Here is a 55,929-nt window from a genome sequence, read left to right as displayed (position 1 = left end):
GACGTGCAGTAGATGGCGAGACTGAGCGCGTAGATGAACGGCCGCGGCCGGCCCGGTCCCACGTTCGCGGCCCGGCGGTCGCCGATGCTCGCTATGGCGAACAACAGCGTCACATAGGCGACGGCGATGAGGACGACGGCCAGGCCCTGCACTCTTGGTTCTCACTCCCTCGGAAATGTCTGTTTCCGTTGCAGTGAGGCAATCACAGCTGAGCCGGCAAGTCCATTATCCTTGTCTCCTATGCCAGCGGCGCCTGCGCTTGCATGGGCGGGGTTTTGCAACCGCCGGTTTTTGCTATGGTAAGCGCGTTCGGCGACGGTCGGTGGGGAACGATTCGCCTTTCTGCAGATCGTATATGGAGGGCACTATGCTCAAGGAATTCCAGGAGTTCATTGCCAAGGGCAACGTGATGGACCTCGCCGTCGGTGTGATCATCGGTGGTGCTTTTGGCCTTATCGTCTCCTCGCTGGTCGGGGATATCATCATGCCGATCGTCGGCGCGGTGTTCGGCGGTTTCGATTTCTCCAACTACTTCCTGCCGCTGTCGTCTTCGGTGACGGCCGTTTCGCTTGAGGAAGCCAAGAAGCAGGGTGCAGTGTTCGCCTATGGCAACTTCTTCACCGTGGTCATCAACTTCCTGATCCTCGCCTGGATCATCTTCCTGATGGTCAAGGGCGTGAATACGATGCGCAAGCGCCTGGAGAAGCAGAAGGCAGCCGAGCCGGCTGGTCCTCCACCCGCCGATGTCGTGCTGCTGACCGAAATCCGCGACCTGCTCGCCAAGAAATAGCCTGCAGAAGCTGGCATCGCGAAAACCCCCGGCTGGCTGGACCATCGGGGGTTTTTTCGTTCGCGCCGGCACGATAGGACTAGCCCCGAGCAGCAATTCAAGCCTGGGGTGACCATGAGCCTTCTCGACGCCGTTCGCATTGAGGCCCGTAGCGCGCCGATGAGCGGCATCGAGGCGGTGGCCAATTATGGCCGTGATCGCGCCGGGCTCATCCCGATGTGGTCGGGCGAAAGCGACATGCCGACGCCGGCCTTCATCAGCGATGCAGCGGCGCGCGGGCTTGCCAATGGCGAGACCTTCTACACCTGGCAGGCCGGCATTCCGGAACTGCGCCAGGCGATCGCACGCTATTACCAGCGCCATTTCGGCAAGAGCTTCGGCGCCAACGAGTTCATCGTCACCGTCGGTGGCATGCAGGCGATCACCATGGCGCTGCAGATGACGGCGGGCGCCGGCGACGAGGCCATTTATCTGGCGCCAGCCTGGCCGAACTTCGCCGGCGCGGCCGGCGTTGCCGGCGTCAAGCCGGTGCCGGTACTGCTCGACATGACCGACAATGGCTGGAGCTCAGACGTCGAGAAGATCACTGCCGCCATTACGCCGCGCACCAGGGCGATCTTCGTCAACTCGCCGTCTAACCCGACCGGCTGGACCGCCGACCGCGATACGCTGCAGGCGATCCTCGACCTTGCGCGCCAGAAGAACCTCTGGATCATCGCTGATGAGATCTATGCGCTGTTCCACTATCAAGGCCGCCGCTCGGCGTCCTTCATGGACATCATGGATGCTGAAGACAGAATCCTGTTCGTCAACACCTTCTCCAAGAACTGGGCGATGACCGGCTGGCGCGTCGGCTGGCTGAAGACGCATCCGTCGCTTAGCCGCACCTTCGAGAATCTGGTGCAATATTCGAGCTCGGGCGTCGCGCAGTTCATGCAGCGCGGCGGCATTGCTGCCCTCGACCAGGGCGATGCCTTTATTGCCGAGCAGGTGGAGCGCGCGCACAAGGCGCGCGACATCGTCTGCAGGATCCTGGGCGAGACCGGCAAGGTGCGTTTCAGTGTGCCGCCGGGCGCCTTCTATCTGTTCTTTGCCGTCGATGGCATGAAGGATGCGGAGGCTGCCGCCTTCGACATCGTCGACAAGGTTGCCGTCGGTGTTGCGCCTGGCACCGCGTTCTGCGCCGGCGGCGAGGGGTTCCTGCGCCTGTGCTTCCACCGCCGCCTCGACCAGGTCGAAGAGGCGTCGCACAGGCTGGCCAGGTGGATCAGGGAGCAATAGCCCGGCGAACGAATCCAAGGTTCCATGCTGAAAGGCCCGGGACCTGACCGGTTCCGGGCCTTTCGAATGAGATGGGCTGAGATCAGCCGCCCGATTGCGGCACCAGCAGCGAGACGATGCGTTCGCTCTTGGGAACTTCGGTGTGGCCCTCGGTGCGATAGGGGATGCCCAGCGCATTCCAGGTCTCGACCAGCGCTTCCCTGAGTTCGGCGATCAATGCATCGCTGTGGAACGGCGTCGGCGTCACGCGCAGGCGCTCGGTGCCGCGCGGCACCGTAGGGTAGTTGATCGGCTGGATGTAGATGCCGTGGACGCCGAGCAGGCGGTCGCTGGCCATCTTGCACAGTTCGGGGTCGCCGACCAGGATCGGTACGATATGCGTTGCCGACTCCATGACAGGCAGGCCGGCGTCCGCCAGCACCTGTTTGGTGTGCGTCGCCTGGCGTTGCTGGGCATCGCGCTCGGCCTGCGAGTTCTTGAGGTGCCGGATCGACGCTGTTGCCGCCGCCGCTATCGATGGCGGCAAGGCGGTGGTGAAGATGAAGCCTGGAGCATAGGAGCGTACGGCGTCGATGACGCTGCGCGTGCCGGTGATGTAGCCGCCGAGCGTGCCGAAAGCCTTTGCCAGCGTGCCCTCGATGATGTCGATGCGGTCGGCGAGGCCCTCGCGCTCGGTAATGCCGCCGCCACGGCCGCCATACATGCCAACCGCGTGGACCTCGTCGATATAGGTCATGGCATTGTATTTCTCGGCGAGGTCGGCGATCTCGGAGATCGGGGCGATGTCGCCGTCCATCGAGTAGACGCTCTCGAACACGATCAGCTTGGCGCGCTCGCGGCCGGCGGCCTGAAGCAGGCTTTCGAGATGGGCGACGTCGTTGTGACGGAACACCTTCTTCTCGGCGCCGGAGCGACGCACGCCCTCGATCATCGAGGCGTGGTTGAGTTCGTCGGAGAGGATCAGGCAGTTCGGCAGCAGCCGGGCGATTGTCGAGATCGCGGCTTCATTGGAGACGAAGCCGGAGGTGAAAACGAGGCCAGCCTCCTTGCCATGCAGGTCGGCGAGCTCATGCTCGAGCTCGACCAGCGGATGGTTGTTGCCGGAGATGTTGCGGGTGCCGCCGGCACCGGTGCCCATGTTGCCTGCTGCCTGCTGCATGGCCGACACCACGTCGGGGTGCTGGCCCATGCCGAGATAGTCGTTCGAGCACCAGACGGTGATTTCTTCGGCCTTGCCGTTGGCGCGCCAGATGGCACGTGGAAACTTGCCGACGATGCGCTCGAGATCGGCGAACACGCGATAACGGCGCTCGGCGTGAACCTGGTCGATCGCTTCTTCGAAAAACCGCTGGTAGTTCATATGGACGTCCCAATTTTTCAACCGTGAGCATAATCAACGGTCGGTTCGGCGTCCATCGACCGTTTCTGGTCAAAATGCCACGCCCTCGACGTCCCAAACGACTACGGAACGCCCCAAAATCCCTTGACGTGGATCAAATTCCACTGCGACCGAATGGTCAACGTGATCTGGTTGCGAAAGTCCTATCTCGCATTCGCCGGTATTGTCGGGCTACACAGGGCGCGACGGAATGCGATGCGGAGTTTGTTGTCATGGCAGTATTGGTGACGGGCGGTGCCGGCTACATCGGCAGCCACATGGTCTGGGAACTGCTCGATGCCGGCGATAAGGTCGTCGTGCTTGATCGGCTGTCCACCGGCTTCGATTGGGCGGTGGCGCCCGAGGCGACACTGGTCAGGGGCGACGTCGCAGACAAGGACCTCGTCGGCCAGCTGATCCGCGAACATGGCGTCGACGCCATCATCCATTTTGCAGGCTCCATCGTCGTGCCGGAATCGGTTTCCGATCCGCTCGGCTATTACGAGAACAACACCTGCAAGACGCGGAGCCTGATCGAGACGGCGGTGCGCGAAAGGGTGAAGCACTTCATCTTCTCCTCGACCGCTGCCGTCTATGGCGCCGCCGGCATGGAGCCGGTGGTCGAGGACGCACGGCTCGCGCCGGAATCGCCTTATGGCCTGTCCAAGCTGATGAGCGAATGGATGCTGCGCGATGCGTCGGCAGCCCACCCACTGACCTATACGGCACTGCGTTATTTCAACGTCGCCGGCGCCGATCCCAAGGGCCGTACCGGCCAATCGACCAAGGGTGCGACACATCTGATCAAGGTCGCCTGCGAGACCGCGCTTGGCAAGCGCGGCTCGATGCAGGTCTTCGGCGAAGACTATGCGACGCCTGACGGCACCTGCGTGCGCGACTACATCCATGTTTCCGACCTCGTCGCCGCGCACCGCCTGGCGCTCGCGCGCCTGCGCGCCGGTGGCGGCAACCTCGTCGCCAATTGCGGCTATGGCCACGGCTATTCGGTGCTCGAAGTGATCGACAGCGTGCGTCGGGTCCATGGCGCTGACTTCGACGTCGAGATGACCGCCCGTCGGCCGGGCGACGCGGCCTCCGTCGTTGCCAATTCGGATCTGGCGCGCGGCGAGCTCGGCTGGGCGCCCAGGCACGACGATCTCGACGGGATCGTCGGTGACGCGCTCAACTGGGAAAAGCTGCTCAGCCGCAAGAACTCTTCCGTTATATAAGCTGCAGGTGGTGGATATCCGCCACCCCGTCTCGATAATTGCAACGCCAGGCGTTATGGGTGGCAAAGGGGCCTGACCCCGCACGGTGAAGGGTTCCCGCCAGAGCCTGGTGCATAGGCTGATCTTTGGCATCGCCGATGCGCAAGAAAGAGTTGGAGCGTCCTTTCCGCGTGCCAGGGGCACTGCGCGACGCTTCAAGGGGTGGCAGCATGAAGATATTGGTTCTCGGCGCGGGTGTGGTCGGAACGGCGGCAGCCTATTACCTGGCGCGCGACGGCCATGAGGTCACCGTCGTCGAACGCCACCCGGCGGCGGCACGCGGAACGAGCTATTCCAATGCCGGCCTGGTCTCGCCGGGCGACGCCACCGCCTGGGCCTCGCCGGCGGCGCTGAAGACCTTCATTCGCTCGCTTTACACCTCCGATCTGGGCATCAAGGTCAGGCTCAGGCTCGACCCCTATTTCTATGCCTGGAGCCTGCGCTTCCTGCGCCAGTGCACGACGGCGCGGCTGCGCGCCAACAGCGAGGTCAAGCTCAGGTTGGCGCTCTATTCGCGCCAGTGCATCAACGAGATCTCCGACGAAGCCGGCATCGGCTATGACGATCGGCGCAAGGGCATCCTCTATTTCTTCCGCTCGCAGAAGAGCCTCGACGAGGGCAGCGAGAACTATCGCTTCCTCGCAAAACACGGCCTGCCGATCGAGATCGTCGACCGCAATCGCATGGTCGAGCTAGAGCCTGGCCTGGCGGCTGCCAAGGATGGCATATCAGGCGGCGTCTATTCGCCTTTGGACCAGACCGGCGATTCCCGCATGTTCGTCGAGAAACTCGCCGCCAATGCCAGGGAGCGGCTGGGTGTGACGTTCAAGTTCGATACCACTGTCGAGGGGTTGGTTGTCGAGGGCGATCGCGTCTGCGGGGTGAAGACGCAAGCCGGCGTGTTGGCCGCGGATGCAGTGGTCATCGCCATGGGGCCAGAGAGTGGATTGCTTGGTCGCCGCCACGGCATCGATCTGCCGGTCTATCCGGTCAAGGGCTACACTGCGACCGTGCCGCTCGAGGCTCCCGAAAAGGGGCCGACGATGGGTGGCGCCGACGAGGACAACCTGATCGCCTATTCAAGGCTTGGCAACCGACTGCGCCTCGCCGCGACAGCGGAGTTCGCGGGCTTCGACCGCAGCTACAAGCCGAGCGATTTCGCCCGCCTGTTCAAGGCAGGCCAGGAGCTTTTCCCAGGCGCCTTCAATCCACGCAAGGCTGAAGTCTGGGCCGGCCTGAGACCAATGATGCCGGGTTCGGTGCCGGTCATCGGCCCGGCCCGCTACAAGGGGCTTTATCTCGATACCGGCCACGGCCATGTCGGCTGGACCATGGCCTGCGGCTCCGGCAAGTTCCTTGCCGACCTGGTGGCCGGCCGCAAGCCTGACATCGATCCACAGGGGCTGGTCTACGGGGGCTAAGTCGTGTCTGGACCACAAGTCGCCATCGATCTCGGCCGCATCGAGCGCAATGCGCGGGCAGTCGTCGAACGCGCCTCTCTTTCCGGCATCAAGGTATTCGGTGTCACCAAGGGCAGCTGCGGCATGCCGCAAGTGGCGCGCGCCATGCTGCGCGGTGGTGTTTCGGGGCTCGCCGAGTCGCGTTTCGAAAACATTCGCCGGCTGCGTGAAAGCGGCATCGGCTGCCCGGTCATGCTGTTGCGCAGCCCGCCGATCTCGCGCGTCGAGGAGGTGGTGCGTACCGTCGACATCAGCCTGCAGTCGGAGCTGGAGATCATCCGGGAGATCTCGCGCATCGCCCAGCGCATCGGCCGCGTCCATGACATCATGCTGATGGTCGACCTCGGCGACCTGCGCGAGGGCATCTGGCCGAACGACCTTCTGCCGACTGTCGAGCGTGTGCTCGAATTGCCCGGCGTGCGCATCGCGGGCCTGGGCACCAACCTGACCTGCTTCGGCGCCATCATGCCGACGGAAGAGAACCTCAATCAGCTCGTCGCCTATGCCTACAAGGTCGAGCGGCTTGCCGGCATCAGCCTCGACTGGGTGTCGGGCGGCAATTCGTCGTCGCTGCCGCTGCTTCTGGACAACAAGCTGCCTGCCGGCATCAACAATCTGCGCATCGGCGAGGCGATCCTGCAGGGCGGTTACGAAACCTTCCGGGAGGAGCCGTGGCGGGAGCTGGAGTTCAACGCCTTCCGGCTCACCGGCGACCTGATCGAGGTCAAGGTCAAGCCGTCGCTGCCGATCGGTGAATCCGGCTACGACGCCTTCGGCAACCAGCCGGTATTCGTCGACGAGGGCGACCGGCTGCGCGGCATCGCCAATATCGGCCGCGAAGACACGATGATCGAGGGGCTGGTGCCGATCAATCCGGGCGTGCGGGTGCTGGGTGCGTCGAGCGACCATCTCGTGCTCGACATCACCGAGGCCGAACCGCCACTCGTCGTGGGCGACCGTGTCAGCTTCCACATGAACTATGGCGCGTTGCTGACGGCGATGACCTCGGAATATGTCGAGAAGGCGCCGATGCATGACATTGCCGATTTCACCGGCCGGCGCATGGTCTCGATCGTTGCCGACGGTGCTGCCGGGTCGCTGCTGGCGAGGCAGTCGGCCGGCACGCGGCTCGAGCAGATGCAGTTCGACGTCATTGAGATCGCCGATGCCGAGCATCCGCCGGCCGGCCTCGTCAGGCTGCATGCCGGCGCAGACAGGCATACGGCGTTGAGAGCACTTTCGGACGCTGCCGAGGCAACGCATTCCCTGGGGCTGATCTGGATCGATTCCATTGCCGCGCTGATGCCGGAGAGTGAGGGGGGCGACGAAGCGCCCGAACGATCGGTGCTGGCGCGGGTGCTCGGCCTCGACCACAAGCCTGGTGCGCTGCAGCCGCAGCTCTCGCCCGAAAATGTCGTGCTTGTCGGCCTGCGCGAGGCCGATCCGGCAGAAGTGCGCATCCTCAAGGATTCGCGCGTCACCGCCTTCACCATGGCGGAGGTCGACGGCTCGGGCATGCGCGAGGTGATGCGCGAGGCGATCCGCATCGCCTCGTCCGGCACTGTCGGTTTTCATGTCAGCTATTCGCCATCGGCCACCGAAATTCCTGGCTGGGTAATCGGCTCCGGCGGCATGACGGTGCGCGAGACGCATCAGGCGATGGAGGCGATTGCACTTTCCGGTGGCATGCTGTCGATGGACGTCTCGGGATTGGGCGCTGAAACGGAGCCGCGTGTCGTCGCCGAAGCGGTCAACTTCGTCATGTCCGCCTTTGGCAAGAGGATACTCTGATCAGCGCCGCCGCGCGCTCTGCCTGGTTTCGTAGAAATACTGCAGGGCGATAATCACGGCTGCGATGACGAGGTAGAATACCGACACCAACAGCAGCACCTCAATGGCCTTGTAGGTCTCGGAGATGATGACGGTCGAGGCCGCCGTCAGCTCATCGATGGCGACGAGGCTGGCGAGCGAACTGCCCTTGACCATCTGGATGGCGTTGGAAAACAGCGACGGTGCGGCCAGCCTGTAGGCCTGCGGGATCATCACCTTCCAGTAGGTCGCGAACGGCCTGAGGCCAAGCGCTTTGGCGGCGTCGATCTGGCCAGAGGGGATACTCTCGAAGCCGGAACGCAGGAATTCGAGATTGTAGGCGGTCGAGGCGAAGATGAGGCCGATCAGCGCCGACGGCACGGGTTCGAGATAGATGCCGAGCCGGGGGAGGCCGTAATAGAGCGCAAACAGCAGCGCCAGGACCGGCGCTGCGCGGGCAAAGAAGCTGTAGCCGACGATGACGCGGCGAAACGCACCCTTGGGCCGCTGCATGTAGATGGCCAGCGGCAGCGCCAAAAGGTTTGACACGATGATGACGACCGCCGAGATGAACAGCGTCATCACCAGCCCGTCGAACAGCATCTGCTGGTAGGTCGGATCGAGCAGGATTTTCATCGCGCCACCGCCTGTCTCGGCTTGCCCTCGTTGAAGACGAGCAGCGGCGTGACGATGAGGATGTAGAGGCCGACGGCGAGCGTCAGGAAGGTGAAGGGCGCGTTGGTGGCGGCGATGCCCTGTTTGGTGACGTAGAGGATCTCGCTGACCGACACGGCGGAGGCGATGGACATCCGCTTGACCGTGCCGATGGCGTAGGTGATCCAGCCCTTGCGTGCCAAAGGCAGGACCTGCGGGACCAGCACGCGCAGGAACACGATCCGCTTGGGCAGGCCGAGCGCGAGCCCCGCCTCATATTGGCCGAAGGGAACCGCCTTCAGCGCGCCTTTGAACACCTGGTAGTCGAAGGCGATGCCGACGAGGGTAAAGGCGATGATGGTCGAGCCGATCGGGCCGAAGTCGATGCCTATCTGCGGCCCGCCGAAGAAGAACAGGAACAGCACCACGAGTTCCGGCACCGAGCGGAAGAAGGCGCTGAATGCCTCGATACCGTTCCGGAGCCAGGATTTTTCGCGGCCGTAGTGGACGAGGGACAACAACAGGCCGAAGATTGCCGACAGGGTGAACACCACTGCCGACAGCCCAATGGTGAGGGCCGCCGCAACCAACAGCCGCGGCAGCCACGCAAGCGCTATGTCCATGTCGCACCGTCCCTCGCGGGCCCCTGCTACTCGGCCTTCGACCAGTCGATGGAGGCGCCGAACCACTTGTCGGCCAGGCCCTGCAGGGTGCCGTCCTTGCGCCAGGTCTCGAACTGGGCGTCGATGGCGTCGGCCAGCGGCTTGTTCTTGTTGCTGACTGCGACGCTCTGGGTGATGGTCGACAGCAGGTCGTCGAGTGTGACAGCGCCGGTCAGCTTGCCCGACTTGGCGAGGTATTTCGGGCCGAGGAAGTCGTGGGCGGCAAAATCGATGCGGCGGTTCTCGAGGTCGAGGAACAGTTCGGTCGCGCCGGGATATTCACGGCTCTTGGTGATGCAATCGGCCGGGAGCTTTTCCTTGGCCACCTTCTGGAAGGCGCCGCCGCGCACCGCACCCATGGTCTTGCCGCAGACATCCTTCCAGCTGGCGATGCCTGTATCGGCCTCACGGCGGGTGATGGCGGCACCATTGACGATGTAGGGTGACAGCAGGAAAAAGTCCTTCGAAGCCAGTCGCTCCGGCGTACGCGTCACGCCAGAGGCGATCAGGTCGAAGCGACCCGCAGTGAGGCCGGGCAAAAGCCCGGCAAAGTCGAGCTTCTCGAATTTGGCTGTAAGGCCGAACTGCTTGGCGACGAGATTGACGACGTCGATGTCGAAGCCTTCAAGTTCGCCCGCGGCATTGGTCATGCTGAAGGGTGGAGCCGAGCCCGAGGTGCCAACGGTGATGGTATCCGGTGCAACCAGGGCGGCCTTGTAGTCCTGTGCACTTGCTGCGCTCACGCCGAAAATCGCAATGAGGGCCAGCAGGGCTGTCCGCGCAATTCCCATGATCACTCCTTTAATGGGCTGCTTGAAAACAGAATGTTTGCGTTATATCGCAAATTGCTAAAGCCACCAAGGACGGTGGACAATTTGGATACAATAGTTTTTGGAGAATCTGTTTCTCAAGAACGGCCGTTCCGAAAGTTCGAGGTTTTGTGAAATGGAGCTGCGCTTCAAGCTCAACTACCTGTATCAAGGGCAGAATTCGCCGTTTCTGCACGCCGTCGACGCCGGCTATTTCGGCGATCACGGCCTCTCCTGCAGCTTCGTTGAGGGCTTCAGCTCGTCGCTGGTAACGCGTGCACTTGTGGGCGGTGAGGCCGACATCGGATACGGCGATGTATCCTCTGTGTTCGAACGTGCGCTGCATACAGGCGAAACCGAGATCTCCTGTCTCGTGCCGATCTACGAGCACACGCCCTGCTGCCTAGGCTACATCTCCGACGGCAAGCCCCTGACCTTGGCCGATATTCCCGGTAGTACCTTGTGCGGACCGAACGGCGACACCTCGGCACGCCTTCTACCGCTGCTGCTCAAGCGCAACGGCTTTGCGCCCGACAGCTACACCTATCTCGGTGTCCAGCCGGAAGAGCGCGACCGGCTGGTGGCGTCCCGCTCGGTGCTGGCGGCGACCTGCTTCGATGCGACGCTGAAGTTTGCCATGGAAATGCGCGGCTATGACGCCAGCGGCCTCGACTTCCTCTATTTCGCCGACAACGGGCTCGACATCTATTCGGGCGCGCTGGTGGCGCTGAACTCGGTGCTGGAGAAGGATCCCGGTCTCACCGGCAAGCTGCAGGCGATCACGCGCCAGGCCTGGCACGATTGCCTGGCCAATCCGCAGCTCGGCGTCGATGCGGTAACCCGGCGTTCGCCCGGCATGGATCCTGAGATCGTCCTGAAACAGCTGACATGGATCCTCGAACGCCAGGTCTTTCCCGATGGCGCACGGCCGATGGAGTTCGATCTCGGCGGCGCCAAGATGGCCGATACGCTCGCATGCGCCACCTACTCCGTTGGCGCCGAGGCCAAGCGTAGCGCAGACGGGCTGGCGACCGAGATCTGTGTGGTTTAGCCGGTCTGGAAGTCGCCCGGCTGCGACGGGGCGATCGGGTTGAACAGCGTCCGGTCGGGCTTGATGTCGATCAGCGGTGTGCCGTCGAGGCAATCCATGCCGCGCACGGCAAGGACGTTGCCGTCCAAGGCGACCAGCTCGACGATCTGGGTGCCGATCGGATTGGGGCGGACGGGCGAGCGCAGCGAGAAGGTGCCGCGCGCGGCACCGTCATTGGACGGGCTCTGGCGCACCAGGTCGCGGCGGGACAGATGCAGCCAGTAGAGCACTTCCAGCCTTGCGAATTGTAATACGCCCTCGAGTGCGTCTGCCCATGGCTCGAAGATCTCGATATGGCAGACCGGACCGTCGGCGCGGCCTTGGCGCGGGGTCAACAGGCGCGAGTCCCAGGGCGTGCGGATGCGGCCGATGAAATAGATCTCGGCATCGTACCCTGAGGGGAGTGCGACGGCGCTTTCGCCGTCGCGGATTTCGCTTTCGCGGACCACGCTCAGTCGACTGCGACCATGACGTCGGAGGCCTTGATGACTGCGTAGGCTTCCTTGCCGACAGCGAGCCTGAGTTCGTCGACAGCCTCGTTGGTGATCGAGGCTGTGACGACGGCGCCACCGATGTCGATGCGGACATGCGATGTTGTCGCGCCCTTGGTCACTTCGACGATCTTGCCTTTGATCTGGTTGCGGGCACTGAGTTTCATGACGTGCTCCTTTCGTTGAGGGTTGGCGTGCAGACATGGCGTCCGGCTTGTTCGAGATAGGCCACTGCAACGCCGACGCCATAGAGAGCTTGCAGCGATTGCGGTGTCAGCACATCTGCAGGCTTGCCGATGGCGGCCAGTGTCCCCGCCTGCATCAGCGCGACGCGGCTGGCGCAGGCAAAGGCATGGCTGGGATCGTGGGTGGAAATGACCACCGCCATGCCGGCAGCAGCCAATGTGGAGATACGGCGCAATACACGGGCCTGGTTGCCGAAGTCGAGGCTGGCCGTCGGCTCGTCCATCACGATCAGTTCGGGCTCATGGGCGAGCGCACGGGCGATCAACGTCATCTGCTTTTCGCCGCCTGAGATGTCGGTGAAGGGGCGGACGGCGAGGTGGCCGATACCGAGGGCTGCCAGTGCTTCCTGGGTGATCGCCCGGTCGGCCATGGTCGGCGAGGCGAAGGTGTCGATGCGGCTGGCGCGGCCCATCAGGACGACGTCGAACACCGAGAACGGGAAGTAGGCGCCGGTCGCCTGCGGCACATAGGCGATGTGGCGTGCGAACTGCGCGCGCGAGAAGGTCGAGATGTCCTTGCCGTTCAGGTCGAGGCTGCCGCCCTGGCGCGGCAACAGTCCAAGCAGGGTCTTGAACAATGTGGTCTTGCCGCAGCCATTGGGTCCGAGCAGGCACAGCACCTCGCCACGGTCGACAGACAGCGTGACGTCCTGGCCGACTGTGACGCGGCCATAGCCGAATGCCAGATCGGTTGCCTGAAGCATCATCGCCAGCCTCGCCGGGTCGTCAAAAGCAGATAGAGGAAGAAGGGCGCGCCTATCGCCGCGGTGAGGATGCCGAGCGGGACCTCGATCGCAGCGATGTTGCGCGCGAGCGTGTCGACGCCGACCATGTAGGCGGCACCTATGAGCATCGAGGCAGGTAGCAGGCGCGAGAAGTCGGGCCCGACGAACATGCGTGCGACATGCGGAACCAGAAGGCCGATCCAGCCGATGATGCCCGAGATTGAAACGGCGGCGGCGGTCATCAACGTTGCGGCGGCGACGATGACGATGCGGATCCAGCGGGTTTCGACGCCGAGCGAACGCGCCTCTTCGTCGTCGAGCGTCATCAGGTTCATGCGCCAGCGCAGCAACACCATCGGTACCAGTGCGATGATAATCGCAGGCAGGATGGAGGCGAGGTCGGCACCGTTGACGCTGGCAAGGCTGCCGAGCAGCCAGAAGGTGATGGCCGGCAACTGGTTGTAGGGATCGGCCAGCACCTTGAGCAGCGACACGCAGGCGCCAAGCAGTGCGCCGATGGCGACGCCCGCCAGCACCAAAACGAGGATCGGGTCACGCTCCCGCACGATAGAACCGATGGCATAGACGAGCGCAACCGCTGCAAGCCCACCAGCGAAGGCGAGGCCCTGGATGGTGAGCACCGACAACGACAGGAAAATGCCGACCACAGCTCCGCAGCTGGCGCCGGCGGAAACGCCGAGGATGTCAGGGGAAACCAGCGGGTTGCGGAACAGGCCCTGATAGACCGCACCCGCCGCCGCGAGCGAGGCGCCAACGAGGAGGCCGGCGCCGACGCGCGGCAGGCGGACGTTCCAGATTACGGTCTCGATCGTCGGCGCAACGCCGCTTTCGCCGCCTGACAGCTTGGCCATGACCACGGCGAAGATGTCGCCTGTCATCACCGGATATTTGCCGGTCAGGATCGCCACCAGGATGATGGCAAAGAGCAGCGCGGCCAGCGCGCCGATGACGACCGGCCCGGCGCGCTGGGTTTTTAGCTGCTGCTGCAAGTGCTCGGCTTCCGCTCGAAGCTCATGTCTTCGGGCCGGTGTCGGCAAGCAGCTTGCCGAGTTGCTCGTCGGTGAGATCGACATGATAGAACAGCTTGTAGAAGTCGCGGGTTTCGACCTTCAGGTCGACTTCGGCCTTGCCGGGGTAGAGTGCGGAGGTGAGCCAGGATACGCCGATGGCGCGGTTGACGCCGGGAGGTGCGTCGAACCAGCCGAAGGGCAGGGCAGGTGCGCGAAACACCCGTCCGTCCTTCACCGCCTTGATGCCGGCCCATGACGGATCCGACAGCACCGATTTCTGGAACTTCGGGCTGAGCGTCAGGATGACGTCGGGGTTCCAGGACAGGATCTGTTCGAGCGAGACATTGGCGAGCGAGCCTTTGCCGGCTGCTTCGGCGACATTGGTTGCGCCGACGGCGGACAGCACCTCCATGTTGATCGACCCGGCGAGGCCCGTCTCCAGCCCGTCTGGGCCGCGGCCGTAATAGACGCGCGGACGCTGGTCGGCCGGCACCTCGGCGACGACCTTGTCGAGCCGCTGCATCGCAGCCTCGGTGAAGGCGGCGAGCTTCTCGGCCTGCTCCTTTTCGCCCAGGAGTTCGCCGATCTCGCGCAGCGACTTCGGCGTGTTGGCGAAGCTGCCGTCGATCAGCACATATGGAATGCCGGTCTGCTCCTGCACCTTGTCGGCGAGCGAAGCGTAGGTTGGGTTGACGGTGCCGACATCGAGGATGATGTCGGGTTTCATCGCCAGCACGGCCTCCATATTGGCGGTATCGCCCTTGCCGGTGAGGCGTCCATGGACGGGCAGGTCGCGGTAAGGCGCTGCGATAAATGCATTCTCGTCGTCCTTGAACTCGCGCACCCAGCCGACCATGCGCTCGGGCGCGACCGAATAGAGCAACACCGAGGCGGGCGGGCCGGCGGCCATGACGCGGGTGATCTTCTCGGGCAGCGCCACCTCGCGGCCCGCGGCGTCGGTAAAGACGCGCTGCTCAGCGGAAGCGAGCGAGGCTGAGGCTACCAGGGCGGTGGCGGCTGCCAGGAATGAAATCAAGAGGTTGCGGCGTCTCATGCTGTCGATCTCGGATTGAACAATGGGTTTGGATATATACATGCCAATATGACCAGCGGCGCATTGTTATGTTTGACCGAATATAACGGTCAAGGGTTTTGTGCGGCTGTGCCAGCCGATTTCAAGGCCTTCGCCTTGACCCGTGGGCGCCGGTCGGAAAGGCTGGTGGTCACAGATTGCGCCGAAACTCCTGGGGGTGCGGCGAGCCAAGGAGAGAAATCCATGTACACCCACGTCCTCATTGCCACCGACGGCTCGGAGCTTGCTCAGAAGGGGCTCGACCATGGCTTGAGCCTGGCCAAGGGTATCGGCGCCAAGGTAACGGTCATGAACGTGACCGAGCCGGCGCCGATCTTCGCCTCCGCCGGCATGTACGGCCCGGTGGCGACCGCCGAGGACATCGTTTCCTACCAGAAGTCAGGCGAGGAATATGGTGCCAAGGTGCTGACCGCCGCCAAAGCCCAGGCCGACGGGCTTGGCGTCAATGCCGATACCGTGCATGTGGAGGAGACGTGGGCGGCAGAGGCGATCAACCAGCTTGCCCAGGAACGAGGCTGCGACCTGATCGTCATGGCCTCGCATGGCCGCCGTGGATTGGGGCGACTGATACTCGGTAGCCAGACCGTCGATGTGTTGACCAATAGCAAGGTGCCGGTGCTGGTCGTCCGCTAAACAATTCGACCGGAAACAAGAAGGCCTCCCTGACCGGCGTCGGCGAGACCCTTCTCGATTGGATGGCGCGGCTCACACGATCTTGCCGCGCGCCGGCACCGGCCAAAGCTCCGGCGCCTTGTCCTTGCCGTAGACATAGACGCCGTCGACCATGTTGGTGACAACGCAGGCGTGGTTGGGCACGATCCGGATGCGCTGGCCGACCGCGAGGTTGATGTCGCTCTCGCAACGCAGGCGGCCGTGCTCTTCCGACAGCTGGTCGATCGAGATGTCGGGGCGGCCGAGCACATGGCCGTGGCCGACGAGGCCGAGCAGGTCGGATGTCAGCGTCTTCGAGCCGGCGTCGATGATGGCGCGGTTGGGGGCAGGCACCGAGACGACGGTTGCGAGCACCGTGAGTGCGCAGTCGTCCCAACTGGTGACGCCGCGGGCGACGAGCGAACGATCGTTGTAGACATATGTGCCGGGGCGGAATTCGGTGGCGATCGGCGCCAGATGCGCCTTCATCATGTCGGGTGTGCCGCCCGAAGTGATAGCAGGAACGGCAATGCCCCTGGCTTCGATCAGTGCCTTGGCCTCGGTCATGAAGGCCTGCACGCCCGCAGCGCCGCCGACGGGCGGATAGGTCATCAGGCCAGCGAAATGCAGGCCTGGAACCGCATCGATCCGGGCGGCCAGCACGGCCGCCTCCTCAGGCGTGCCGACGCCGCAGCGGTCGGCGCCGGTGTTGCATTCGACGAAGACATTGAGTGTCACGCCGGCTGCCGCAAAGGCGGCCGAAAGCCCGTCGATCACGGTGGTACTGTCAGCAACCACCGCCAGCTTGATCGTGCGGGCGAGCGCCGCGAGCGCTTGCACCTTGTCGTCGCCAAGGATGTTGTAGGTGATCAGCACGTCGTCCAGCCGCTTGCTGCCGGCGACCATTGCTTCTGCTTCCGAAACCTTCTGGCAGGTGATGCCGACCGCGCCCGCGTCGAGCTGCATTTCGGCGATGGCCGGCAGCTTGTGCGTCTTGATGTGCGGGCGGACCTTGAGGCCGTGTCTGTCGGCATAGGCCTGGAAACGTTCGATGTTCCGCTTTGCCACATCGATATCCACCAACACGGCGGGAGTCTGGATCCTGTCGAACATGGCCTTGCCTTCCAATCATGCGGACACCGCGGACCTTGCCTGTGCCGCGCTTGACAAACAATGCCGCGCGGAGCTTTATACGTCAATCCGATATTGAGGACACATGTCCAAAATAGCGGACATTGAATTGGGAAAATTGTTTTGGGAGGAACGGCGAAATGAAGATCGCACTTTCCGCGGCCGTCGCCGCGCTCGCGCTGATGGCGGCAATGCCTGCCGGCGCACAGGAAAAGCAGAGCAGGCTCGATGAGGTTCTGGCGCGTGGCCATTTGGTCATGGGCACCGGCAGCACCAACGCACCCTGGCACTTCAAGAGTGCCGACGACAAGCTCCAGGGCTTCGACGTCGACATGGGTCGCATCGTCGCCAAGGCGCTGTTCGGGGATCCCGACAAGATCGAATACGTCAACCAGTCGTCGGATGCCCGCATCCCCAACATCACCACCGACAAGGTCGACCTGACCTGCCAGTTCATGACGGTGACGGGCGAACGCGCCCAGCAGATCGCCTTCACCATTCCCTACTACCGCGAGGGCGTCGGCCTGATGCTGAAGGGCGACAGCAAATATGCCGACTATGCCGCGCTCAAGGGCGCCGGCTCGGGCGTCACCATCTCGGTGCTGCAGAACGTCTATGCCGAGGCGATGGTGCATGCCGCGCTGCCGGAGGCCAAGGTCGACCAGTATGAATCCGTCGATCTGATCTACCAGGCGCTGGAATCGGGCCGCGCCGATGCGGTTGCCACCGACCAGTCTTCGCTGGCCTGGTACATGAAGCAGAACCCAGACCGCTACAAGGATGCCGGCTACGGCTGGAATCCTCAGACCTATGCCTGCGGCGTCAAGCGCGGCGACCAGGACTGGCTGAACTTCGTCAACACCGCGCTGCATGAAGCGATGACCGGCGTCGAGTTCGACTTCTATGCCAATTCCTACAAGACGTGGTTCGGCAAGGAGCTCGCTCCGCCGCAGATCGGCTTCCCGGTCGAGTACAAGTAGGCTCGCCAATAGTGGCGCGGCCCCCTGGCACATGCGGCCGCGCCAACACTTCTGACCGGAACCTGACGGCACCATGGGTTACACGCTCAATTTCTCGGCGGTCTGGCGCAGTTTCGACCAGTTGCTCTGGGGCCTCGGGCTGAGCCTGGCGCTCGCCTTCGTGGCGATCGCCATCGGCTGCGTGCTCGGGCTCATCACCGCCTTCGGCCTGTTGTCGAATCAGGGGGCATTGCGCCACCCTGCGCGCATCTACGTCACCATCATCCGCAACACACCGATCCTGGTGCTGGTGCTGTTCACCTTCTTCGCGCTGCCGCAGCTTGGCATCCGGCTCGGCAAGATCGAAAGCTTCGTCGCGACGCTGGCGCTCTACTCCGGCGCCTATCTCGCCGAAGTGTTTCGTGGCGGCCTGCTCGCCGTGCCCAATGGTCTGAAGGAGGCCGGCCTCGCCATCGGCTTGACGCAGTCGCAGATCCGCAGCTCGATCGTCATGCCGCTGATGCTGCGCAACGTGTTGCCATCGCTGTCGAGCACGCTGATCTCGCTGTTCAAGGACACCTCGCTGGCAGCGGCGATAGCCGTGCCGGAGCTGACCTTCGAGGCGCGCAAGATCAACGTCGAGACCTTCCGTGTCATCGAGACCTGGATCGTCGCCAGCTGTCTCTATGTCGCTACCTGCTCGGTGCTCGCAGCCCTGCTGCGCAGGCTTGAGCGGCGCATGTCCATTCCCCGGTGAACGCCATGGAACTCGTGACATTCTTCGAAACGCTGTGGCTGGCCCGCATCCCGATCCTCAAGGGCATCGGCGTCACCGTCTCCATCTCGGTCCTGGCGATCCTCGTCGGCACCATCTTGGGCATCGGCGTCGGGCTTGCGCTCACCTATGGCAACAGGCCGCTGCGCTGGCTGGTGCGCGGCTACACCGATTTCATCCGCGGCACCCCGGTGCTGGTGCTGGTTCTGGCGAGCTACTATGTGCTCGGCACCATCGGCATCGACCTCGGCCCGTTCCAGGCCGGCGTGCTGGCGCTTGCGGTATTCTGTTCGTCGCATGTCGGCGAGATCGTGCGCGGCGCGCTGCAGTCGATCCCCAGGGGTCAGACCGAGGCGGCCAAGGCGATCGGCCTGACCTTCCCGCAGACCTTCGCCTATGTGCTCGGGCCGCAGGCGCTGCGCCAAGTGCTGCCGGCCTGGGTCAATACCGCCGCCGAGATGGTCAAGGCCTCGACGCTGCTGTCCATCATCGGTGTGGCCGAGCTTTTGCTCAGGACGCAGGAGCTGATCTCGCGCACCTTCATGAGCCTCGAATTCTATTTCTTCGCAGGCTTCCTCTATTTCGTCGTCAACTACGGCATCGAGCGTTTCGGCCGCTACGTTGAACGCAAAACCTCGATCCCCTCGTGAGGCCGCAAGAATGACCGGCAACCTTCTCGAAATCCGCGACCTGCACAAGCGCTACGGCGAAGTCGAAGTGCTCAAGGGCGTCGACTGCACCATGGCCCAGGGTGACGTCATCTCGATCATCGGCTCGTCCGGCTCGGGCAAGACGACGATGCTCCGCTGCATCAATATGCTGGAAGAATTCCAGGGCGGCTCGATCCGCATCGACGGCGAAGAGATCGGCTATGACACCGCAGGCGGCACGCGTCGGCGCAAGAAGGAAAAGGAAATCGCCCGCCAGCGCGCGATGACCGGCATGGCCTTCCAGCAGTTCAACCTGTTCCCGCATATGAGCGCGGCCGAAAACGTCATGCTCGGCTTGGTCAAGGTCAAGAAGATGTCTCGCGAGGAGGCGCGCAGCGTTGCCGAGAAGTGGCTCGACCGTGTCGGCCTCGCCGAGCGCCGCGACCGTTTCCCCGGCCAGCTCTCCGGCGGCCAGCAGCAGCGCGTCGCGATCGCGCGTGCCATCGCCATGAACCCCAAGCTGATGTTGTTCGACGAGGTCACCTCGGCGCTCGACCCCGAACTGGTCAACGAGGTGCTGCAGGTCATCAAGGATCTCGCCCGCGACGGCATGAGCATGCTGCTCGTCACCCACGAAATGCGCTTCGCCTATGAGGTGTCGTCACGGGTCATCTTCATGAACCAGGGCCGCATCGGCGAGGAAGGCAATCCGCGCGAGATGTTCCTGAAGCCACAGACCGAGCGACTGGCCGAGTTCCTCAAGACCTCAACCTTCAACTAGCATTCGGAGAATAGACATGACGATCAAGCGCTATGGCACCGGCCAGACGGGGGCGGGCAAGCAGGCACTGCCCTTCGCCCGCGCCGTCGAGGCCAATGGCTGGCTCTACGTTTCCGGCCAGGTCGCCATGGAGAATGGCGAGATCGTCGGTGGCGGCATCATCGCCGAGACGCGCAAGACGATGGAAAACGTCATCGCCATCCTGGAAGAAGCCGGCTATGGGCTGGAGCACATCGTGCGTGTCGGCGTCTGGCTCGACGACCCCCGTGACTTCTGGTCGTTCAACGGCGTCTATGCCGAGTACTTCGGCGACCATCCGCCGGCGCGTGCTTGCGTGCAGTCGAGTATGATGGTCGATTGCAAAGTCGAAATCGACTGCGTCGCCTACAAGGCGCCGTGATGGCATGAAGTTTTGCCGGCGATCTGCCGGGAGAGGCGGCACATGGACGACGTATCCGACGACATGACCAGCAGGCGGGCGCGCGGTCTCGACCGCGCCTTCGAGATCATGAACTTCTTGCGCCTCAAGCGCACGCCGCTGCGCCCAAACGAAATCGCGTCGGGCATCGGCGCACCACGTTCGTCCGTCTATGAACTGGTCAATCTTCTGATGCGTCAGGGCGTGCTCGAATATCGGGGTGAGGACGGCCGCGTCTTCCTCGGCCGCAAGCTCTATTTCTTGGGCATGGCCTATGCCGAGCAGTTCGACCTGATGCGCGAATGCGACAAGCTGCTGACGCACATCGCCGAGGAGACGCGCGAGACGGCGCAGATGTGTTTGCTCGAGGGCAACAAGTACACCGTCGCCCAGATGAAGGAAGGGCTGCGCCCGTTCCGCATCTCGTCGAATGTCGGCGATCCCGTCTCCATCGCCTGGACGGCGTCGGGACGGCTGCTGGTAGCCCATATGAGCGACCAGGAAATCCTCGACTTCATCCCGAAGGAGGATTTCCAGCTGCCCAATGGCCAGTGGCTCGATCCGGCACAATTCATCGCGGAGGTGCGCGAGGCATCACGGGTGGGCTACTACACCTTCAATAGCGCCGTTGAGAACTTCACCCACTGCTTCGCCGTGCCGGTCTACCAGGCCGACAACATCTGTATCGCAACGCTCTGCCTCGTGGCGCCGCGCGAGGATGGGCTCAAGAACCACGCCAGCTATCTCAAGACGCTGCTCGATGCGGCAGCCGACCTGTCGAACCGCCTCGGCCATGTCGCCGACGAGCACGCGCCGGGTGCTGCCCGCGCCGTCGGGCGGCGCTAAGCGGCGCAACATACAACATTCTGGATACCCTTCATGGCCGGACGCGCACTCCTGATCGGCGAATGCATGGTCGAACTTCGCCAGGCGGGGGACGGCCTGATGCGCAAGGGCTTTGCCGGCGACACCTTCAACACCGCCTATTATCTCAGGAGTTTCCTTCCAGAGGCCTGGCCGGTCGACTATTTCTCCGCCGTCGGCATCGACACGATTTCGGACGAGATGCTGGCCTTCATTGAAGGCACTAAGGTCGGAACCGGCTTCATCCGCCGTTTGCCGGAGCGCACGCCCGGCCTCTACATGATCCACTTGAGGGAAGGCGAGCGCAGCTTTTCCTACTGGCGCTCGGTTTCGGCGGCACGGCTGCTTGCCGATGATGCTGCCGCTTTGCGCGCTGCCATCGACGCCTCGGAGATGGTCTTCTTCTCCGGCATCACGCTGGCGATCCTGGCGCCGGGGGCGCTCGCAACACTTCTGGGTGAACTCAGCCGCGCCAAGGCAGACGGCAAGTTGGTGGCCTTCGACCCGAACATTCGGCCACGTCTGTGGGACGACGCCGAAAGGATGCGTCGCGCCATATCGGATGGTGCCACGGTTTCCTGCATGGTGATGCCGAGCTTCGAGGATGAAGCAACGCATTTCGGCGACGCTTCGGTCGACGCGACGATCGCGCGTTACACTGGCCTCGGTGTGCGCAAGCTCGTCGTCAAGGACGGCGCGGCTGGTATCACCCTGAGCTTCGACGGAGATCGAGCCTTCGTGCCTGCCACGCGGGCGGAAAAAGTCCTGGACACGACTGGCGCCGGCGACAGCTTCAACGGCGCCTTCCTCGCCAAATACCTCACGACCGGCGACCATGGCGCGGCAGCAAGCTTGGCCGCCGACGTGGCGGCCGCCGTCATCGGCCATCACGGCGCGCTTGTCGACCGGGCCGAACTCGGCGTGCCGGCCGCGTAATCAGCCTGGATGCGACGATCCCTGACGGCGCTTCCGCCTACTGCGGATGCACCATCTTGGTTGGCTCCTCGAGGAGGGTGAATGGGTAGCCGTCGCATTTCACGTCAGGATTCGTCGGGCTGAACATCCCATTAGGATTGTCCTTGAACAGCCAGGCATGCAGGTCGTAATGGGCGAACTCCTTGGGAATGAGCGGTTCGTGGCCTTCCATCGGCCCCTGGAACGGCTGGCCAAGCACGGTTGGCCGTTCCTTTACGGCGTCCATTGGAACCAGCCACTCGACCGCGACGAGAGTGAGCTTGCCGTCGGTCCCAGGCTCGTAGACCAGCACATTCGGCTTGCTGGGATCTGGCGGCCCCTTCACGGTGAGATTGACGAAGTGGATGCCCATCGCGCCCTTCGGATACTCCATCCGCCCTTCGATCTTTTCGCCGGTGTAGTGAACGCAACCCACCGTCGATAGATAAAGGTCGCGGATAGCGACATAGGGATCCTTATATTTTTCCAGTGCCTGGCGCGCCGCGTCGAGTTCGGCTTTGCTGGGTTCTTCGGCACGGGCGGCATTGATGGTTGGGCTCGCAATCCAGGCGAGAGCCAGGGCGACGATGGCGCCACTGGCGAAACCGGCAGACCTCATGGCAGTTCCTCCACTGATTGTGCGTTGCAGCAAGCAATTGCACGAGGCGGAGTCTCGCGCGCTCCGGTGTCGCTGTAAATCAATCGAATGGGGGGAGGGCCCTAGCCAAATCAGTGAGCCTCTTCCGTCCGGCCGATCTCACCTTGATGCGTTAGCAAGGCTCTAAGGCTGATTGGTTTCCCGTGTCAGCCTGCCTTTTCGTTATGCATCTTGCCTGCAGTTTGATCGCCGGCCCTTGAAAATTGTGTAAAGAAATTTTACCATGGGTGAACTGATCATTTTGAGAGCTTTTCAACGAGGGGCAGCTGCGTGAAAGATGACCGTTTGTCAGCCGTGATGACTGCCGACGGCAAGAAGGCGCCTGCCCCGGTATCGATGAAGGCTCCTCCGGCGCCGCTTCACCAGGATCCGCACGCTGTCCGCGACACGCCGGAAAAGGTGCTGGAAGTGGCGCTTGGGCATGAGGTCCGCGCTTTCCGCAAGAAGCTCGGCATCACCGTCGCCGACCTCGCGGCGATGACCAACATTTCGCTCGGCATGCTGTCAAAGATCGAGAACGGCATCACGTCGCCATCGCTGACCACGCTGCAGGCGTTGTCGCGGGCGCTCGGCGTGCCGCTGACGGCGTTCTTCCGGCGCTTCGAGGAAGAGCGCAGTGCCGTCTTCGTCAAGTCGGGCGAGGGCGTCGATGTCGAGCGCCGCGGCACCCGCGCCGGGCACCAGTACAATCTGCTCGGCCATATCGGCTCGAATACCGCAGGTGTGACCGTCGAACCCTATCTCATCACGCTGTCAGGGGATTCGGACGTGTTTCCGATGTTCCAGCACGAGGGCATGGAGTTCCTCTATATGCTGGAAGGCGAGGTCGTTTACCGGCACGGCAGTAATCTCTATCGCATGACGCCGGGCGACAGCCTGTTCTTCGACGCCGACGCGCCGCATGGCCCGGAAGAGCTGACGCAGCTGCCGATCCGCTATCTCTCCATCATCTCCTACCCGCAAGGATCGAGCGGCGACTAGTTGCGCCCTTGATCGACCTCTGGAGGGCGTCTATTTCCCGAGGTTCGAACCAAGGGAAATACTGTGCTGCCATCAGCAGAAAACGCGTTGAAAATCGCCAGCGAAATCGTGGAGCAGCGATTTTCGGGGGCAGCTTGCGCCTTTGTGGCGGGCTCGATCATGCGCGGTCAAGGCACTACGTCGTCGGATATCGATCTGGTCGTGGTCTTCGACCACATCGATGCCGCATGGAGGGAGTCATTCGTTCAGGAGAGCGTCCCTGTCGAAGCCTTTGCTCATGATCCTTCGACGTTGGCCTGGTTTATGGATGAAGATGCGCGCCACGGCCACCCCGTTCTGGCTCATATGGTAGCCGAGGGGCGGCCGGTCGGAGATAGCGATGCGCTGGCACAGCATCTCAAACAGGACGCGACCGAACGCATGCGGAAAGGGCCCGGCCCGCTGGCCGACGCGCGAAGCAAGGAGCTTCGTTACATCATCACGGATCTCGTCGATGACTTGCGCGGCGATCGCACAGCCCCTGAAATCCTGGCGATTGCGGCCAGCCTCTATCAGCCGCTCGCCGATCTCGCATTGCTGGGACGAGGCGTTTGATCAGGCAAGGGCAAGTGGGTTCCACGCTTGCTGCAGCAGCACGACAGGGAGCTTGCAGTCGCGTTCGACGAGGCTTTCCACGCCGCATCCAACGGACAAGGCAGCACCCTTCTGGCCCTTGCCGAAAGTGAATTGTCGCGGAATGGCGGGGCCTTCTTTGCCGGCGACCGCAGACAAGCGCCTGCTTCCGCAAGGCACGCCAAGGATAACGACATCCCCGCATAGCCAAAAACGCCGCGCATCCCAAGGATACGCGGCGTTTGGCATTTCAATTTCTTCGGGCGAAAAGCTAGTCCGGGCTGAAGCCGGGCGACGTCGGTGCGCCGTCGTCATATTTCGACAGCCACTCGACGGTGGTCTGGCGATAACGGGTCAGGCCCTTGTATTCGGCGAGCTCGACCGGCAGGTCGCGCAGCACCCGGTGGAAGCGGCGTGCCCATTTCGGCACCGTCACCAGTTCATCCATCTTGAGCAGGTAGCAGCGGATCGGGAACACCAGCGCATTGGAGCGCGGCAGTCGCCAGAAGCTCTGCAGCTCGACGCGCAGATGGACCTTCTGGCCGACATTCTCCGGCGTCACCGACAGGCGGTCGCTGCCCCATTTATGGAAGTTTTCCGGGCTGGTATCGAGCCGCGGATTGATAGTCATCGTCCAGTTCAGCCGACGTGCCGGCTTGCCCTGCTGGATGTTGGTCAGGAACTTCAGCGCGCGGGTGAAGACGCCCATCTCATGCGCCAGCGGCACCGGTGCGTGCCACTCGAAGAAGTTCATGCCGATGTCAAAATCGAGCGACCAGTCCGCCTGCGTGGTGATCATGCCGGCGTCCATCCACAGGTTGTTGTCCCGCTGGTCGAGGATGGCGAAATCGCCCTGGCTCTGACGGGTGATGTACTCCATCGGCCCGTAGGGCAAGGTGGAGACGTCACCGAAGGTGAAGGTGTCATCGATGCCGAGCGGCCGGTTGATCCAGCGCCAGCGGTCGCCATCGCGGGTCAACGTGAAGTGCTCGGGATAGCTCGCCGCCTTCTCGGTCATCAGGAGTTCGAGCAGGTCCCAGCCGGCTAGCGTCATATGCGGCAGGGACTGGCAGCGCAGCGGATCCTCCGCCAGCACCATGGCGCGGTCCTGCATCTCCGAAACATAGTGCTCGTCGACGTCTATCAGATGTTCGAAAACGCTGTTCTTCGGCCCGGGCACGTGCGGCTCGATGTTGACCGAGTACATGTAGGCGTCTTCGTGATAGGGGAAGGGAAACCGCCTGATGTTCTCAGGACTGTTCCTGAAGGTAAAATCGTCGCGGAATGTTTCTTTCCTGAAATTAATTCCCATCAATTCCTCCCTCTTCCAGAGCGTAAGGCGCTCCGGGATGTTCTACCGTTCCAGGACCAGCGAGCGGCCCTCGAAGCGCGAAACGCATGGCATGATCTTCTTGCCCGAGCAGTGCTCCTCGTCGCTCAGCCAATGGTCGTTGTGCTTGAACGTGCCGTCATAGGAAATGACGTTGGTTTCGCACTGGCCGCAGACGCCGCCGCGGCAGAGATAGGGCGGATCGACGCCTGCAGCCTCGATCGCCTCGAGCAGGCTCTGTTGCTCGCCGACCCGGATTTCCAGGCCGCTGACTGCCAGCTTGACGTCAAACGGCGTGCCCGGCTGCGGCGCTGCGAAATGTTCGTAGTGCACCGAGTCTTCCGGCCAGCCATGAGCGACAGCGGTGTCGCGCACCCATTTGATCATGCCGGCTGGGCCGCAGACATAGATATGCGTGCCCAGCGGCTGCGTAGCGAGCAGGCGGTCGAGCGGAATGCGCTCGTTGTGCTCGTCGTAATAGAGGTTGACCCTGTTGCCGTAGCGTTCGCGCAGCACCTCGGTGTAGCTGCCGAGAGCCTCGGAGCGGCAGGTGTAGTGCAGCTCGAAATTGCCGCCCGCCGAGGCGAGTTGGGCTGTCTGTGCAAGGAACGGCGTAATGCCGATGCCGCCGGCGATCATCAGGTGCTTCCTGGCGCGCAGGTCCAGCGAAAACAGGTTCACCGGGTAGCTGATGACCATTTCGCTGCCGCGCTTGACGCGGTTGTGCATGAACAGCGAGCCGCCGCGGCCGACGTCGTCGCGGCGCACCGAAATCGTGTAGTCGCGTGTGGCGAGCGGCGAGCTCATCAGCGAATAGGGGTTGAGCCTGGTGATGTCGCCGTCGCGCATTTCGACGACGACATGGGCGCCGCCTGAAAAGGTCGGCAGGTTGCCGCCGTCGGTGCGCTCGAAGTGGAAACGCTTGACCAGTTCATTGACCGCGACCACCTCGGTCACGGTGACGTTCAGCTTGTTTGTTCCCGCGCTCACCGGAAAATCTCCTCTGTCTGAGGGATCTCGGTCGGATCCTCGGCATTGATGCAGACGCCCTGGAAGGCGGCATGGCGCTTGGAATAGTGGTCACGCACCAGAAGCAGCAGGCCGCAATGCGAGCAGGTGACCGGCTGGGTGGTGACGTTCTCGGTGATGCCCTTGCAATGCACGCACTGTACGCGGCGCGCCCACGAGCCGCGGTGCTCGGTCTGGATCGAGGCAGGTTCAATGCCGGCTTCGATTGCCGCCTGCATCATCTGGCCGATAAGGCCTTCGGTCCCGGCGAGATACATGCGCAGGCCCATATGGGCGTTGGCAAGTGTCCAATTGAGCCGCGGCAATGCCGCCGCTACCGTCGGGCCTTCATAATACTGGGCCGGCTTCAACGCCTTCAGCGATGCCTGAAAGCTGTCTCCGGTCCGGCCCGGTATGAACATGATATGTGCATTGGCGAAGAAGTCCTCTGGAGCCTTCTTCGCCAGGTCCAGGATCGCGGACGCCCCTTCGGCGTCCGCAATCAGAAGGTGGCTCTTGCCGGCCTGCGGTGACAATGTTCCGTAGACCGGGCGACTGAGGATCGTCTTCACCGGTGCACTGTCCAAGGTCTCAGCCCTTTGCCGTCCGCTTCAGCTTCTTCGGGTCGTCGAACGGCAGCGACTGCGCCGTTGCCTTGACCGTACCGCTGGCGTTGCGGATTTCCAGCGGCGTTCCGACGATGGCGCAGTCGACGTCAAGGCGAGCGATGCCCATCGACTTCTTGACCAGCGGTGAATACATCGCGCAGGTCACGACACCGACCTTCTTGCCGTCGCGATAAATCTCGGCGCCTTCGTCAGCTGGCTTGTCGCTGTCGAGCAGTACGCCGAAGATCTTGAAGCGTTCCTTGCCCTTGAGGCGATAGTGCTCTTCGGCACCGCGGAAGCCGGTCTTGCCGGGGCTGACGGTGAAGTCGAGACCAAGTTCCCACAACGTGTCGCCAGGGCCTTCGTTCGCGAACGGGTACTTCTGCGAGTTGTCATACGGGTAGAACAGAAGGTAGCTCTCGACGCGCAGCATGTCGAGCGTGGTGAAGCGCGTCGGGATGATGCCCATCGACTTGCCTTCCTCGACGATGGTGTCCCAGATCTTGCCGGCATCCTGGCCGCGGCAGAAGATTTCGTAGCCGCGTTCGCCGGTGTAGCCGGTGCGCGAGATCATGACAGGCAGGCCGAACAGCTGGGTCTGCATGTGGTGGAAGTAGTTGAGGTCGCGGATGCCGGGCACGTGCTTGGCAAGATAGTCGACGGCGAGCGGGCCCTGCAGCGACAGGTCGTGCAGATTGTCGTCGAAGCGTACCGAGACGTCGCGGCCGATCGAGGCGCGGGTCAGCTCCTCGTGGCCCGATCCCGAGCCGTGCACGACCATCCAGGAGTTGGTCGAGATGCGGTAGATGACGCAGTCGTCGGTGAACTTGCCGGCATCGTTCAGCATGCAGGCATAGACCGACTTTCCGGGATAGATCTTCTCGACGTCGCGGGTGGTGCAGAGGTCGATCAGGTGCGAGGCGTGCGCGCCTGTTATGTGCACTTTCTTGAGGCCAGAAACGTCCATCAGGCCGGCCTTGGTACGGATCGCCACATACTCCTCGTCGGCGTCCTTGTCATAGCTCCAGGCCGTGCCCATGCCGCTCCAGTCTTCCAGTTTGGAACCCAGTGCGCGGTGGCGGTCGGCCAACGTCGAAAAACGCCATGAAGCTGTCATTTCAGGTACTCCTCCATATAGTTCCCCGCCCGCGGTCTTGCCTTGAGGCGGTCATTTGTTGGGGACATTTGAACCCAAATTTGCCTCTAGGGCAATATCCAAGTGCAAGAATTTTTACTGCTAGGCAACATTTTGCCTTTCACGGGAGTGTCGGGCATGGACGAGCCGCGCCGGCAGGGCATGGCCCGGAAGCAGGCAAAAAAAAGCCTGGCACATGAGGTGCCAGGCCTTGAAAGGGCGCTCCGGGCCTGGGGGACAGGAGGGGTGGATTGGAGCGCCTTGGGAGAGAGGTTTCGCCTCAGAACAGTCCTTCGATCTGGCCGTGTTCGTTGAGGAAGATCTTCTCGGATGACGGTGCCTTGGGCAGTCCGGGCATTGTCATGATCTCACCGCAGATGGCGACGATGAAGCCGGCACCTGCTGCCAGGCGCACTTCACGCACCGGCACGACGTGGTCGACAGGTGCGCCCCTGAGGTTGGGGTCGGTCGAGAACGAGTACTGCGTCTTGGCCATGCACACCGGCAGATGACCGTAGCCCGCCTGTTCCCAGGCATGCAGCTGGTCGCGCACCGACTTGTCGGCGATCGCCTCCGAGCCGCGGTAGATGCGCTTGACGATGGTGTCGATCTTGTCGAACAGCTTCATGTCGTCGGGGTAGAGCGGCGAGAACTGCGAGGCGCCGCTTTCGGCGAGCTGCACCACCTTGTGGGCGAGTTCCTCGATGCCGGCCGAACCCTTGGCCCAGTGCTTGCACAGGATCGCTTCGGCACCCATCGAGGCGACATAGTCCTTCATCGCCGCGATCTCGGCGTCGGTGTCGGAGACGAAGTGGTTCATCGCCACCACGACCGGCACGCCGAACTGCTTGACGTTCTCGATGTGGCGGCCAAGGTTGGCGCAGCCCTTCTTCACCGCATCGACATTCTCCTTGCCGAGCTCTTCCTTCTTGACGCCGCCATTCATCTTCATGGCGCGCACGGTGGCGACGATGACGGCGGCTGCCGGCTTGAGGCCCGCCTTGCGGCACTTGATGTCGAAGAACTTCTCGGCACCGAGATCAGCGCCGAAACCGGCTTCGGTGACGACATAGTCGGCGAGCTTCAATGCGGTGGTGGTGGCGACCACCGAGTTGCAGCCATGGGCGATGTTGGCGAACGGGCCGCCATGGACGAAGGCCGGGTTGTTTTCCAGCGTCTGCACCAGGTTCGGCTGGACCGCGTCCTTGAGCAGCACGGCCATGGCGCCATCGGCCTTGAGGTCGCGGGCATAGACGGCCGTCTTGTCGCGGCGATAGGCAACGATGATGTCGCCCAGGCGCTTTTCGAGATCTTTCAGATCGGTGGCCAGGCACAGGATCGCCATGACTTCGGAAGCGACCGTGATGTCGAAGCCGGCTTCACGCGGAAAGCCGTTGGCGACGCCGCCGAGCGAGCAGTTGATCTGGCGCAGCGCCCGGTCGTTCATGTCCATCACCCGGCGCCAGACGACGCGGCGGGTGTCGATGCCGAGTTCGTTGCCCCAGTAGATGTGGTTGTCGATCAGCGCCGACAGAAGGTTGTGCGCGGTGGTGATGGCGTGGAAGTCGCCGGTGAAGTGGAGGTTCATGTCCTCCATCGGCACGACCTGGGCATAACCGCCACCGGCGGCACCGCCCTTGACGCCGAAGTTCGGCCCAAGCGACGCTTCACGGATACAGACGATGGCCTTCTTGCCGATGCGGTTGAGGCCGTCACCGAGGCCGACCGTGGTGGTGGTCTTGCCTTCGCCGGCCGGCGTCGGGTTGATCGCGGTGACCAGGATCAGCTTGCCGTCCTTGTTCTTGCGCGCATTGGCAATGAACTCGGCCGAGATCTTCGCCTTGTCGTGGCCATAAGGCAGCAAATGCTCGGTCGGAATGCCGATCTTGGCGCCGACCTCCTGGATCTGCTTCTTCTTCGCCGCGCGGGCGATCTCGATGTCGGTCTTGAATTCGGCCATGACTCTCTTCCCTTGAGTTTGGTTCGATTTCCGCGGAGCCTCGGGCTCCCAGATTAAAAACGTGGTGCTGACTGGCCTGCCGCACGGAAGGCCGAGACGACCGTATTGGCCATCAGAAGTGCAATCGTCATCGGCCCGACGCCGCCCGGCACGGGTGTGATTGCGCCTGCCTGCTCTGCGGCGCTGTCATAGTCGACGTCGCCGACGAGTTTCGACTTGCCGTTGGCGCCGCCCTCTAGGCGGTTGATACCGACGTCGATGACGGTGGCACCCGGCTTGACCCAGTCGCCCTTGATCATTTCAGGACGGCCGACGGCAGCGACGAGGATGTCGGCACTGCGGCACAGCGCCGGTAGATCCTTGGTCCGGCTGTGGGCGACGGTAACGGTGGCGTTGGCGTTGAGCAGAAGGTTGGCCATCGGCTTGCCGACGATGTTGGAGCGGCCGACGACGACGGCATTCAACCCCGACAGGTCACGGCCAAGCGCACGCTCGATCAGCAGCATCGAGCCGGCCGGCGTGCAGGGCACGAAGGCAGTGTCGAGTTCGCCGGTGCCGAGCTTGCCGACATTGGTGAAATGGAAGCCGTCGACGTCCTTGTCGGCCGAGATCGTCTGGATGATCTTGCCGGCGTCGATATGGTCGGGCAGGGGCAGCTGGACGAGGATACCGTGGATCTTGGGGTCGGCGTTGAGCTTCTGCACCAGGGCGACAAGATCGGCTTCCGACGTGTCGGACGGCAGCGCGTGCTCGACAGAGTGGAAGCCGCATTCCTTGGCCTTCTTGCCCTTGGAAGCGACATAGACCTGGCTTGCCGGGTCGTGGCCAACGATGACCACTGCGATGCCGGGAACGACACCGGTCTCGGCGATCAGCTTTTCGGCTGCAATCCGGACCTTCGTCACCACATCGGCGGCAACTGCCTTGCCATCGATTACCGTCGTCATGCTGTGTCATTCCTCCCAGGCGCGCGCGTGCGATCCTATGGCGCAAGCCATCGGTTCCAGCCCCGGATTACACCATCCGGACAGCTTTTTGCGCTGAATTTTCCCGTCTGAATCTGTAGCAGCAGACGGGGGTGAAAGTCAACCTTAATGCAAGAATCTTTCATGGAAAGAAATATTGGCCCAGTGCGTTTTTCTTCCAATTAAGCGCGAGGGCCGGTGAGGACAAAGGAAAAGGCCGGCTCGCGCCGGCCTCGACCATTCTTGGCAATCGTCGTGTCAGAGCACGAAGAACCAGTTGGCAAGAAGCACCACGGCGAGACCGGCGACCAGCGTCAGGTAGGGCAGGATGCCCGCCTTTTTCACGCGCAGGTCGCTCTGCTGCATGCCGAGATCCTCGAGCATGTGCTCGGGGAACTTGCCGCCGTCCTGGACATAGTGGCGATAGCAGAACACCGGGATGATCAGGGCCGCGGTGAACAGGCCCGCCCATAGAGCCATCGGGTTCCACACCTTGGCGCCGGCGCCCATGAAGATGGCGTTGACGTAGGCAAACAGGGCACCGACCGTGATCAGCCAGGTCGGCGCGCTCCACGGCCGCTTGATGTGGCCGTTGTCCATGCGGTGGATCCAACCGGAGTTCAGGTTGAGGAAGTTGAAGATGATGTAGCCACAGTTTGACACGGCGAGGATGAAGAAGAAGCTCGTCGCATCCGTCGAGGCGATGGCCAGGACAAAGAGGTTGGCGATGAGATCGGTCCACATGGCGCGGGTAGGCGCGCCGTGCTCGTTGACGTGGCTGAGGTAGCGCGGCAGCCAGCCGTCGACCGAACCCTGATAGAGCGTGCGCGACGATCCGGCCATGGCCGTCATGATGGCGAGCAGCAAAGCGAGGATCATCAGCATGACCAGCAGGTTCTTCACCAGACCGCCACCACCGACCATGCCGGCAAGCGCGTCGGCAACACCGGAGCCGTCGACGATAGGCGTCGCCAGCATGCCGTTGAGGCCCAGAACACCCTGGAAGGTAAAGGGCACGATCATGAACAGCAGCATGCAGAGCAGGCCGGAATAGAAGATGGCCTTGAAGGTGTCGGTGGCGGGGTTCTTGAATTCGCGGGTGTAGCAGACGGCCGTTTCGAAGCCATAGGTCGACCATGCGGCGATGAACATGCCGCCGAGAACCAGCGTCCAGCCGGCAACGTTCCATGCACCGGGTTCAGGCGCATAGGCGGCAGCCAGCGGCACGAAGGGCGAATAGTTGTCCCAGTTGATCTGGCCGGTGAGGATCGGCACCACCCCGACGATCAGCAACGGCACGATGACCAGCAGACCAACGACCTTCTGCACGGCGGCGGTGCCGAGAATGCCGCGATGCTGGATGGCGAAGGTCAGCAGCATCAGCACGGCGCCGATCCAGAAGGTGGCGTTCAGCGAGAAGCCGACCGGGCCGAGCGAGTGGCTGTAGAGCGTCCAGGTGCGGATGCTGGGGGTTGCAGCGGCGGTAACGGCTGCAACGGCGTCTGCGGCAGTGGTGCCGACATTTGCCGCCATATACTGCAGCACCTCGGGCGAGGCTTCGGTGAAGCCGGGGATCGGTGCCAGCGCGTTGAGGATGTAGGCGGCGGCAATCGAACAGCCGAGCGACAGCACCGGCGACCAGGCGAACCAGTTGCACCACACCGACAGTGGCGCGACGAACTTGGAATAGCGCAGCCATGCGGTCGCGCCATAGACGGAGGCGCCGCCCGACTTGTTCGGGAACAGGCCGGCGATCTCTGCGTAGGTGAAGGACTGAATGAACCCCATCAGCATGGAGCAGATCCAGATCGCAAAAGCGATGTTGCCGGCCGTGCCGGCAATGCCGCCGATCGAGAACAGAACAAGAGGCGGCACACCGCTGGCGACCCAGAAGGCGCCTCGCCAATCGATTGTCCTGTGAAGCTGACCGGCGGAATCCGCCGGACTGATATCCGTAACAGCGCTCATTGGTTCAATTCCCCATTGATTAGAATGCTCGTCGTCCAGGCCCGGCTTTTCCGGTTTTCATGGTACGGCGGCAGTTTCCGCTTAGGCTTCTTTTTTTCCTCAAAGTGAAGTTTGTCCGAATTCGAAGCGCCGTCAAGCTATTTTGTCGCAGCATTGGACCAATCTTCACCACTGGTACCCTCGGTTGGAAAATTGGGCACACGAAGATGTCTCTCTGGACAGCGGCGACCTACCCGAATGGGTGGGAAGGCAAGCCTTTCTGCCGTTTGCCGGCTTTTCGCTCAGTTCGGCAGCAAAAATGCCGCATCCACTGGAATGAAAAAATCATTCATGATATGAATTGAGATGTAAGGGTCGATCCCCGGGCACGACCGGGGAGGAGCGATCCAGCGCAGGAGACGTCGGCAAGAGGTGCGTGCACGAACATAGGCGGGAGGAACATGAACGCCGAGTGGAAGGGTCAGCGCCAGGGCATCGGGATAGAGGTGGTGCCGGTGGCGAAGGAAAACAGGTTCAGGGTTCTGATCGCCGAGCGCAATCCGCTCGTCATCGCAGCCCTTGGCGACATGCTTTCGCGCGACAGCCGCTTCGAACTGGCCGAAAGCGTACAGACCGGCAAGGCTTTTATCGAGGCGGCCTCGGCGGCAGAATCCCAGTTCGACATCGCGGTGCTGGGCTGGCGACTGCAGGATATGGATTCCGGCGAGGTGCTGGCCGAGATGCAGCGGCGCGGCCTTCATGCCCGCGTGGTGATCTTCTCCAACGACCACGACATCTCGATCCTCAAGCAGTGCGTGCGCCTTGGTGTGCAAGGCTTCTGCTATCAGTTCGACGATCCGGCGATCCTGTTCGATACGCTCGTCGCCGTCGCCCACGGCCGGATCTGCATCCCCTACATGGATGTGTCCAAGATCAACGACACGCCGCTGTCACGGCTGACTGCGCGCGAGCGCGAGCTGCTGTCGGTGCTGGCCGATGGCTGGACCAACCTGCAGATCGCCGCGCGCACCGGGATCTCGGAGAATACGGTCAAGTACCATCTCAAGAATCTCTACGACAAGCTCGACGTTCGCAACCGGGCGATGGCGGTGGCGCTCTACGCCAGCGAGAAGAACCGCGGGCCGCATCTGAGTTCGCAGTAAACGTCGGCTCCGGATGAGTTGCGCCTAAGGGCCAGCTCATCTGCGTTCGCGTCATCCCCGGACGCGCCGCCTTGGCGCCCGGCTACGCCTCTCCGAAAAATTTCAGAGCTGTCTCTTCCCACTTGGGAGGGCGTGAAAACGCCCGTCGCTTGGGGGCCCAGGTCGCCGAAATGGGCTCCCTCGCCGCCCTGAAAGCGGGCGGCAGGCCGAGCACGACTTGTCGAAGATGCATGGGAGAAGGCGAGGGGATCGGTGCCGGCGACCTACCCGCAACAGCTCTCACTTTGAGGCGCGAAACAGGCAGCCCGGTATGCTCCCGCGCAACCCCTTTTCGTCGCGCGGGCAGTGGTCAAGGCATGCAAAAGGGATGCCGCCCCGGCTGGGGCGGCGTTTCATGTCAGGAAAGCCGGACGGTCCGCTAGGACCGCATTCTTACTCAGCCGCTTCGGCGGTGCGCAGGTAGGATTCCAGCGAGTCGTCGAGGGCATCCTTCCACGGCGTATGATGGGCGGGTGCCATGGTGCCGGTGATGACCGATTTGTAGGAGTGGTTGCGGAACTCCATGATGCCCTTCTTCTTGTGTTCCTTCCATTCGAAGAAGGCTTCGTTGGCGCCGTCCACGTCGAAGCTCGGATAGTCGGTCTCGGCGATCAGTTCCTTGACGTATTCGCCCTGGTACTCGATCGCGTCATGCGAGTCCTGGCCGGCATCCTCGCGGGTAACCCGATCCTGAACGTCGGCGAGCATCGCCTGCTTGCTGTCGGGCAGCTTGATGCGGTCGAGGATGACGTCGCGCGTCCACCAGGCCTGGGCGTCAAACATGTTGAAGGTGAACCACTGGTCCTGCATGCCGAGATAGAACATCGCGGGATTGTGGACGTAAGCCACGCCCTTGTAGAGGTCGGCGGTCGCGAGCCGGTTGGCGGTCCTGAGACGCAGGTCGTCGGGCAGGAACGGGAAGTGGTGCTTGTAGCCGGTGCACAGGATGATCGCGTCGATTTTCTTGGTCGAGCCATCCTTGAAGGTCGCGGTGTTGATCTCGACCTTTTCCAGCAGTGGACGCTCTTCCCAGTTGTCAGGCCATTTGAAGCCCATCGGCGCCGTGCGGTAGCAGTTGGTGATCGACTTGGCGCCGTACTTCCAGCACTGCGAGCCGATGTCCTCGGCGGAATAGCTGGTGCCGACGATCAGGATGTCCTTGCCTGCGAATTCGCGGGCGTCGCGGAAATCGTGGGCGTGCAGGATGCGGCCGTTGAAGCGGTCGAAGCCCGGGAATTCAGGCACGTTCGGGGTCGAGAAGTGGCCCGAGGCGACGATGACATTGTCGAATTCCTCGGAGTAGCAGTGATCCTTGGGCAGGTCCTGGACGGTGACGGTGAACTTCTTGGTCTCTTCGTTCCAGGTGACCATGCGGACCGCGGTCTCGAAGCGGATCCACTTGCGGACGCCGGCCTTTTTCACGCGGCCTTCGATGTAGTCGAACAGCACCGCGCGCGGCGGGTAGGAAGCGATCTGCTTGCCGAAATGCTCCTCGAAGGAATAGTCGGCAAACTCCAGGCCCTCCTTGGGGCCGTTGGACCAGAGATAGCGGTACATCGAACCATGTACCGGCTCGCCATACTGGTCGAGGCCGGTGCGCCAGGTGTAGTTCCAGAGACCGCCCCAGTTGGCCTGCTTTTCGAAGCAGACAATTTCCGGGATGTCCGCGCCCTTCGCCGCGGCCGACTGGAATGCCCTCAACTGCGCCAGACCCGAAGGTCCGGCACCGATTACGGCGACACGCTTGGCTGTCATGGTTTCCTCCTTTTGGTATAGACCAAATTTCGTTATTGGTTCCTCTGGTTCAGTTATGTTGCCTGCCATTATACCAATTTGTCAACGACGTGTTTCCTGTGAGGAAGGAAAATTTCGCCCTGTTAGGATGAATCGCTCCGTTTTTGATGGTATTCACGGATATGCCGAACTCCAGCTTTGCCCATCGACTCGCGGTTTCCAGCGTCCTGCCCCGGCTCTCCGTCGGCATGCCGGACGCTGTAAACATTGGATTCCTCGGGCCGCTCAGCGGTCAAGTGGAGTCTTGGGGGCTGCCCGGACTGCATGGCTGCCGGATCTGGGAGGATTGGCTCAACCGGACCGGCGGTCTCTTGATCAACGGCCGTCGCTATCCGATCAGGATCGTCGAGTTCGATTGCGGCTACGATGCCGGGCGGGCGCTGGAGGGGGCACGCCATCTGATCGAGCGCCATGACGTCAAGCTTCTGATGATGCTGGGCGGCGATACGATGGCTGAGATCAGGGATTATCTGCGCCAGCGCAAGGTGCTGACGTCGACCTTGCTGCCGAGCGACCTGTCGCCTGATACGCCATATCTGATCGCGCCCAGCGAACTGCACCCGATCTTCAATGTCACGGGGGTGGAGTGGCTGGCGCAGGCAAGGCCCGAACTGCGGACGGTGGCGATCTGCAGCCAGACCGATGCGCTTGGCCTGCCGTCGCTGGCGACCTATCGCGCCGCCTTCAAGGCGGCCAAGCTGCGGATCGTCAGGGAGATCCAGTACGATCCCGACACGACGGATGCGGCCGCAATCGTCCAGCCGATGCTGGATTCGGGTGCCGATGTCCTGTGCTGGTGCACCAGCTACACGCCGATGGTCCATGCGATGACCGAGTACGCTTATGCGCAGGGCTTCAAGGGCCAGATCATATCCTGCACGCTGGACTATTACGACCAACTTGTCGCACGAACGTCCGTCGAGTTCATGGAGGGCTTCGTCTTCCAGTTTCCGGATTTCGACGACGAGAAGCTGAACGACAAGACCTTCTTCTTCAACCAGCCGAAGGGCTTTTTCGACGAGTACAACAGTCGCTTCCCCGGCACCTGGACCGCGGTGAGCTGGGAATATGTCGCCATCCTCGACATCTGGCATGCGGCGGTGGAAAAATCGAACAGCGTCAATCCCGCCTCCGTGCTGGCGGCCATGAAGCAGCTTGGCCACGTCACCCACGCCTTCGGCCCGGCGCATTGGTGGGGCGAGAGCATGTTCGGGATCGACAACGCGCTTGTCGGCGATTGGCCGGTGGTGACGCTGAAGGGCGGCAAGGCGAAGATCGCCGCCTTCGGCTCGATTCCGCGCTGGCTGAAACGCCATGGCGGCCTGCTCAAGCAGGAGATGTCGGATCTGGGTCAGCTTTGGGATCAGCGCCTGCGGGCCAGCGGCAACGGCACCGCCCTGCAGGCAAGGACGCCGGAATCAGTCCTGCAGAAGTAGCTTCTGCTCCTCGACCAGATGCAGCTTGATGAATTCGACGGCCCGCTCGACGTCGCGGGAGGCAATGGCGTTGAACAATGCGTTGTAGCGCTGCTGGTATTCGAGGATCCGCTTAGGCGACAAATGCCGGCGAAGCTGCGTGGTTCGGAAGCTGACCCGGCAGGCCTCGATCGCCAGATTGTAGCAGGACGCCAGCAGGGGGTTGTGTGTTCCTTCGGCGATCTTGCGGTAGATTTCCTCTTCGCATTTGACGAAGGCGGCGACATCGGTGTGCACGTTTTCGATCTGCGACATCAGCTGTTCGAGGTCCCAGACTTCGCGCGGGGTCATGTTGATGACCGCGAGGCGGACCATTTCGGGCTCGAGGATGCCGCGCACGACAAGGTGGTCCAGTGGGCTGGTTTCCAGTGCGACCGAGCTCTCGGCCCTTTCAGGCACTTCTTCCGAGCGATAGGTGACGAAACTGCCGCTGCCGGGCCGCCGTTTGATGACCTTGCGGTCTTCCAGCACATCCAGCGCCTCGCGCACCGTGTTGCGGGCAACCCCCATCTCCGAGGCCAGCGCGCGTTCCGAGGGAAGGCGCGTGTCGAGCGGATATTCCTCTGACTGAATCTTGGCAAACAGCCGGTCGAGCACGGTCTGCACCGTCGCCCCTACCGAATAGGAGGCGATGATTTGCGATGTGAGTTGACCGGTTTCAACCTTCATTGCGCGACCTTGCATGTCAGTTCCGCCTCATGGCCACGGCACCGGACGAATCCTAGCGCAGTGCAGTCCAAGTTTGAAATATTTATCGAATCTGGTCCAGTACACGGTCGAACGGGCCGGGACAATTGCACGACCGGCAGCAGACAGATCGTCGCTTGCGTCGCCGGCAGGCTGCGTGCCGGACGGTCCCTTCATCGCATTTTCCGGCAGCGCGACGAAACGAAGTCTTGCGGCAGCGGCAAAATTGGGTATTCTTCTGGCTCAAATAAGTTTACACACAGGCAAGTTTTAGGCGAGGTGGCGATGACGATTTCAGTCTACCCGGAAGTTGTGGCCGGCCCGCCGCGTCCGAGCCTGATCCTGCAGCCTGGTCTGTTGGTGCCCGGCATGGAGCGCTACCACGTGCCGGGCTCGGGTGCGGTGTTGATCGACATCGAGGCCGGCGATCATGTGACGGTGCGCAATCTCGAAGGCGGACAGGCGTGCGAGCTGGTGGCCTTCGATGCTGCCGGCCGTGCCGATCCGGGTATTCTCGGCACACGCTCGAACAGCGATGCGTCGGGGCTGAAGGCGCTGCTCGTCGATGGCGATGACAGTTTGCAGAAGTTCCGTTTGGGCCTCGCCCGCCGCAAGCTCGAGCTTGGCCGGGTCGAAGCGGTGCGCTTCTTCGACGGGTCGACGCCGGCCGGTACCGAGGAGAGTTTTGTCGCTGCCCGCGCCGGCTCGCTGGTCGTTGCCGCACCCGGTGCGCCGATGGCGGTCGACAGCCAGGACACCTCGACGCCTCTTGTGGTGATGGTCAAGCGGGCCAAGCTGCGCACGGCTCCTGGCGGTTTCGACCTGCCCGATCCGCTCGCCGATCCGGTGCTCGATCTCCGGGTCAAGTCGAAGACGGCGGAGAGCTACTTCGTCAAGGCCGGTGACTACATCCAGATCATCGACGTCGATGGCCGCCAGTGCACCGACTTCCAGTGCTTCTCCGCCCGCAAGCTCGACAAGGGCCGCGACCTCGCGCTTGACGTCACCGCCACCCGTTCGCTGATGGGCCATGCCTATCCGATGCCAGGCCTGCATGCCAAATATTTCGACCAGGATTTCGAACCGCTCGTCGAGGTGGTGCAGGACACCTGCGGCCGCCATGACGCCTTTGCGCTCGCCTGCTACGCCAAATATTACGACGACATCGGTTATCCCGGCCACATCAACTGCTCGGAGAACTTCAACGGTGCGCTTGTACCGCATGGGGTGAATGCCCGCGCCGGCTGGATGGCGGTCAACTTCTTCTTCAACACCGGCATCGATGCGCATGGCGTGATGTTCTCCGACGAGCCCTGGTCGCGGCCGGGCGACTATGTGCTGCTGAGAGCGCTGACCGACATCGTCTGCGTCTCCTCTGCCTGTCCCGACGACACCACGCCGGCCAATGGCTGGAACCTCACCGACATCCACGTCCGGACCTACTCCGGCAACAACAAGTTCCAGCGCGCGATCGCCCGACGCACGACCCCGGAGGCAGAACCCAAGATGACCCGCGAGACCGGCTTCCACGCAAGCTTTGCCAAGCACACCCGCAACTTCATCGAATACAAGGGCTTCTGGCTGCCGCAGGAATTCGCCAAAGAGGGCGCCATCGAGGAATACTGGGCCTGCCGCCAGAAGGCGGTGGTGATGGACCTCTCCGCCCTGCGCAAGTTCGAGGTGACGGGCCCCGATGCCGAAGCGCTGATGCAGTACACGCTGACCCGCGACGTCAAGAAGCTCGGCATCGGCCAGGTCGTCTATACCGCCATGTGCTACGAGCATGGCGGCATGGTCGACGACGGCACGCTGCTCAGGCTCGGCAAGGACAATTTCCGCTGGATCTGCGGTGACGACTATTCCGGTGTCTGGCTGCGCGAGCAGGCGGAGAAGCTCGGCCTCAAGGTGCTTGTCCGCTCCTCGACCGACCAGATGCACAACATCGCCGTCCAGGGCCCGAACAGCCGCGACATCCTGAAGGAGATCGTCTGGACGCCGCCGCACCAGCCGGCACTCAGCGAACTCGAATGGTTCCGCTTCACCATCGGCCGCATCGGCGATGCGACCGGCGTGCCGATCGTGGTGTCGCGCACCGGCTACACCGGCGAGCTCGGCTACGAGGTCTGGTGTCATCCGCGCGATGCCGAGACCGTCTTCGATGCGGTGTGGGCAGCCGGCCAGCCGCATGGGCTGAAGCCGATGGGTTTTGCTGCCCTCGACATGGTCCGCATCGAGGCCGGCCTGATCTTTGCCAATTACGAGTTCTCCGACCAGACCGACCCGTTCGAGGCCGGCATCGGCTTCACCGTGCCGCTCAAGACCAAGACCGACGACTTCATCGGCCGCGAGGCGCTGATCCGGCGCAAGGACAATCCGATCCACCAGCTTGTCGGCCTCGACATCGATAGCAATGTCACTGTCGGCCATGGCGACTGCGTCCATATCGGCCGCGCCCAGATCGGCATCGTCACCTCGTCGATGCGCTCGCCCATCCTCGGCAAGAACATCGCACTCGCCCGCGTCGAGGCACACCATGCCAATGTCGGCACCGAGGTCGAGGTCGGCAAGCTCGACGGCCAGCAAAAGCGCCTGCCGGCCAGGATCGTGCCTTTCGCCCACTACGACCCCAAGAAGGAACGCCCGAGGTCATAGGCAACCGGCACAACAACATCACCCCGACAATGCAAAAGCCCCGCAACAGCGGGGCTTTCTGTTGGTAGAGGCGGCTGATTTGGCTTATTCAGGTTCACGGATGGCGCTGGGGAGGGGGCATCGTGGACATATTTGCTTGGTCGCCGCTGGTCATGACGCTGCCCTTCATCATTGTCGGGGGCGCAGCCTTTTTCCTTGGCGCCGGGTTCCTGGCGTTTTTCGCCCGGCAGGCGGCTGACAACCCGCTGACGATGCCGGTCGCTGCCTTCGTCGGCACCATTGCCACGGCATGGGCCCTGTCGCTGGGTTTCACCGCAGCCGACGTCTGGTCGGTCAATTCCCGCGCCAGCCAGGTCGCGAGCGAGGAGCGATCCTCGATGATGCGGCTTGCCGGCATGGCAAAGCCCGAGGCTCTCGCCTCCGCCGAACTCATGGCAGGCCTCGTCGCCTACAATGATGCTGTCGTGTCGATGGAATGGCGCAACGCAAACCGGTCGCCCGAACAATCGGTCGAGCAGGCGCTGCAGAGTATCCGCCTTGCTCTGATCGATCTGGCGAAGGCGGGGCATCCCGACCCGGTCATCGGCCAGATGGTGCAGGATTTCGACGAATTGCAGGATGCTCGCAATTCGCGTCTCGCCATCGGTACGAGCTCGGTCAACCAGCTCAAATGGTATCTGGTGCTGTTCCTGACGATGCTGTCGGCGATCGTCGTCGGCGCGGTCCACGCCGACAGGCCGCATGCGGGCAGGAAGGCGATCCTGATCTTTGCCGTCACCGCAGGCGTCAGCCTGTGGATCCTGGCCCTGCACGCCAACCCCTATGTCGGCGTGGCACAGGTGACTTTGGGCGAGGTTCGGCTCTAGCGCCATTCCAGGAACACTGTGCAGCGGTTTTCCGTCCGGAATTGCGCGGAAACGATCACGCCGCCCGCCTCGGGCCGTCAGCGCTTACCGCGCACCGGCTCCGACGTCAGGCTGGCATAAGCAAGGGCCACGGCAAAGAAGCCGAAGGCGGAAAGCACGGCGGCAACGACAATGATGGTTTCGGTCGGCATGTCATTTCTCCAATCTGGACATGCCCTGATATGATCCCTCTTGCCGGGGCAGCGCCTTGATCTGGATCAACGGCTCTGGCCTGCGGCCACGGTTACGCGACGTCGCCGCTGCGGCCCGGCGCTGTGGGTCGCGAGCCAAGCCTCGGCCTGGCTGCCCGGCATCGGAAAGGCGATGCCATAGCCCCGCACCGCGGGGCAGCCGAGGTCGTTCAGCCATGACAGCTCGACGTCGGTCTCGGCACCTTCGGCGATGATGCCAAGGCGGCGCGCCAACGCGATGATCGCTTTGACGATCTTGGTATTGGCCAGGTTCTTGTCGCCTTGTGCCAGCGCCTCGATGCCGATGACCTTTCCGCCCTGCAACGACACCCGGGCGGGTAGTACACGGCGAAAGCCTCGCTCGTGACGGCGTCGCGCAGCTCGCGCTCGAGATTGGCCTTCTCCTCGAACTTGTCGCGCAGCGTCGTTGCGAAAAGCTGGTATCCGCCCCGGCCTTCGGCCTTGGCAAGGTAAAGCGCCAAAAGTCGGCGTTGACGATCAGGTCAGCGACCGTGCCGTGCCGTCGCGGAACAACGCTATGCCGGCGCTGGCGCTCGGTTTCAGCACGGCAAATTCCAGCGGCTGCTTGAACCCGGTGACGATGCGCTCAGCTACGTCGATGGCGTCGGCTTCGGAGCCGACATCATTGAGGATGACGGTGAACTCGTCGCCACCGAGGCGGACGCAGACGTCGGAATCGCGGACGTTGGTGACCAGCCGCATCGCCGTTTCGATCAGCACGGCGTCGCCCGCCGCATGCCCCATCGTGTCGTTGATCGTCTTGAAGTGGTCGAGGTCGAGATGGATGACGGCCATCATTTCGCCCTTGCGCTTGGCGGTGGCCATCGCCGTTTCCATGTAGTCGTTGAGGAAGGCTCGGTTGAAAAGGCCGGTCAGGGCGTCGTGGTTGGCGGCGAAATTCATCTGGTCGCGCGCCTTGAGCAATACGCTGGTGCAGGACGCCACCCGGCGCACTAAATTGCCGTTGAATGGTGAATCTGCTTGCCGATGCAGGCATGCCGCATGGCTGACGAAGGTCAACGCGGATGGCGTGACTGTCGCATCTCGCCGAGCTTTTGCGGCAAGGTCTCGTCGAGTTCTTATGGCCAGCATTGAGCAGCACGCGCTTGGGAGTTGCGAGCCATCTGTATCAAGGGAAGGGGTAAGTGGTGCCCAGACGCGGATTCGAACCACGGACACGCGGATTTTCAATCCGCTGCTCTACCAACTGAGCTATCTGGGCCTAGTTCCAGGATCGGGCGAGAGCCTTGATCCGGATGCCTTGAGTGGTGCGCTGCACCCTGAAAGCGGGTGGGTTATAACACGAGATTTGCCGCTGTCCAGCGCCCGCGAGATGTTTTTCTGGAAGAAATCACAGGCCGTTGCGTAAGCTGCAAATGCCGCACGACGTTATCAGCCGGCTTCGCTGTTTCCGTCCGAATCCTCGTCTTCGTCGTCGCGGACCGGAATGGCGTAGCTGCCCGAAAGCCAGCGGTTGAGATCGACCGCCTTGCAGCGCGGCGAGCAGAACGGATAGGTCTCGCGCGCCGAGGGCTTGCGGCATTCGGGGCAGGAGATCTTGGCACGCAGTGGCGTGACGACGGCAGCTGGCTTGTCGGTCATACGCGCGCGCCGGCCTGCCAGTTGAGCTGGACTTGGTAGCCTTCACCCAAAAGCAGCGACGTCGTCTCGTAGAGCGGCAGGCCGACCACATTGGTGTAGGAGCCGACGAGCTTGACCACGAAGGTGCCGGCGAGGCCCTGGATGCCATAGCCGCCGGCCTTGCCGCGCCATTCGCCCGAGGCGAGGTAGTTGTCCATGTCCTGCTTCGACAGGCGCTTGAAGCGCACGCGCGTCTCGACCAGCCGCTGGCGCAGCTTGCCCGCAGGCGTCACCAGCGCGAGGCCGGTATAGACGCGGTGCGAGCGGCCCGAAAGCAGCTGCAGGCAATGCAGCGCCTCGTCGGAGGTCTCGGCCTTGGGCAGGATGCGCCGGCCGACGGCAACGACAGTGTCGGCGGCAAGAATGAAGCCGGAAGCAGGTTCCGCTTCCTTGGAAAGCACGTCGTGCGCCCTCTGCGCCTTGGTCACCGACAGGCGCTTGGCCAGCGAGCGCGGATGTTCGGCCCGCATCGGGCGTTCGTCGACATCCGCCGGGAACAGTCGGTCAGGCTCGATGCCGGCCTGCTGCAACAGCTCGACACGGCGGGGCGAACCCGAGGCAAGCACAAGCTTTTGCAGATCGCTCAATCGTTGATCCTGTAGGCTGAGACCGGCCGGCGTGCTTGCAGCAGGCGGCTTACTTGAAGCGGTAGGTGATACGGCCCTTGGTCAGGTCGTAAGGCGTCATTTCGACGAGGACCTTGTCGCCGGTGAGGACGCGGATGCGGTTCTTGCGCATGCGGCCGGCGGTATGGGCGATGATTTCGTGTTCGTTTTCGAGCTTGACCCGGAACATCGCATTCGGCAACAATTCCGTAACAACGCCCGGGAACTCGAGGACTTCTTCCTTCGGCATTCGGTACCTTTGGTTTGGATGACTTTCCGGCGACCTGGCCGGAATTTTCGCGGAACCTATATGATATTCCACGCTTTGTGAACACGCTTAATCGGCGTCGTTTCCTTGTGCCTCGGCGGCAAATCGTTTGGCCATTCTGTGCTTCAGCCGTTCGCGGACGTCACGGTAGGCGTGCATGATCTGGTCGCGCGTGCCTGTGACGGCTGTCGGATCGGGCGTCGGCCAGTATTCGACGTCGACCGCCATCGAGCGGGTGAATTCCAATGCGGCGTGGTGCGCTTCGGGTGCAAGCGTGACGATCAGGTCGAAATAGTCATCCTCGAGGTCATCGACGGTGCGCGGCTGGTGCTCGTTAAGCCCCATGCCTTCCTCGGCCAGCACGGCATCGACGAACGGGTCGCGGTCGCCTGCGCGCACGCCGGCCGACGTCACGAATACCGATGCCGGCAGGTGGTGGCGGGCGATCGCCTCGGCCATTGGCGAGCGGACCGAATTCATCCGGCACATGAACAGGACAGAGCGTGGAGAGCTGCCGTTTGCCGCCATCCTCATCCGCGCCAGTGCAATACGCAGATCAGCGTGAACAGGCGGCGCGCAGTGTCGAAGTCGATCTCGATCTTGCCGGAGAGACGGTCGAGCAGGGTTTGCGAGCCTTCATTGTGCAGGCCGCGCCTGCCCATGTCGATCGCCTCGATCTGGCTCGGGGTCGATGAGCGGATGGCCTCGTAGTAGCTTTCGCAGATCATGAAGTAGTCCTTCACGATCCTGCGGAACGGCGTCAGCGACAGGATGTGGGTGACGACCGGTTCTCCATGTTCACGCGAGATGGCGAAGACGAGCCGCGCGTCGACGAGTGACAGCTTGAGCCGGTAGGGACCATGGCCATCGTCGTTGATCGGGTGAAAGCTGTTTTCCTCGATCAGGTCGAAGATCGCCACCGCGCGTTCGTGCTCCACGTCGGGCGTCGAACGGCCGATCGATTCGTCGAGTTCGACGTCGACCAGGCGGGAGCGTGCGTGGCCTTTGTCGGACATCGCCGCCTACATGTTCAATCTGATGGCGACGGAGCGCGCATGCGCGTCGAGACCCTCGGCCTTGGCCAGCGCGATCGCTGCAGGAGCAAGCTCGCGCAACTGCTCGGGACCAAGCTTCAGGATCGAGCTGCGCTTGACGAAGTCGAGCACCGTCAGGCCAGAGGAGAAACGCGCCGAGCGGGCCGTCGGCAGCACGTGGTTGGAGCCGCCGACATAGTCGCCGATGACTTCGGGCGTGTGCTTGCCGACGAAGATCGCACCGGCATTGCGGATGCGGCCGAGCAGCGTCTCGGCATCGGCGACCGCAAGTTCGAGATGCTCGGCGGCGATGCGGTCGATCAGGGGAATGGCGGTGTCGAAGTCGTCGACGATGATGACCGCGCCAAAGTCGCGCCAGCTTGCGGCAGCGGTTTCAGCACGCGGCAGGAGCTTGATCTGGCGCTCGACCGCAGCTTCTACCGACTCGCCGAAGGCGGCATCGTCGGTGATCAGGATCGACTGTGCCGACACGTCGTGTTCGGCCTGGGCGAGCAGGTCGGCGGCGAGCCAGTCGGGGTCGTTGTCGCTGTCGGCGACGATCAGCACTTCGGAAGGGCCGGCGATCATGTCGATGCCGACGGTGCCGAACACCTGGCGCTTGGCTGCTGCGACATAGGCGTTGCCCGGGCCGACGATCTTGGCGACGGGCCTAATGGTCTCGGTGCCATAGGCGAGGGCGGCAACGGCCTGGGCGCCGCCGACACGGTAGATTTCCGAGACGCCGGCGATGTCGGCTGCGACCAGCACCAGTGGATTGATGACGCCGCCTGATGCCGGCACCACGATGACGATGCGCTCGACGCCGGCAACCTTGGCCGGAACGGCGTTCATCAGCACCGAGCTCGGATAGCTCGCCGTGCCGCCGGGAACGTAGAGCCCGACCGCCTCGACGGCGGTCCAGCGCGAGCCGAGCTCGACGCCGATCGGATCGACATAGCGGTCGTCCCTGGGCATCTGCCGGGCATGGTGCGAATGGATGCGGTCGCGGGCAAAGCGCAGGGCCTCGACCGTCGCGGGGTCTGCATCCTGGTAGGCCTGGTCGATGTCGGCGCGGCTCACCGCGATGCCGAGCGCAGTCAGGTCGGCGCGGTCGAATTTCATGCTGTAGGCGATCAGTGCCGCATCGCCGCGGACGCGCACGTCGTCGATGATGGCGCGCACTGTCGCATCGACGTCGGGAGAAATCTCGCGCTTCGTAGTCAGGAAGGCGGCGAAGCGCTTCTCGAAGTCTGCGTCTGATTGGCGAAGCGTGATGGCCATTGTCTGGAAATGCTCAGGTATTGTGGATGGGTCGGGAAGAGGCCTGCCAGGCAGCGCCGGTGTCGGTTAGCCTGGCCTCGATGACTTCGACATCGAGGCGGATGGCGGCGTCGCCGGAAAACAACAGCTCGATCGTGCCGGTCGGTCCTTCCTCCTGCGCGAAGCCGATCGCCAGGAGCTCCAGCACGTCGTCGGTCTTGGCGCGGGAAATGCCCTGCAGTTGCGCCGACAGAACGCGATCGAAATGCAGGATCGACCTGCGCCGCTCATATTTCGGCCTGAAGAAACCCTTCTTGGTTTCCCAGGCGAAGCGGTTCATTGCCAGCGCAAAGCGCTTCGCCGGCGCATCGAAGGCGATGTCGCCGACCCTGATCACCGCATCCTGCACATGCGCCGAAACGATCTCCAGATCTTCTTCGTCAAGGGCGACTAGTTTGAGCAGGTTCATGTTCGGTCGGCTGCCTGTGCGGAAAAGTAATGCTTCCGGCTTTGTTAGGCGGTCTTGATGCAGCGCGCAACCGCGGGAGGAGAGGGGAGTAAGCTAATAGGGGAGTAGCGGAATGAGGAGTTGAGAAGAGGCCCCTGTTCCCTTACTCCCTTGTTCCCCTACTCCCCTTCGTTCAGCCGCTGATGCGCTCGATCACCGCGCCGCAACGCGACAGTTTTTCTTCCAGGCGCTCGAAGCCGCGGTCGAGATGGTAGACGCGGTTGACCACCGTCTCGCCTTCGGCGGCGAGGCCGGCGATGACCAGTGACACAGAGGCACGCAGGTCGGTCGCCATGACGGGCGCGCCCTTGAGCTTGGAGACGCCTTCGACGATCGCCGTCTGGCCCGACAGGGTGATATGGGCGCCGAGGCGGGCGAGTTCCTGCACATGCATGAAGCGGTTTTCGAAGATCGTCTCGGTGATCTTCGACTTGCCCTTCGACATGGTCATAAGGCCCATGAACTGCGCCTGCAGGTCGGTCGGGAAGCCGGGGAAGGGCTCGGTGACGACATCGACCGGGGTGATGCCCGAGCCGTTGCGCAAGACGCGGATGCCGGAATTGGTCGGGATGATCTCGGCGCCGGTGCGCGACAAAACGTCGAGTGCGCCCTGCAACAGGTCGGCGCGCGCGCCTTCCAGCAGCACGTCGCCGCCGGTCATTGCGACAGCCATGGCATAGGTACCGGTCTCGATGCGGTCGGGAATGACGCGGTGGCGCGCGCCCGAAAGCGAATCGACGCCTTCGATGGTGATCGTCGAGGTGCCCTGGCCGGTGATCCTGGCGCCCATGGCGTTGAGGCATTCGGCGAGGTTGACCACTTCAGGCTCGCGGGCGGCGTTTTCGAGCACCGTCTCGCCGCGGGCAAGCGTTGCCGCCATCATCAGCACATGGGTGGCGCCGACCGAGATCTTGGGGAAGGTGTAGCGGTTGCCGGTGAGGCGGTTCTTGGCCGATGCCAGGATGTAGCCGTTCTCGACCTCGATCTTGGCGCCCAGCGCCTGCAGGCCGTCGATGAACAGGTCGACGGGGCGCGTGCCGATGGCGCAGCCGCCCGGCAGCGACACCTTGGCCTCGCCCATGCGGGCGAGCAGCGGGCCGATGACCCAGAAACTGGCGCGCATCTTGGAGACGAGCTCGTAAGGTGCTGTCGTGTCGACGATGTTGCGCGCGGTAAACGAGATTGTGCGCGAATAGCCTTCGCCTTGGCGCTCGCGGCGGCCGGAGACGGAATAGTCGACGCCGTGATTGCCGAGAATGCGGATCAACTGCTCGACGTCGGCCAGATGCGGCACGTTTTCGAGCGTCAGCGTGTCGTCTGTCAGCAGCGAGGCGATCATCAGGGGAAGGGCTGCGTTCTTCGCGCCCGAGATCGGGATGGTTCCGGTCAGCTCGTTGCCGCCGACAATTCTGATGCGATCCATTGGCCGTCGTTTCTCCGGGCGATCCCGGTTCTGGCGAGAAATTTTCTTGCCGCCCGTCTAGACCATCGCGCTTTCCGGTTCAAGAAAGGCGGATTTTGCGGTCTTTGGGCGCCAGGCGCCTGCCGTCGCCGGTCAGGCTTTCTCGGGTTTCTCCATCTCACCCTCTGATGCCGCCAGGCCTTCAGGCCTGGTATCGGCCTCGCCGGTGCGGCGCGAGCGCGCCTGCGCCTTGCGTTTCATCAGGTTGGCGCGCAGCTCGGCCGCGAGCCGCGCCTGACGCTGTTCGGCACCGCTTGAGGGCGTTTTCTTAGTCGACGACATGTGGTGGTCCCCGCTTGCCGATCGTTCATAGCGGCTTCGCAACTGATATGGCCAGTATTGTGGCGTAAGCGGGCCTGTGGAAAATGATACACGATTTCGGGCAATTGATAACTTGCGCTCCCGGGAATCATGTGGCACAAGCCGCCCCGTTCACGGAATGCTGCCGTAGCTCAGTGGTAGAGCACTCCCTTGGTAAGGGAGAGGTCGAGAGTTCAATCCTCTCTGGCAGCACCATTCACTCCAGAAGAAAAATCTTCGGTCTTGCATGCGCACAAACGGCTACGCGCCGTGGCCTTTGCGACCACAAGCGCGCGATGTTGCGGATGCGAGCGAGTGCTACGCCTTGGCGAGCGGCGATCTTGCCAGGGCTTTCAGGCTAGACAGCCGACAAAATCCGCTGCCGATATCCCAGAACGCGCGTTTGCTTTGTTCCCTGCGGTTTAGGCTGTCTACTTGGGGCGCTGACGGCGCTGGCAGCCGAAAGCCGAATGGCTCCGCCGGCAGGCCGCCGCGTTCGCTCCAGTAGCCGTCGAGGTCGGCCTGCATCAGCTTCCGGCGTTTGCGGCGGCGCTGGTTGATGACGTGGGTGGCGTTGGACACCGCCATGATGTGGGGGGCGGAAACCAGGCCGTGCAGGGCGAGCAGCATGGCGTCCTTGGGGCGCAGGCCGCCGAGGCAGCGGGTGGCTGATATGACGGCGCGCTTGGCGTCAGCCCCTTTCGGCCCTTGCATGCCGCCGATCGCCAGGGTTGGCGTGCCGTCCTCGCCACGGATGAAGACGAAGCTGGCCGTCCACAATGTGTAGTCGTCGCTCGCCCGCGACAGCTTGATGGCAAAGACGCCTTCATGACGGCAGCCGCAGTGGTCGGCCAAAAGCATCTGCATTTTGTAGGTTTCATGGCGACCGCTGACGCTGCCCATGTCGAGGCGTTCGCCGCGCCAGAGGGCGGCGAGATCGTCGTGGCGCAACAGTTCGGCGGCCAGCTGGAAATGCGTCTTCATCATGCCGAGGCGAACTGGGCTCGAAATTCCGGTGATGAAAAAGACGTCGAGCGATTTGCGCAAAAGGTCGTCATGCGGCCGGCCGAGCGCCTGTTTCAGGGATAAATCGCCGAGAAAGCTGATCCAGCCGAAGGTGCTGACCGGCCGACAGGCGAATCGCAGGCAGAACACCGCCGAGCGCTTGAGTGAGATGCGGGCGCCGAGGCTGAGCATCTGGAGGAATACCGACGGCCGGCGGCTATCTCGCCTCGTCGGCGACTGGGCCGGCAGCAGGTTGCGCTGGTCCAGTTCCGGTTTCCATTCGTGTCGCACGTGACAGCTCCTTCAGACTGCGTCTGCCGGCCCGAGACAGTGGGCTGGCGAAGCGATCTAAGGGGCGCTGCGCATTGCGCCTGCATTGCAAGACAAGCGTGCGTCGTTGGCGCTGATTCGAATAATTCGCTGGAAGCGGCTTAAGACAGCAAGAATTGTAGTTGAAGCGTAGTGGCTTGTCGTGGAAATGACGGAACAGAATCGGCGTCGCGGACGGCTCGACGTCGGTCCTAAAGCTGTGATTCGATTGGCAGGTAGCTGATCACCTTGGCCACCAGCCGCCGCCGCAGGCTGGCCTGCGGTTCGTGCCTGAGCTCGCGCGGCCCGCTGTCGGCACTGTCGGTCCAGACCAGCTTGTCGTCATGCAACGACAGCCTGAAGGCGCTGCGCGGAGAGGTCTGGGCCGAGATCACCGCCCCGACCTCGCGCGCCAGTTCCTCCTGCCTGAACAGGACGCCCATCTCGGTGTTGAGCGCGGCCGATCGCGGGTCGAAGTTGAACGAGCCGACGAAACCGGCCTCACCGTCAGCGATGAATGCCTTGGTGTGCAGGCTCGCACCCTTCGAGCCGAACAGCGACATGTCGGTGCGGTCCTCGTCGGGTTTCAGTTCGTAGATGCCGACGCCGTTCTCGAGCAGTGGCTTGCGGTAGCGGACATAGGCGCCGTGGACGGCGGCGACATCGGTGGCGGCCAGTGAATTGGTCAGCACCGTCACCTCCACACCGTTGCGGGCCAGCGCCGTCAGCTCGCGGGTACCGGTCTCGCCGGGAATGAAATAGGGCGAGACAATGCGCAGTTCCCGCCGGGCCGAGGTCAGGATCGGCCGGATTGCCGTCATCAGCCAACTGTCCTGGCCTGTGCCGGATGCTTTTTCCGGCGGGTCGGAGGCGACTTTCGCCTCGCCGGTCCAGCGCAGCCTGCCCATGCCTGACGATGACCATTCCCGGCTCTCTTCGGCGACACGGTGGATATAGGGCTCTGCCAGGCCGGTGGTTGCCGTGCGCTCCAGCCGCTTGCGCAGGGCGGGAAGGTCGCCCCTCGCCATGCCGGTGACATGACGGATCGGCAGCACCGCCTCGCTGTTCCAGAAACCGTCGAAGATGGCTTCGGTCTGCTGGACAACCGGGCCGGCAAGCAAAAGATCCATGTCGCGGAAATTGGCGTCTTCCGAAGCGTCGAAATAGGCGTCACCGACATTGCGCCCGCCGACGATGGCCAGCCTGCCGTCGGCAACCCAGGCCTTGTTGTGCATGCGCCGCGTCGTGCGCACCGCGCGCAGGACCAACTCCAGCCCGCGCTGCAGGCCGAAGGCGCGTGCCCAGCTCGGGTTGAACAGGCGGACCTCGATGTTGGGGTGGCTGTCGAGGGCGAGATAGTTCGGATCGTAGCCCTTGGCGTTGATGTCGTCGAGGATCAGCCGAACGCGTACGCCACGGTCGGCGGCGCCGAGGACCTCGCGGGCGAGCAGGCTGCCGGTCAGGTCATCCTTCCAGTAGTAATATTGCAGGTCGAGGCTCCGCTGTGCGTGGCGCGCGGTGTAGGCCCTGATGGCGAAGGCATGCAGGTTGGAGGAAAGCAGCGCCAGCCCGCTTTGTCCGGGGTGGTCGGCAAGGAGCGGGGTGACCAGCCGGTCGAACTGGGTATCGCCGTCCGACGTCGGCAATACGCGGGAAGCGGCACCCCGCGCGCGTTTGGCGAAGCGGCCATAGGCATAGACCGCAAGCAGCGAGGCGATGACCAGGATACCGACAACTGCTATGACGACTGCCACGAGTTTCATGCGTCAGGCGACCCGCAGGCTTTGATTGGGAACCATGTGCCGACGACAGCATTTCGGTGGAAGGCCATCGTGACGCATGTGGTAAACCTCGAATACCTCGACCATATAGGTTACTGTTGGCAAAACGCCTGCCGCAACTGAACACGAATTTCCCAGAGATTCCAGACGAGTGATGGCTAGCAGTCCAGGCTTTGAGAATTCAGCAGACGCAGGTGTCGCGCACCGGCCCTCGACGCTGGAGCAGGACGATCCGTTGTCGACCACCGAGGCCGGCGCGCACAGCGAAATCGTCGTCGCCTCCTACAATGTCCACAAATGTGTCGGGCTCGACCGCCGCTTCGATCCGCAGCGCACGATGCAGGTCATTTCCGAGATCGGCGCCGACGTGATCGCCTTGCAGGAAGCCGACCAGCGTTTTGGCGATCGGGCAGGGCTGCTCGACCTGGAAGCGGTCGAGCGCGAGACCGGGCTCGTCCCGGTGCCACTGGCCGGCCGGCGCAAGAGCCATGGCTGGCATGGCAATGTCGTGCTGTTCCGCAAGGGTTCGGTCAGTTCGGCACGACAGATCGTGCTGCCGGGGGCGGAGCCACGCGGTGCCGTGGTTGTCGACCTGGAGCTCGAAGCTGGGCCGCTCCGGATCATCGCCGCGCATTTCGGCCTGTTGCGTCATTCCCGCAAGCTGCAGGCAGGCACACTTCTGACCGCTGCCGAACTGCACAGCGACAAGCCGACGGTACTTGTCGGCGACCTCAACGAATGGCGGCTGGGCAAGCGCTCGTCGCTGCGCAGCCTGGAACCTGCTTTCGGGCCGATGCACGCCATCGTTCCGAGTTTTCCCTCGCGCTTTCCGGTACTGGCACTCGATCGCGTCATGGCAAGGCCGCACAGCCTGCTCACCGAGCTCCAGGCGCATGATACGGCGCTGGCGCGCATCGCCTCCGATCACCTGCCGATCAGGGCCGTCATTCGGCTGAACGCCAAGGGCAACGGCCTCGCCGAGGCCGCCTGATCACTGCACGACGAAGGATCGCTTATCCGCGCTGCCGGTCTCCGGCGTGCGCCGCGCGACCGTTGCTTGGCAGCGAAAAGCCGCGAAGTCGGCCGTCCCTGACTACAGCGAAGGTGCAGGCGGGCAAGAGCTGCCATCGATGCCGATAATGCGTGGCCCGGACCCGCGCGAGATAATGTAAACAGATAGCCGCAACGCGAAGTTTCGACTTTACGGACGAAAAGCCATGGCCAAATTCCTCCCACTGTCGCTAGCGGTCGCCGACAATCTCAACGATGGCGACACCGTGGCCTTCGAAGGGTTCACGCATCTCATTCCCACTGCCGCCGCGCATGAGGCGATCCGCCAGGGCTTGAAGGACCTGACGCTGGTGCGCATGACGCCCGACCTGATCTACGACCAGATGATCGGCATGGGCATGGCGAAGAAGGTGATCTTCTCCTACGCCGGCAACCCGGGCGTCGGCCTGCTCCGCCGCCTGCGCGATGCCGTCGAGAACGGTTTTCCGCATGCGCTCGAAATCGAGGAGCACAGCCATGCAGCTATGGCCAATGCCTATGAGGCGGGCGCCGCCGGCCTGCCTTGCGCCATCTTCCGTGGCTACCGCGGCGCCGATCTCGCCCACGTCAACCCGAACATCAGGTCGGTAACCTGCCCGTTCACCGGCGAGGTGTTGGCGGCGGTGCCGTCGGTTCGGCCCGACGTCACCTTCATCCACGCCCAGAAGGCCAACAGCAAGGGCGACGTGCTGGTCGAGGGCATCATCGGCATCCAGAAGGAAGCGGCCCTTGCCGCCAGGCGCGCTGTGGTGACCGTTGAGGAGGTGGTCGACAATTTCGACGACCTGCACCCAAATCTCACAGTGCTGCCCAACTGGTCGGTGACGGCGATCTCGGTCGTGCCGGGTGGGGCGCACCCATCCTACGCGCATGGATACTATGTGAGGGACAACGCGTCCTACCTCGAATGGGACGACATATCAGCCGACCGTGACCGCTTCCGCGACTGGATGCAGAAGAACGTCATCGAAAAGACCGCCGACGACTTCGCATCCCGCGTCGTACAGCTGAGGAGCGTTGCATGAGCGTGACAGGCTTTACCCCCAATGAAATGATGACCATTGCTGCCGCGCGCGCGCTCAAGGGCGACGACGTCTGCTTCGTTGGCATCGGTGCGCCGTCGGCTGCCTGCAACGTCGCCAGGCTGACGCATGCGCCCGATATCACGCTGATCTACGAGTCCGGTACTATCGGCACCGCACCCCAAGTGTTGCCGCTGTCGATCGGCGATGGCGAATTGTGCGACACCGCCGTCACCACCGTCTCGGTGCCGGAGATGTTCCGCTACTGGCTGCAGGGCGGGCGCATCTCGATCGGTTTCCTGGGTGCAGCCCAGCTCGACAGGTTCGGCAACATCAACACGACCGTCATCGGCGACTATGCCCATCCCAGACGCGCCTGCCGGGTGGCGGCGGCGCGCCGGAGATCGCGACGTCGTCCAAGGAGATCTACATCACCATGGCGCAGTCCAGGCGCGCCATGGTCGAAAAGATCGACTTCTACACCTCTTTCGGCCACGGCGACGGCGGCGACCATCGTCAGCGCCTCGGTATCGCCACCAAGGGGCCGACGCTGTTGATCACCGATCTGGCGGTCTGGAAGCCGGACTCAGTCACCAAGGAATTCACCGTCGTGTCGCTGCATCCGGGCGTCGGCCGCGACAAGGTGCAGGAGACCTGCGGCTGGACTGTCAAGTTTGCCGATACGCTCGAGCAGACGCCCGAGCCGACCGAACTGGAACTGCAGACATTGCGTGAACTCAACGCACGCACCGATGCTGCCCACAAGGGCACGGCTGTCGGCGCGAGGCGAGGATCGAAGGACGGTTGAGGTCTATGCCCACCCTTCATGAAAACGCCCGGCATTGCCGGGCATTTTGGTTTGATCAGCCAATCAGGCTGTAAAGGAAGCGCAAGCTGATCAAGAGCAGGAAGATGCCGAAGGCGACCTCCAGCTTGCGCTTCGACAGGGCATGAGCGAGCTTTGCTCCGAGCGGTGCGGTCAGCACGCTGGTCGGCACGAACAGGATCAGTCCGACGAGCGAGACATAGCCGAGCGACAGCGGAAACTGCAGCGCTGCGACATCGGGATATTCTGCAGCGCGCGGCCAGCCGGCGTAGATGTAGCCCAACGCGCCCGGGATCGAGATCAGAACGCCGAGCCCGGAGGAGGTCGCCACCGCCTGGTGGATCGGCCGGCCATAGAAGGTCATGAACAGGTTGGAGAGCTGGCCGCCACCGATGCCCATCAGGCTCGACAGCACGCCGATGACCCAGCCATAGACGTTCATGACGATCTTGCCCGGCATGTCGAGGCCGAGCCGCCACGAATCCTTGCCGAACAGCAGCCGGATCGCCGAAATGCCGGCTACCACCACGAACACCGCCTTGAACAGGTCGGCGGGCGCATAACGCGCGATCACGCTGCCCATGGCGACGCCTATGATCACGGGAAGCGCCCACTGTTTCAGGATCGCCATGTCGACAGCGCCTTTTGTCCGATGCGCATTGAACGAGCGGATCGAAGTCGGGATGATGATCGCAAGCGAGGTGCCGACGCAGAGCGGCATGCGCACCTCCTCCGGCACGCCGACGGCCTGGAACAAC

Annotated in this window: 58 protein-coding genes, 2 tRNA genes and 1 pseudogene (2 of these 61 only partly in view); 24 read left to right on the top strand and 37 right to left on the bottom strand. The window is 63.0% G+C overall.

Translation table 11 applies throughout. The features are described from left to right. On the bottom strand, nt 1-152 hold the start of the coding sequence (locus DY201_RS23570) for a PAS domain-containing hybrid sensor histidine kinase/response regulator (protein ID WP_115733323.1). It extends 3,343 nt beyond the left edge of the window; 152 of the gene's 3,495 nt are visible here — the first part of the coding sequence; it begins with the start codon at nt 150-152; its stop codon lies off the left edge, out of view. A 215-nt stretch (nt 153-367) separates the two neighbouring features. Here DY201_RS23570 and mscL point away from each other — a divergent pair, with 215 nt between their 5' ends. Then, nucleotides 368-790: a large conductance mechanosensitive channel protein MscL gene (gene mscL / locus DY201_RS23565; RefSeq protein WP_115733322.1), complete on the top strand. Its 423-nt coding sequence runs from the start codon at nt 368-370 to the stop codon at nt 788-790. A 114-nt stretch (nt 791-904) separates the two neighbouring features. Then, nucleotides 905-2,071 carry a pyridoxal phosphate-dependent aminotransferase gene (locus tag DY201_RS23560; RefSeq protein WP_115733321.1) on the top strand — a complete coding sequence of 389 codons (1,167 nt, stop codon included), beginning with the start codon at nt 905-907 and terminating at the stop codon, nt 2,069-2,071. A gap of 82 nt (nt 2,072-2,153) precedes the next feature. On the opposite strand, the gene hemA is transcribed toward DY201_RS23560, so the two are convergent. Continuing rightward, a complete protein-coding gene (gene hemA, locus DY201_RS23555) occupies nt 2,154-3,431 on the bottom strand; it encodes a 5-aminolevulinate synthase (RefSeq protein WP_115733320.1) in 1,278 nt (425 codons plus the stop codon). Nucleotides 3,432-3,682: 251 nt separating this feature from the next. Here hemA and galE point away from each other — a divergent pair, with 251 nt between their 5' ends. From galE to DY201_RS23540, 3 genes are all read left to right on the top strand, one after another. After that, nucleotides 3,683-4,678 carry a UDP-glucose 4-epimerase GalE gene (gene galE / locus DY201_RS23550; RefSeq protein ID WP_115733319.1) on the top strand — a complete coding sequence of 332 codons (996 nt, stop codon included), beginning with the start codon at nt 3,683-3,685 and terminating at the stop codon, nt 4,676-4,678. Between the two features lie 209 nt (nt 4,679-4,887). Next, entirely contained in the window at nt 4,888-6,138 is a 1,251-nt protein-coding gene (locus tag DY201_RS23545; protein WP_115733318.1) for a D-amino acid dehydrogenase, read from the top strand. Nucleotides 6,139-6,141: 3 nt separating this feature from the next. After that, nucleotides 6,142-7,968 carry an alanine racemase gene (locus tag DY201_RS23540; protein ID WP_115733317.1) on the top strand — a complete coding sequence of 609 codons (1,827 nt, stop codon included), beginning with the start codon at nt 6,142-6,144 and terminating at the stop codon, nt 7,966-7,968. On the opposite strand, the gene DY201_RS23535 is transcribed toward DY201_RS23540, so the two are convergent. Genes DY201_RS23535 through DY201_RS23525 form a run of 3 tightly spaced genes read right to left on the bottom strand, consistent with a single transcriptional unit; the run spans nt 7,969 to nt 10,093 of the window. Continuing rightward, entirely contained in the window at nt 7,969-8,622 is a 654-nt protein-coding gene (locus tag DY201_RS23535; RefSeq protein WP_115733316.1) for an amino acid ABC transporter permease, read from the bottom strand. Beyond that, nucleotides 8,619-9,263, bottom strand: a complete 645-nt coding sequence (locus tag DY201_RS23530; RefSeq protein ID WP_115733315.1) for an ABC transporter permease subunit — start codon at nt 9,261-9,263, stop codon at nt 8,619-8,621. The genes DY201_RS23535 and DY201_RS23530 overlap by 4 nt, the downstream gene beginning before the upstream one ends. A 26-nt stretch (nt 9,264-9,289) precedes the next feature. Next, the gene (locus DY201_RS23525; RefSeq protein ID WP_115733314.1) at nt 9,290-10,093 is read right to left on the bottom strand and encodes a substrate-binding periplasmic protein; all 804 of its coding nucleotides are present in this window, start codon (nt 10,091-10,093) and stop codon (nt 9,290-9,292) included. Between the two features lie 154 nt (nt 10,094-10,247). On the opposite strand from DY201_RS23525, the gene DY201_RS23520 reads away from it, so the two are divergent. Further along, a complete protein-coding gene (locus tag DY201_RS23520) occupies nt 10,248-11,162 on the top strand; it encodes an ABC transporter substrate-binding protein (RefSeq protein WP_115733313.1) in 915 nt (304 codons plus the stop codon). Here the strand turns inward: DY201_RS23520 and tsaA are convergent. From tsaA to DY201_RS23495, 5 genes are read right to left on the bottom strand one after another with little or no spacing between them, the layout of a single operon-like run. Continuing rightward, nucleotides 11,159-11,650: a tRNA (N6-threonylcarbamoyladenosine(37)-N6)-methyltransferase TrmO gene (gene tsaA / locus DY201_RS23515; RefSeq protein WP_115733312.1), complete on the bottom strand. Its 492-nt coding sequence runs from the start codon at nt 11,648-11,650 to the stop codon at nt 11,159-11,161. The two genes, DY201_RS23520 and tsaA, sit on opposite strands and share 4 nt — an antisense overlap. A 2-nt stretch (nt 11,651-11,652) precedes the next feature. Further along, entirely contained in the window at nt 11,653-11,859 is a 207-nt protein-coding gene (locus DY201_RS23510; RefSeq protein ID WP_115733311.1) for a TOBE domain-containing protein, read from the bottom strand. Beyond that, complete coding sequence (locus DY201_RS23505) at nt 11,856-12,644, bottom strand: ABC transporter ATP-binding protein (protein WP_115733310.1); 789 nt, start codon at nt 12,642-12,644, stop codon at nt 11,856-11,858. Before DY201_RS23505 ends, DY201_RS23510 begins: the two co-directional genes overlap by 4 nt. Then, entirely contained in the window at nt 12,641-13,672 is a 1,032-nt protein-coding gene (locus tag DY201_RS23500; RefSeq protein ID WP_115733309.1) for a FecCD family ABC transporter permease, read from the bottom strand. The genes DY201_RS23505 and DY201_RS23500 overlap by 4 nt, the downstream gene beginning before the upstream one ends. A 22-nt stretch (nt 13,673-13,694) precedes the next feature. After that, on the bottom strand, nt 13,695-14,747 hold the full coding sequence (locus DY201_RS23495; protein WP_245432081.1) for an iron ABC transporter substrate-binding protein: 1,053 nt from the start codon (nt 14,745-14,747) through the stop codon (nt 13,695-13,697). Nucleotides 14,748-14,969: 222 nt separating this feature from the next. Here DY201_RS23495 and DY201_RS23490 point away from each other — a divergent pair, with 222 nt between their 5' ends. Further along, complete coding sequence (locus tag DY201_RS23490; RefSeq protein WP_115733307.1) at nt 14,970-15,419, top strand: universal stress protein; 450 nt, start codon at nt 14,970-14,972, stop codon at nt 15,417-15,419. Between the two features lie 72 nt (nt 15,420-15,491). On the opposite strand, the gene DY201_RS23485 is transcribed toward DY201_RS23490, so the two are convergent. Continuing rightward, nucleotides 15,492-16,550: a D-TA family PLP-dependent enzyme gene (locus tag DY201_RS23485; protein WP_115733958.1), complete on the bottom strand. Its 1,059-nt coding sequence runs from the start codon at nt 16,548-16,550 to the stop codon at nt 15,492-15,494. A 158-nt stretch (nt 16,551-16,708) separates the two neighbouring features. Here DY201_RS23485 and DY201_RS23480 point away from each other — a divergent pair, with 158 nt between their 5' ends. The 7 genes from DY201_RS23480 to DY201_RS23450 all read left to right on the top strand — a co-directional run bounded on the left by DY201_RS23480 (nt 16,709) and on the right by DY201_RS23450 (nt 21,951). Next, complete coding sequence (locus DY201_RS23480) at nt 16,709-17,548, top strand: transporter substrate-binding protein (RefSeq protein ID WP_115733306.1); 840 nt, start codon at nt 16,709-16,711, stop codon at nt 17,546-17,548. 73 nt (nt 17,549-17,621) lie between these two features. Continuing rightward, entirely contained in the window at nt 17,622-18,284 is a 663-nt protein-coding gene (locus tag DY201_RS23475) for an amino acid ABC transporter permease (protein WP_115733305.1), read from the top strand. 5 nt (nt 18,285-18,289) lie between these two features. Further along, nucleotides 18,290-18,952 carry an amino acid ABC transporter permease gene (locus tag DY201_RS23470; protein WP_115733304.1) on the top strand — a complete coding sequence of 221 codons (663 nt, stop codon included), beginning with the start codon at nt 18,290-18,292 and terminating at the stop codon, nt 18,950-18,952. 10 nt (nt 18,953-18,962) lie between these two features. Continuing rightward, complete coding sequence (locus tag DY201_RS23465; protein ID WP_115733303.1) at nt 18,963-19,733, top strand: amino acid ABC transporter ATP-binding protein; 771 nt, start codon at nt 18,963-18,965, stop codon at nt 19,731-19,733. 16 nt (nt 19,734-19,749) lie between these two features. Next, on the top strand, nt 19,750-20,133 hold the full coding sequence (locus DY201_RS23460; protein WP_067965357.1) for a RidA family protein: 384 nt from the start codon (nt 19,750-19,752) through the stop codon (nt 20,131-20,133). Nucleotides 20,134-20,175: 42 nt separating this feature from the next. Next, the gene (locus tag DY201_RS23455; RefSeq protein WP_115733302.1) at nt 20,176-20,997 is read left to right on the top strand and encodes an IclR family transcriptional regulator; all 822 of its coding nucleotides are present in this window, start codon (nt 20,176-20,178) and stop codon (nt 20,995-20,997) included. A gap of 33 nt (nt 20,998-21,030) precedes the next feature. Further along, nucleotides 21,031-21,951 (top strand): sugar kinase, encoded by a 921-nt coding sequence (locus DY201_RS23450; RefSeq protein WP_115733301.1) that lies wholly within the window; start codon nt 21,031-21,033, stop codon nt 21,949-21,951. 37 nt (nt 21,952-21,988) lie between these two features. On the opposite strand, the gene DY201_RS23445 is transcribed toward DY201_RS23450, so the two are convergent. After that, a complete protein-coding gene (locus DY201_RS23445) occupies nt 21,989-22,588 on the bottom strand; it encodes a hypothetical protein (RefSeq protein WP_115733300.1) in 600 nt (199 codons plus the stop codon). Nucleotides 22,589-22,924: 336 nt separating this feature from the next. Here DY201_RS23445 and DY201_RS23440 point away from each other — a divergent pair, with 336 nt between their 5' ends. Together DY201_RS23440 and DY201_RS23435 are read left to right on the top strand one after the other, a co-directional pair. Beyond that, nucleotides 22,925-23,608: a helix-turn-helix domain-containing protein gene (locus DY201_RS23440; RefSeq protein ID WP_115733299.1), complete on the top strand. Its 684-nt coding sequence runs from the start codon at nt 22,925-22,927 to the stop codon at nt 23,606-23,608. Nucleotides 23,609-23,671: 63 nt separating this feature from the next. Next, nucleotides 23,672-24,202, top strand: a complete 531-nt coding sequence (locus DY201_RS23435; RefSeq protein ID WP_245432080.1) for a nucleotidyltransferase domain-containing protein — start codon at nt 23,672-23,674, stop codon at nt 24,200-24,202. Here DY201_RS23435 and DY201_RS29600 read toward each other — a convergent pair whose 3' ends face one another. From DY201_RS29600 to DY201_RS23400, 8 genes are all read right to left on the bottom strand, one after another. Further along, on the bottom strand, nt 24,203-24,379 hold the full coding sequence (locus DY201_RS29600; protein ID WP_245432079.1) for a hypothetical protein: 177 nt from the start codon (nt 24,377-24,379) through the stop codon (nt 24,203-24,205). A gap of 112 nt (nt 24,380-24,491) precedes the next feature. Beyond that, complete coding sequence (locus tag DY201_RS23430) at nt 24,492-25,532, bottom strand: heme-dependent oxidative N-demethylase family protein (RefSeq protein WP_115733298.1); 1,041 nt, start codon at nt 25,530-25,532, stop codon at nt 24,492-24,494. 42 nt (nt 25,533-25,574) lie between these two features. Next, on the bottom strand, nt 25,575-26,540 hold the full coding sequence (locus tag DY201_RS23425; RefSeq protein WP_115733297.1) for a PDR/VanB family oxidoreductase: 966 nt from the start codon (nt 26,538-26,540) through the stop codon (nt 25,575-25,577). After that, nucleotides 26,537-27,130 carry a dimethylamine monooxygenase subunit DmmA family protein gene (locus DY201_RS23420; RefSeq protein WP_165916135.1) on the bottom strand — a complete coding sequence of 198 codons (594 nt, stop codon included), beginning with the start codon at nt 27,128-27,130 and terminating at the stop codon, nt 26,537-26,539. Before DY201_RS23420 ends, DY201_RS23425 begins: the two co-directional genes overlap by 4 nt. Before the next feature lie 19 nt (nt 27,131-27,149). After that, nucleotides 27,150-28,283 carry an aminomethyl transferase family protein gene (locus DY201_RS23415; protein ID WP_115733295.1) on the bottom strand — a complete coding sequence of 378 codons (1,134 nt, stop codon included), beginning with the start codon at nt 28,281-28,283 and terminating at the stop codon, nt 27,150-27,152. Nucleotides 28,284-28,581: 298 nt separating this feature from the next. Further along, nucleotides 28,582-30,261 (bottom strand): formate--tetrahydrofolate ligase, encoded by a 1,680-nt coding sequence (locus DY201_RS23410; protein ID WP_115733294.1) that lies wholly within the window; start codon nt 30,259-30,261, stop codon nt 28,582-28,584. Nucleotides 30,262-30,314: 53 nt separating this feature from the next. After that, the gene (gene folD / locus DY201_RS23405; protein ID WP_115733293.1) at nt 30,315-31,208 is read right to left on the bottom strand and encodes a bifunctional methylenetetrahydrofolate dehydrogenase/methenyltetrahydrofolate cyclohydrolase FolD; all 894 of its coding nucleotides are present in this window, start codon (nt 31,206-31,208) and stop codon (nt 30,315-30,317) included. A gap of 276 nt (nt 31,209-31,484) precedes the next feature. Beyond that, entirely contained in the window at nt 31,485-33,194 is a 1,710-nt protein-coding gene (locus DY201_RS23400) for a trimethylamine N-oxide permease (RefSeq protein WP_115733292.1), read from the bottom strand. Between the two features lie 440 nt (nt 33,195-33,634). Here DY201_RS23400 and DY201_RS23395 point away from each other — a divergent pair, with 440 nt between their 5' ends. Then, the gene (locus DY201_RS23395) at nt 33,635-34,336 is read left to right on the top strand and encodes a response regulator transcription factor (protein ID WP_115733291.1); all 702 of its coding nucleotides are present in this window, start codon (nt 33,635-33,637) and stop codon (nt 34,334-34,336) included. Between the two features lie 432 nt (nt 34,337-34,768). Here DY201_RS23395 and DY201_RS23390 read toward each other — a convergent pair whose 3' ends face one another. Continuing rightward, nucleotides 34,769-36,130, bottom strand: a complete 1,362-nt coding sequence (locus DY201_RS23390) for an NAD(P)-binding domain-containing protein (protein WP_115733290.1) — start codon at nt 36,128-36,130, stop codon at nt 34,769-34,771. Between the two features lie 146 nt (nt 36,131-36,276). Here DY201_RS23390 and DY201_RS23385 point away from each other — a divergent pair, with 146 nt between their 5' ends. Then, a complete protein-coding gene (locus DY201_RS23385) occupies nt 36,277-37,605 on the top strand; it encodes an ABC transporter substrate-binding protein (RefSeq protein ID WP_425358744.1) in 1,329 nt (442 codons plus the stop codon). Here DY201_RS23385 and DY201_RS23380 read toward each other — a convergent pair. Continuing rightward, nucleotides 37,588-38,313, bottom strand: a complete 726-nt coding sequence (locus DY201_RS23380; protein WP_115733289.1) for a FadR/GntR family transcriptional regulator — start codon at nt 38,311-38,313, stop codon at nt 37,588-37,590. The two genes, DY201_RS23385 and DY201_RS23380, sit on opposite strands and share 18 nt — an antisense overlap. A 303-nt stretch (nt 38,314-38,616) precedes the next feature. Here DY201_RS23380 and DY201_RS23375 point away from each other — a divergent pair, with 303 nt between their 5' ends. Together DY201_RS23375 and DY201_RS23370 are read left to right on the top strand one after the other, a co-directional pair. Next, complete coding sequence (locus DY201_RS23375; protein WP_115733288.1) at nt 38,617-40,983, top strand: trimethylamine N-oxide demethylase; 2,367 nt, start codon at nt 38,617-38,619, stop codon at nt 40,981-40,983. 122 nt (nt 40,984-41,105) lie between these two features. Next, complete coding sequence (locus DY201_RS23370) at nt 41,106-41,849, top strand: bestrophin-like domain (protein WP_245432078.1); 744 nt, start codon at nt 41,106-41,108, stop codon at nt 41,847-41,849. Nucleotides 41,850-42,106: 257 nt separating this feature from the next. Here the strand turns inward: DY201_RS23370 and DY201_RS23365 are convergent, their stop codons facing one another. The 12 genes from DY201_RS23365 to DY201_RS23310 form a co-directional block, all read right to left on the bottom strand. Continuing rightward, entirely contained in the window at nt 42,107-42,403 is a 297-nt protein-coding gene (locus DY201_RS23365; RefSeq protein WP_165915804.1) for an EAL domain-containing protein, read from the bottom strand. 174 nt (nt 42,404-42,577) lie between these two features. Next, nucleotides 42,578-43,045, bottom strand: coding sequence for a GGDEF domain-containing protein (locus tag DY201_RS23360; RefSeq protein ID WP_165915803.1), 468 nt, complete (start codon nt 43,043-43,045; stop codon nt 42,578-42,580). A 201-nt stretch (nt 43,046-43,246) separates the two neighbouring features. Continuing rightward, nucleotides 43,247-43,322, bottom strand: a tRNA-Phe gene (locus DY201_RS23355). Nucleotides 43,323-43,492: 170 nt separating this feature from the next. After that, nucleotides 43,493-43,702 carry a DNA gyrase inhibitor YacG gene (yacG, locus tag DY201_RS23350; protein ID WP_115733285.1) on the bottom strand — a complete coding sequence of 70 codons (210 nt, stop codon included), beginning with the start codon at nt 43,700-43,702 and terminating at the stop codon, nt 43,493-43,495. Beyond that, nucleotides 43,699-44,328 (bottom strand): Maf-like protein, encoded by a 630-nt coding sequence (locus tag DY201_RS23345; RefSeq protein WP_115733284.1) that lies wholly within the window; start codon nt 44,326-44,328, stop codon nt 43,699-43,701. The genes yacG and DY201_RS23345 overlap by 4 nt, the downstream gene beginning before the upstream one ends. Before the next feature lie 49 nt (nt 44,329-44,377). Continuing rightward, the gene (infA, locus tag DY201_RS23340) at nt 44,378-44,596 is read right to left on the bottom strand and encodes a translation initiation factor IF-1 (RefSeq protein ID WP_006200926.1); all 219 of its coding nucleotides are present in this window, start codon (nt 44,594-44,596) and stop codon (nt 44,378-44,380) included. Nucleotides 44,597-44,683: 87 nt separating this feature from the next. After that, complete coding sequence (locus DY201_RS23335; protein WP_165915802.1) at nt 44,684-45,148, bottom strand: arsenate-mycothiol transferase ArsC; 465 nt, start codon at nt 45,146-45,148, stop codon at nt 44,684-44,686. Further along, nucleotides 45,145-45,630 (bottom strand): UPF0262 family protein, encoded by a 486-nt coding sequence (locus DY201_RS23330; RefSeq protein ID WP_115733283.1) that lies wholly within the window; start codon nt 45,628-45,630, stop codon nt 45,145-45,147. Before DY201_RS23330 ends, DY201_RS23335 begins: the two co-directional genes overlap by 4 nt. Before the next feature lie 6 nt (nt 45,631-45,636). Beyond that, the gene (gene hisD / locus DY201_RS23325; protein ID WP_115733282.1) at nt 45,637-46,929 is read right to left on the bottom strand and encodes a histidinol dehydrogenase; all 1,293 of its coding nucleotides are present in this window, start codon (nt 46,927-46,929) and stop codon (nt 45,637-45,639) included. A gap of 13 nt (nt 46,930-46,942) precedes the next feature. Beyond that, the gene (locus DY201_RS23320; protein WP_115733281.1) at nt 46,943-47,377 is read right to left on the bottom strand and encodes a DUF2948 family protein; all 435 of its coding nucleotides are present in this window, start codon (nt 47,375-47,377) and stop codon (nt 46,943-46,945) included. A gap of 172 nt (nt 47,378-47,549) precedes the next feature. Then, the gene (murA, locus tag DY201_RS23315; protein WP_115733280.1) at nt 47,550-48,839 is read right to left on the bottom strand and encodes a UDP-N-acetylglucosamine 1-carboxyvinyltransferase; all 1,290 of its coding nucleotides are present in this window, start codon (nt 48,837-48,839) and stop codon (nt 47,550-47,552) included. A gap of 132 nt (nt 48,840-48,971) precedes the next feature. Then, the gene (locus DY201_RS23310) at nt 48,972-49,160 is read right to left on the bottom strand and encodes a hypothetical protein (RefSeq protein ID WP_115733279.1); all 189 of its coding nucleotides are present in this window, start codon (nt 49,158-49,160) and stop codon (nt 48,972-48,974) included. 159 nt (nt 49,161-49,319) lie between these two features. On the opposite strand from DY201_RS23310, the gene DY201_RS23305 reads away from it, so the two are divergent. Further along, a tRNA-Thr gene (locus DY201_RS23305) sits at nt 49,320-49,394 on the top strand. Between the two features lie 102 nt (nt 49,395-49,496). Here DY201_RS23305 and DY201_RS23300 read toward each other — a convergent pair. Continuing rightward, a complete protein-coding gene (locus DY201_RS23300; RefSeq protein WP_131922225.1) occupies nt 49,497-50,474 on the bottom strand; it encodes a DUF535 family protein in 978 nt (325 codons plus the stop codon). Nucleotides 50,475-50,704: 230 nt separating this feature from the next. Continuing rightward, nucleotides 50,705-52,255, bottom strand: a complete 1,551-nt coding sequence (locus DY201_RS23295) for a phospholipase D family protein (RefSeq protein WP_115733277.1) — start codon at nt 52,253-52,255, stop codon at nt 50,705-50,707. A gap of 172 nt (nt 52,256-52,427) precedes the next feature. Here DY201_RS23295 and DY201_RS23290 point away from each other — a divergent pair, with 172 nt between their 5' ends. From DY201_RS23290 to DY201_RS23280, 3 genes and pseudogenes are all read left to right on the top strand, one after another. Continuing rightward, on the top strand, nt 52,428-53,264 hold the full coding sequence (locus tag DY201_RS23290) for an endonuclease/exonuclease/phosphatase family protein (RefSeq protein WP_115733276.1): 837 nt from the start codon (nt 52,428-52,430) through the stop codon (nt 53,262-53,264). A 226-nt stretch (nt 53,265-53,490) separates the two neighbouring features. Next, nucleotides 53,491-54,348 (top strand): CoA transferase subunit A, encoded by an 858-nt coding sequence (locus tag DY201_RS23285; protein WP_115733275.1) that lies wholly within the window; start codon nt 53,491-53,493, stop codon nt 54,346-54,348. Next, a pseudogene (locus DY201_RS23280) lies at nt 54,345-55,153 on the top strand (CoA-transferase subunit beta). The gene DY201_RS23285 and the pseudogene DY201_RS23280 overlap by 4 nt, the downstream one beginning before the upstream one ends. Before the next feature lie 55 nt (nt 55,154-55,208). Here DY201_RS23280 and DY201_RS23275 read toward each other — a convergent pair. After that, nucleotides 55,209-55,929 carry the 3' portion of a sulfite exporter TauE/SafE family protein gene (locus tag DY201_RS23275; protein WP_115733274.1) on the bottom strand. Its footprint extends 131 nt past the window's final position, so only the last 721 of its 852 coding nucleotides appear in the window; its start codon lies beyond the right edge, outside the window; it ends in the stop codon at nt 55,209-55,211.

This window comes from Aminobacter aminovorans, assembly GCF_900445235.1.
In the GTDB taxonomy this organism is placed as follows: Bacteria; Pseudomonadota; Alphaproteobacteria; order Rhizobiales; family Rhizobiaceae; genus Aminobacter; species Aminobacter aminovorans.
This window is presented reverse-complemented; position numbering and strand designations above follow the sequence as displayed.

Coding starts and splice junctions, on each gene's coding strand:
- mscL (WP_115733322.1), top strand. CDS start 368: ATGCTCAAGGAATTCCAGGAGTTCATTGCCAAGGGCAACGTGATGGAC.
- DY201_RS23560 (WP_115733321.1), top strand. CDS start 905: ATGAGCCTTCTCGACGCCGTTCGCATTGAGGCCCGTAGCGCGCCGATG.
- hemA (WP_115733320.1), bottom strand. CDS start 3,431: ATGAACTACCAGCGGTTTTTCGAAGAAGCGATCGACCAGGTTCACGCC.
- galE (WP_115733319.1), top strand. CDS start 3,683: ATGGCAGTATTGGTGACGGGCGGTGCCGGCTACATCGGCAGCCACATG.
- DY201_RS23545 (WP_115733318.1), top strand. CDS start 4,888: ATGAAGATATTGGTTCTCGGCGCGGGTGTGGTCGGAACGGCGGCAGCC.
- DY201_RS23535 (WP_115733316.1), bottom strand. CDS start 8,622: ATGAAAATCCTGCTCGATCCGACCTACCAGCAGATGCTGTTCGACGGG.
- DY201_RS23530 (WP_115733315.1), bottom strand. CDS start 9,263: ATGGACATAGCGCTTGCGTGGCTGCCGCGGCTGTTGGTTGCGGCGGCC.
- DY201_RS23525 (WP_115733314.1), bottom strand. CDS start 10,093: ATGGGAATTGCGCGGACAGCCCTGCTGGCCCTCATTGCGATTTTCGGC.
- DY201_RS23520 (WP_115733313.1), top strand. CDS start 10,248: ATGGAGCTGCGCTTCAAGCTCAACTACCTGTATCAAGGGCAGAATTCG.
- DY201_RS23510 (WP_115733311.1), bottom strand. CDS start 11,859: ATGAAACTCAGTGCCCGCAACCAGATCAAAGGCAAGATCGTCGAAGTG.
- DY201_RS23505 (WP_115733310.1), bottom strand. CDS start 12,644: ATGATGCTTCAGGCAACCGATCTGGCATTCGGCTATGGCCGCGTCACA.
- DY201_RS23495 (WP_245432081.1), bottom strand. CDS start 14,747: ATGAGACGCCGCAACCTCTTGATTTCATTCCTGGCAGCCGCCACCGCC.
- DY201_RS23490 (WP_115733307.1), top strand. CDS start 14,970: ATGTACACCCACGTCCTCATTGCCACCGACGGCTCGGAGCTTGCTCAG.
- DY201_RS23485 (WP_115733958.1), bottom strand. CDS start 16,550: ATGTTCGACAGGATCCAGACTCCCGCCGTGTTGGTGGATATCGATGTG.
- DY201_RS23480 (WP_115733306.1), top strand. CDS start 16,709: ATGAAGATCGCACTTTCCGCGGCCGTCGCCGCGCTCGCGCTGATGGCG.
- DY201_RS23475 (WP_115733305.1), top strand. CDS start 17,622: ATGGGTTACACGCTCAATTTCTCGGCGGTCTGGCGCAGTTTCGACCAG.
- DY201_RS23470 (WP_115733304.1), top strand. CDS start 18,290: ATGGAACTCGTGACATTCTTCGAAACGCTGTGGCTGGCCCGCATCCCG.
- DY201_RS23465 (WP_115733303.1), top strand. CDS start 18,963: ATGACCGGCAACCTTCTCGAAATCCGCGACCTGCACAAGCGCTACGGC.
- DY201_RS23460 (WP_067965357.1), top strand. CDS start 19,750: ATGACGATCAAGCGCTATGGCACCGGCCAGACGGGGGCGGGCAAGCAG.
- DY201_RS23455 (WP_115733302.1), top strand. CDS start 20,176: ATGGACGACGTATCCGACGACATGACCAGCAGGCGGGCGCGCGGTCTC.
- DY201_RS23450 (WP_115733301.1), top strand. CDS start 21,031: ATGGCCGGACGCGCACTCCTGATCGGCGAATGCATGGTCGAACTTCGC.
- DY201_RS23445 (WP_115733300.1), bottom strand. CDS start 22,588: ATGAGGTCTGCCGGTTTCGCCAGTGGCGCCATCGTCGCCCTGGCTCTC.
- DY201_RS23440 (WP_115733299.1), top strand. CDS start 22,925: ATGACTGCCGACGGCAAGAAGGCGCCTGCCCCGGTATCGATGAAGGCT.
- DY201_RS23430 (WP_115733298.1), bottom strand. CDS start 25,532: ATGGGAATTAATTTCAGGAAAGAAACATTCCGCGACGATTTTACCTTC.
- DY201_RS23415 (WP_115733295.1), bottom strand. CDS start 28,283: ATGACAGCTTCATGGCGTTTTTCGACGTTGGCCGACCGCCACCGCGCA.
- DY201_RS23410 (WP_115733294.1), bottom strand. CDS start 30,261: ATGGCCGAATTCAAGACCGACATCGAGATCGCCCGCGCGGCGAAGAAG.
- folD (WP_115733293.1), bottom strand. CDS start 31,208: ATGACGACGGTAATCGATGGCAAGGCAGTTGCCGCCGATGTGGTGACG.
- DY201_RS23400 (WP_115733292.1), bottom strand. CDS start 33,194: ATGAGCGCTGTTACGGATATCAGTCCGGCGGATTCCGCCGGTCAGCTT.
- DY201_RS23395 (WP_115733291.1), top strand. CDS start 33,635: ATGAACGCCGAGTGGAAGGGTCAGCGCCAGGGCATCGGGATAGAGGTG.
- DY201_RS23390 (WP_115733290.1), bottom strand. CDS start 36,130: ATGACAGCCAAGCGTGTCGCCGTAATCGGTGCCGGACCTTCGGGTCTG.
- DY201_RS23385 (WP_425358744.1), top strand. CDS start 36,277: ATGGTATTCACGGATATGCCGAACTCCAGCTTTGCCCATCGACTCGCG.
- DY201_RS23380 (WP_115733289.1), bottom strand. CDS start 38,313: ATGAAGGTTGAAACCGGTCAACTCACATCGCAAATCATCGCCTCCTAT.
- DY201_RS23375 (WP_115733288.1), top strand. CDS start 38,617: ATGACGATTTCAGTCTACCCGGAAGTTGTGGCCGGCCCGCCGCGTCCG.
- yacG (WP_115733285.1), bottom strand. CDS start 43,702: ATGACCGACAAGCCAGCTGCCGTCGTCACGCCACTGCGTGCCAAGATC.
- infA (WP_006200926.1), bottom strand. CDS start 44,596: ATGCCGAAGGAAGAAGTCCTCGAGTTCCCGGGCGTTGTTACGGAATTG.
- DY201_RS23335 (WP_165915802.1), bottom strand. CDS start 45,148: ATGAGGATGGCGGCAAACGGCAGCTCTCCACGCTCTGTCCTGTTCATG.
- DY201_RS23330 (WP_115733283.1), bottom strand. CDS start 45,630: ATGTCCGACAAAGGCCACGCACGCTCCCGCCTGGTCGACGTCGAACTC.
- hisD (WP_115733282.1), bottom strand. CDS start 46,929: ATGGCCATCACGCTTCGCCAATCAGACGCAGACTTCGAGAAGCGCTTC.
- DY201_RS23320 (WP_115733281.1), bottom strand. CDS start 47,377: ATGAACCTGCTCAAACTAGTCGCCCTTGACGAAGAAGATCTGGAGATC.
- murA (WP_115733280.1), bottom strand. CDS start 48,839: ATGGATCGCATCAGAATTGTCGGCGGCAACGAGCTGACCGGAACCATC.
- DY201_RS23310 (WP_115733279.1), bottom strand. CDS start 49,160: ATGTCGTCGACTAAGAAAACGCCCTCAAGCGGTGCCGAACAGCGTCAG.
- DY201_RS23295 (WP_115733277.1), bottom strand. CDS start 52,255: ATGAAACTCGTGGCAGTCGTCATAGCAGTTGTCGGTATCCTGGTCATC.
- DY201_RS23290 (WP_115733276.1), top strand. CDS start 52,428: ATGGCTAGCAGTCCAGGCTTTGAGAATTCAGCAGACGCAGGTGTCGCG.
- DY201_RS23285 (WP_115733275.1), top strand. CDS start 53,491: ATGGCCAAATTCCTCCCACTGTCGCTAGCGGTCGCCGACAATCTCAAC.